At 67.4% G+C, this 46,328-nt stretch carries 49 protein-coding genes and 1 pseudogene; 18 read left to right on the top strand and 32 right to left on the bottom strand.

The window, feature by feature from the left end:
• Window positions 1-189: 189 nt before the first annotated feature.
• Window positions 190-1,335 (bottom strand): methyltransferase, encoded by a 1,146-nt coding sequence (locus ACIRRA_RS34585; RefSeq protein ID WP_402776950.1) that lies wholly within the window; start codon window positions 1,333-1,335, stop codon window positions 190-192.
• Window positions 1,336-1,618: 283 nt separating this feature from the next.
• Between ACIRRA_RS34585 and ACIRRA_RS34580 the strand changes: the two genes are divergently transcribed.
• The 3 genes from ACIRRA_RS34580 (at window position 1,619) to ACIRRA_RS34570 (ending at window position 4,436) form a co-directional block, all read left to right on the top strand.
• Window positions 1,619-2,473, top strand: coding sequence for a hypothetical protein (locus ACIRRA_RS34580; RefSeq protein ID WP_402776948.1), 855 nt, complete (start codon window positions 1,619-1,621; stop codon window positions 2,471-2,473).
• Window positions 2,474-2,562: 89 nt separating this feature from the next.
• On the top strand, window positions 2,563-3,153 hold the full coding sequence (locus ACIRRA_RS34575) for a TetR/AcrR family transcriptional regulator (RefSeq protein ID WP_402776946.1): 591 nt from the start codon (window positions 2,563-2,565) through the stop codon (window positions 3,151-3,153).
• Between the two features lie 83 nt (window positions 3,154-3,236).
• Window positions 3,237-4,436 carry a cytochrome P450 gene (locus ACIRRA_RS34570; protein WP_402776944.1) on the top strand — a complete coding sequence of 400 codons (1,200 nt, stop codon included), beginning with the start codon at window positions 3,237-3,239 and terminating at the stop codon, window positions 4,434-4,436.
• Window positions 4,437-4,482: 46 nt separating this feature from the next.
• Here the strand turns inward: ACIRRA_RS34570 and bioB are convergent, their stop codons facing one another.
• Entirely contained in the window at window positions 4,483-5,547 is a 1,065-nt protein-coding gene (bioB, locus tag ACIRRA_RS34565; protein WP_402776943.1) for a biotin synthase BioB, read from the bottom strand.
• 76 nt (window positions 5,548-5,623) lie between these two features.
• The gene (locus ACIRRA_RS34560; protein WP_402776941.1) at window positions 5,624-5,854 is read right to left on the bottom strand and encodes a hypothetical protein; all 231 of its coding nucleotides are present in this window, start codon (window positions 5,852-5,854) and stop codon (window positions 5,624-5,626) included.
• Between the two features lie 308 nt (window positions 5,855-6,162).
• Between ACIRRA_RS34560 and ACIRRA_RS34555 the strand changes: the two genes are divergently transcribed.
• From ACIRRA_RS34555 to ACIRRA_RS34545, 3 genes and pseudogenes are all read left to right on the top strand, one after another.
• Window positions 6,163-7,038 (top strand): 3-hydroxyacyl-CoA dehydrogenase family protein, encoded by an 876-nt coding sequence (locus ACIRRA_RS34555; protein WP_402776940.1) that lies wholly within the window; start codon window positions 6,163-6,165, stop codon window positions 7,036-7,038.
• 104 nt (window positions 7,039-7,142) lie between these two features.
• Entirely contained in the window at window positions 7,143-7,613 is a 471-nt protein-coding gene (locus ACIRRA_RS34550; protein WP_402776938.1) for a hypothetical protein, read from the top strand.
• A pseudogene (locus tag ACIRRA_RS34545) lies at window positions 7,576-7,701 on the top strand (SMR family transporter); the annotation flags it as partial. The gene ACIRRA_RS34550 and the pseudogene ACIRRA_RS34545, both read left to right, overlap by 38 nt.
• 141 nt (window positions 7,702-7,842) lie before the next feature.
• On the opposite strand, the gene hsaA reads toward ACIRRA_RS34545, so the two are convergent.
• Window positions 7,843-9,006 carry a 3-hydroxy-9,10-secoandrosta-1,3,5(10)-triene-9,17-dione monooxygenase oxygenase subunit gene (hsaA, locus tag ACIRRA_RS34540; RefSeq protein WP_402776936.1) on the bottom strand — a complete coding sequence of 388 codons (1,164 nt, stop codon included), beginning with the start codon at window positions 9,004-9,006 and terminating at the stop codon, window positions 7,843-7,845.
• Between the two features lie 209 nt (window positions 9,007-9,215).
• On the opposite strand from hsaA, the gene ACIRRA_RS34535 reads away from it, so the two are divergent.
• The 3 genes from ACIRRA_RS34535 to ACIRRA_RS34525 all read left to right on the top strand — a co-directional run bounded on the left by ACIRRA_RS34535 (window position 9,216) and on the right by ACIRRA_RS34525 (window position 12,403).
• The gene (locus ACIRRA_RS34535) at window positions 9,216-10,406 is read left to right on the top strand and encodes a Rieske 2Fe-2S domain-containing protein (protein ID WP_402776934.1); all 1,191 of its coding nucleotides are present in this window, start codon (window positions 9,216-9,218) and stop codon (window positions 10,404-10,406) included.
• A 132-nt stretch (window positions 10,407-10,538) separates the two neighbouring features.
• Window positions 10,539-12,278, top strand: a complete 1,740-nt coding sequence (gene ctaD / locus ACIRRA_RS34530; RefSeq protein WP_402776932.1) for a cytochrome c oxidase subunit I — start codon at window positions 10,539-10,541, stop codon at window positions 12,276-12,278.
• Entirely contained in the window at window positions 12,275-12,403 is a 129-nt protein-coding gene (locus tag ACIRRA_RS34525; protein ID WP_402776930.1) for a hypothetical protein, read from the top strand. Before ctaD ends, ACIRRA_RS34525 begins: the two co-directional genes overlap by 4 nt.
• A 112-nt stretch (window positions 12,404-12,515) precedes the next feature.
• On the opposite strand, the gene ACIRRA_RS34520 is transcribed toward ACIRRA_RS34525, so the two are convergent.
• The 6 genes from ACIRRA_RS34520 to ACIRRA_RS34495 form a co-directional block, all read right to left on the bottom strand.
• Window positions 12,516-13,115 (bottom strand): TetR/AcrR family transcriptional regulator, encoded by a 600-nt coding sequence (locus ACIRRA_RS34520; protein WP_402776928.1) that lies wholly within the window; start codon window positions 13,113-13,115, stop codon window positions 12,516-12,518.
• 24 nt (window positions 13,116-13,139) lie between these two features.
• Window positions 13,140-13,847 (bottom strand): ABC transporter ATP-binding protein, encoded by a 708-nt coding sequence (locus ACIRRA_RS34515; RefSeq protein ID WP_402776927.1) that lies wholly within the window; start codon window positions 13,845-13,847, stop codon window positions 13,140-13,142.
• Complete coding sequence (locus ACIRRA_RS34510; RefSeq protein ID WP_402776926.1) at window positions 13,844-14,965, bottom strand: ABC transporter permease; 1,122 nt, start codon at window positions 14,963-14,965, stop codon at window positions 13,844-13,846. The genes ACIRRA_RS34515 and ACIRRA_RS34510 overlap by 4 nt, the downstream gene beginning before the upstream one ends.
• A 307-nt stretch (window positions 14,966-15,272) precedes the next feature.
• Entirely contained in the window at window positions 15,273-16,433 is a 1,161-nt protein-coding gene (locus tag ACIRRA_RS34505; RefSeq protein ID WP_357000508.1) for a lipase family protein, read from the bottom strand.
• A 464-nt stretch (window positions 16,434-16,897) separates the two neighbouring features.
• Window positions 16,898-17,110 carry a hypothetical protein gene (locus ACIRRA_RS34500; RefSeq protein WP_402776924.1) on the bottom strand — a complete coding sequence of 71 codons (213 nt, stop codon included), beginning with the start codon at window positions 17,108-17,110 and terminating at the stop codon, window positions 16,898-16,900.
• 70 nt (window positions 17,111-17,180) lie between these two features.
• Window positions 17,181-17,828: a TetR/AcrR family transcriptional regulator gene (locus ACIRRA_RS34495; RefSeq protein ID WP_402776922.1), complete on the bottom strand. Its 648-nt coding sequence runs from the start codon at window positions 17,826-17,828 to the stop codon at window positions 17,181-17,183.
• Window positions 17,829-18,069: 241 nt separating this feature from the next.
• On the opposite strand from ACIRRA_RS34495, the gene ACIRRA_RS34490 reads away from it, so the two are divergent.
• The 3 genes from ACIRRA_RS34490 to ACIRRA_RS34480 all read left to right on the top strand — a co-directional run bounded on the left by ACIRRA_RS34490 (window position 18,070) and on the right by ACIRRA_RS34480 (window position 21,413).
• Window positions 18,070-19,254, top strand: coding sequence for an LLM class flavin-dependent oxidoreductase (locus ACIRRA_RS34490; protein WP_402776920.1), 1,185 nt, complete (start codon window positions 18,070-18,072; stop codon window positions 19,252-19,254).
• Between the two features lie 4 nt (window positions 19,255-19,258).
• Window positions 19,259-20,326 (top strand): alcohol dehydrogenase catalytic domain-containing protein, encoded by a 1,068-nt coding sequence (locus ACIRRA_RS34485; protein ID WP_402776918.1) that lies wholly within the window; start codon window positions 19,259-19,261, stop codon window positions 20,324-20,326.
• A 238-nt stretch (window positions 20,327-20,564) separates the two neighbouring features.
• Window positions 20,565-21,413 (top strand): ParA family protein, encoded by an 849-nt coding sequence (locus tag ACIRRA_RS34480; protein WP_402776916.1) that lies wholly within the window; start codon window positions 20,565-20,567, stop codon window positions 21,411-21,413.
• Here ACIRRA_RS34480 and ACIRRA_RS34475 read toward each other — a convergent pair.
• Window positions 21,386-21,919 (bottom strand): hypothetical protein, encoded by a 534-nt coding sequence (locus ACIRRA_RS34475; protein ID WP_402776914.1) that lies wholly within the window; start codon window positions 21,917-21,919, stop codon window positions 21,386-21,388. The genes ACIRRA_RS34480 and ACIRRA_RS34475 overlap by 28 nt on opposite strands.
• Window positions 21,920-22,031: 112 nt before the next feature.
• On the opposite strand from ACIRRA_RS34475, the gene ACIRRA_RS34470 reads away from it, so the two are divergent.
• Genes ACIRRA_RS34470 through ACIRRA_RS34460 form a run of 3 tightly spaced genes read left to right on the top strand, consistent with a single transcriptional unit; the run spans window position 22,032 to window position 24,785 of the window.
• Window positions 22,032-22,796, top strand: a complete 765-nt coding sequence (locus ACIRRA_RS34470; RefSeq protein WP_402776912.1) for an ATP-binding cassette domain-containing protein — start codon at window positions 22,032-22,034, stop codon at window positions 22,794-22,796.
• Complete coding sequence (locus ACIRRA_RS34465; RefSeq protein WP_402776910.1) at window positions 22,793-23,776, top strand: ABC transporter permease; 984 nt, start codon at window positions 22,793-22,795, stop codon at window positions 23,774-23,776. Before ACIRRA_RS34470 ends, ACIRRA_RS34465 begins: the two co-directional genes overlap by 4 nt.
• A gap of 28 nt (window positions 23,777-23,804) precedes the next feature.
• Entirely contained in the window at window positions 23,805-24,785 is a 981-nt protein-coding gene (locus ACIRRA_RS34460; protein ID WP_402776908.1) for an ABC transporter substrate-binding protein, read from the top strand.
• A 59-nt stretch (window positions 24,786-24,844) separates the two neighbouring features.
• On the opposite strand, the gene ACIRRA_RS34455 is transcribed toward ACIRRA_RS34460, so the two are convergent.
• The 3 genes from ACIRRA_RS34455 to ACIRRA_RS34445 all read right to left on the bottom strand — a co-directional run bounded on the left by ACIRRA_RS34455 (window position 24,845) and on the right by ACIRRA_RS34445 (window position 27,484).
• A complete protein-coding gene (locus tag ACIRRA_RS34455; protein ID WP_402776906.1) occupies window positions 24,845-25,126 on the bottom strand; it encodes a hypothetical protein in 282 nt (93 codons plus the stop codon).
• A gap of 160 nt (window positions 25,127-25,286) precedes the next feature.
• Entirely contained in the window at window positions 25,287-26,174 is an 888-nt protein-coding gene (locus tag ACIRRA_RS34450; RefSeq protein WP_402776904.1) for an alpha/beta fold hydrolase, read from the bottom strand.
• A gap of 344 nt (window positions 26,175-26,518) precedes the next feature.
• Window positions 26,519-27,484, bottom strand: a complete 966-nt coding sequence (locus ACIRRA_RS34445) for an NAD(P)/FAD-dependent oxidoreductase (RefSeq protein ID WP_402776902.1) — start codon at window positions 27,482-27,484, stop codon at window positions 26,519-26,521.
• Between the two features lie 82 nt (window positions 27,485-27,566).
• Here ACIRRA_RS34445 and ACIRRA_RS34440 point away from each other — a divergent pair, with 82 nt between their 5' ends.
• A complete protein-coding gene (locus tag ACIRRA_RS34440) occupies window positions 27,567-28,151 on the top strand; it encodes a helix-turn-helix domain-containing protein (RefSeq protein ID WP_402776900.1) in 585 nt (194 codons plus the stop codon).
• 27 nt (window positions 28,152-28,178) lie between these two features.
• Here ACIRRA_RS34440 and ACIRRA_RS34435 read toward each other — a convergent pair whose 3' ends face one another.
• The 6 genes from ACIRRA_RS34435 to ACIRRA_RS34410 all read right to left on the bottom strand — a co-directional run bounded on the left by ACIRRA_RS34435 (window position 28,179) and on the right by ACIRRA_RS34410 (window position 33,300).
• A complete protein-coding gene (locus ACIRRA_RS34435; protein WP_402776898.1) occupies window positions 28,179-28,802 on the bottom strand; it encodes a TetR/AcrR family transcriptional regulator in 624 nt (207 codons plus the stop codon).
• 100 nt (window positions 28,803-28,902) lie between these two features.
• A complete protein-coding gene (locus tag ACIRRA_RS34430) occupies window positions 28,903-30,399 on the bottom strand; it encodes a flavin-containing monooxygenase (protein ID WP_402776896.1) in 1,497 nt (498 codons plus the stop codon).
• On the bottom strand, window positions 30,396-31,253 hold the full coding sequence (locus tag ACIRRA_RS34425; RefSeq protein WP_402776894.1) for an SDR family NAD(P)-dependent oxidoreductase: 858 nt from the start codon (window positions 31,251-31,253) through the stop codon (window positions 30,396-30,398). The genes ACIRRA_RS34430 and ACIRRA_RS34425 overlap by 4 nt, the downstream gene beginning before the upstream one ends.
• The gene (locus ACIRRA_RS34420; RefSeq protein ID WP_402776892.1) at window positions 31,237-31,500 is read right to left on the bottom strand and encodes a hypothetical protein; all 264 of its coding nucleotides are present in this window, start codon (window positions 31,498-31,500) and stop codon (window positions 31,237-31,239) included. Before ACIRRA_RS34420 ends, ACIRRA_RS34425 begins: the two co-directional genes overlap by 17 nt.
• Window positions 31,497-32,858: a cytochrome P450 gene (locus ACIRRA_RS34415; RefSeq protein WP_402776890.1), complete on the bottom strand. Its 1,362-nt coding sequence runs from the start codon at window positions 32,856-32,858 to the stop codon at window positions 31,497-31,499. Before ACIRRA_RS34415 ends, ACIRRA_RS34420 begins: the two co-directional genes overlap by 4 nt.
• 157 nt (window positions 32,859-33,015) lie before the next feature.
• Window positions 33,016-33,300 (bottom strand): hypothetical protein, encoded by a 285-nt coding sequence (locus ACIRRA_RS34410; RefSeq protein ID WP_040863528.1) that lies wholly within the window; start codon window positions 33,298-33,300, stop codon window positions 33,016-33,018.
• Between the two features lie 175 nt (window positions 33,301-33,475).
• Here ACIRRA_RS34410 and ACIRRA_RS34405 point away from each other — a divergent pair, with 175 nt between their 5' ends.
• Entirely contained in the window at window positions 33,476-33,604 is a 129-nt protein-coding gene (locus tag ACIRRA_RS34405; protein WP_402776888.1) for a hypothetical protein, read from the top strand.
• A 12-nt stretch (window positions 33,605-33,616) separates the two neighbouring features.
• On the opposite strand, the gene ACIRRA_RS34400 is transcribed toward ACIRRA_RS34405, so the two are convergent.
• Window positions 33,617-35,083, bottom strand: a complete 1,467-nt coding sequence (locus ACIRRA_RS34400; RefSeq protein WP_402776886.1) for an alpha/beta hydrolase — start codon at window positions 35,081-35,083, stop codon at window positions 33,617-33,619.
• Window positions 35,084-35,279: 196 nt separating this feature from the next.
• Here ACIRRA_RS34400 and ACIRRA_RS34395 point away from each other — a divergent pair, with 196 nt between their 5' ends.
• Window positions 35,280-35,681, top strand: a complete 402-nt coding sequence (locus ACIRRA_RS34395; RefSeq protein ID WP_402776884.1) for a hypothetical protein — start codon at window positions 35,280-35,282, stop codon at window positions 35,679-35,681.
• Window positions 35,682-35,688: 7 nt separating this feature from the next.
• Here the strand turns inward: ACIRRA_RS34395 and ACIRRA_RS34390 are convergent, their stop codons facing one another.
• From ACIRRA_RS34390 to ACIRRA_RS34340, 11 genes are all read right to left on the bottom strand, one after another.
• Window positions 35,689-36,768 (bottom strand): calcium:proton antiporter, encoded by a 1,080-nt coding sequence (locus ACIRRA_RS34390; RefSeq protein WP_402776994.1) that lies wholly within the window; start codon window positions 36,766-36,768, stop codon window positions 35,689-35,691.
• 276 nt (window positions 36,769-37,044) lie between these two features.
• Window positions 37,045-37,929 carry an ectoine hydroxylase gene (gene thpD, locus ACIRRA_RS34385; protein ID WP_402776882.1) on the bottom strand — a complete coding sequence of 295 codons (885 nt, stop codon included), beginning with the start codon at window positions 37,927-37,929 and terminating at the stop codon, window positions 37,045-37,047.
• Between the two features lie 9 nt (window positions 37,930-37,938).
• A complete protein-coding gene (locus tag ACIRRA_RS34380) occupies window positions 37,939-38,328 on the bottom strand; it encodes an ectoine synthase (RefSeq protein WP_402776880.1) in 390 nt (129 codons plus the stop codon).
• A 1-nt stretch (window position 38,329) separates the two neighbouring features.
• The gene (gene ectB / locus ACIRRA_RS34375; RefSeq protein WP_402776878.1) at window positions 38,330-39,604 is read right to left on the bottom strand and encodes a diaminobutyrate--2-oxoglutarate transaminase; all 1,275 of its coding nucleotides are present in this window, start codon (window positions 39,602-39,604) and stop codon (window positions 38,330-38,332) included.
• Window positions 39,601-40,137 (bottom strand): diaminobutyrate acetyltransferase, encoded by a 537-nt coding sequence (ectA, locus tag ACIRRA_RS34370; RefSeq protein ID WP_402776876.1) that lies wholly within the window; start codon window positions 40,135-40,137, stop codon window positions 39,601-39,603. The genes ectB and ectA overlap by 4 nt, the downstream gene beginning before the upstream one ends.
• Window positions 40,138-40,242: 105 nt before the next feature.
• Window positions 40,243-40,968: a response regulator transcription factor gene (locus ACIRRA_RS34365; RefSeq protein ID WP_402776992.1), complete on the bottom strand. Its 726-nt coding sequence runs from the start codon at window positions 40,966-40,968 to the stop codon at window positions 40,243-40,245.
• A 285-nt stretch (window positions 40,969-41,253) separates the two neighbouring features.
• Entirely contained in the window at window positions 41,254-41,952 is a 699-nt protein-coding gene (locus tag ACIRRA_RS34360; protein ID WP_402776874.1) for a L,D-transpeptidase, read from the bottom strand.
• A 187-nt stretch (window positions 41,953-42,139) separates the two neighbouring features.
• Window positions 42,140-42,682 carry a YaeQ family protein gene (locus ACIRRA_RS34355; protein WP_402776872.1) on the bottom strand — a complete coding sequence of 181 codons (543 nt, stop codon included), beginning with the start codon at window positions 42,680-42,682 and terminating at the stop codon, window positions 42,140-42,142.
• A 151-nt stretch (window positions 42,683-42,833) separates the two neighbouring features.
• On the bottom strand, window positions 42,834-43,337 hold the full coding sequence (locus tag ACIRRA_RS34350; protein WP_402776870.1) for a winged helix-turn-helix transcriptional regulator: 504 nt from the start codon (window positions 43,335-43,337) through the stop codon (window positions 42,834-42,836).
• Entirely contained in the window at window positions 43,334-45,586 is a 2,253-nt protein-coding gene (locus ACIRRA_RS34345) for a molybdopterin-dependent oxidoreductase (protein WP_402776868.1), read from the bottom strand. The genes ACIRRA_RS34350 and ACIRRA_RS34345 overlap by 4 nt, the downstream gene beginning before the upstream one ends.
• Before the next feature lie 65 nt (window positions 45,587-45,651).
• Window positions 45,652-46,296 (bottom strand): pentapeptide repeat-containing protein, encoded by a 645-nt coding sequence (locus ACIRRA_RS34340; protein WP_402776866.1) that lies wholly within the window; start codon window positions 46,294-46,296, stop codon window positions 45,652-45,654.
• Window positions 46,297-46,328 lie beyond the last annotated feature (32 nt).

Here is a 46,328-nt window from a genome sequence, read left to right as displayed (position 1 = left end):
GGGGGGTCCGCCCCCCCCCCCGATGAGCGCGGGTGGGCTGTTGGGGGGGGTTGTCGTTCTGTGGGGGGGGGGGGGGGGGGGGGGGCGGGGGGGGGGGGGGCGGGGGGGGGGGGGGGGGGGGGGGGGGGTGGGGGGGGGGGGGGGGGGGGGGGGGGGGGGGGCGCCCCCCCCCCCCACCGCTCGGACCGATCAGTCGTTTGGCACCAGTCGCCACAATGAGGTGACCTCACCCCGCCGGGCCTCGTACAGAGGATCGCCGCTGTCCGACGCTCGCGAATGCCGCGGATGTGTGTCGTACCGGGCTGCCACGCGCAGCCCGGAGGCGGCGATGCGGGCACGGAGCTCGTCCCGGCTTCGCAATTCGAGGCGTTCGGCGAGGTCGGAGAGGATCAGCCAGCCCTCACCGTGCGGGGCCAGGTGGTGGCGCAACCCGTCCAGGAAGCGGTGCAGCACAGTCGATCCGGGGTCGTAGATGCCGAGTTCCAGTGCTGAGGTCGGGTGCGCGGGCAGCCAGGGCGGGTTGCAGACGACCAGGTCCGCGCGACCCTCGGGCCACAGATCGGCCTCTCCGACCCGAACCAGGCCGGTGAGGCCGAGGCGGTTCAGGTTCGCCTCGGCACAGGCCACCGCGCGGGGATTGATGTCGGTGGCGGTCACCCGCGCACCGCGCCGGGCCAGGACCGCGGCCAGCACGCCAGTCCCGGTGCCGAGATCGAATACGCAGGGCCGCTGCGCATTCGCCGGAAACGGCACGCTGGCGAGGAGATCGACATATTCACCGCGAACCGGGGAGAACACACCGTAGTCAGGATGGATGCGCGCCCCCAGTGCGGGAATCTCGACGCCCTTCCGATGCCACTGATAGGCGCTGAGCACCCCGAGCAGCTCGGTCAGCGACACGCACATCCGCTGGATATCCGGGCAATTCGGGCGCACCGCCGCGTAAGCGTGTTCGCACGCGGACCGAACATCCGGCGCGCGCCGTAGCCCGAGAAAGTAACCGGGTTCGAGCACGATCAGCAGCCTGCCCAGTATCTCGGCGCGCTGGGCCTGCGCGGCACGCTGCTGATGGAACACCGCTGCCGGACCGCTTTCGCACCCAACCGGGCGCGCGGCGCGTCGCAGGCGACGGTCGAGGGCTCGCAGCAACTGGCGAGCATTGTGAAAATCCCCGCGCCACACCAGGCCCGTGCCCGCCCGCGCGAGCCGGTGGGCGGCCTGCGCGGTCATGCGGTCGTCGGCGACGACGATGCGGGCGGGGGCCGGAGCCCCGTTCTCGGAATGCCAGTGGGCGGTATAGACCGATCGATTCTCGGTCCAACTGAGGGTGGACATGACGAACTCCTGCGGAAACGAAGGTGCCTGGGGCCGGCGACGCTTCGAGGCAGGAGTTCGGAGAGCGACTTTCCGTCAGTACGAGGGTGATTCGGACCGTTCCCGCAACGAAGCGCAGGAGCGGTTGTCGCCCAGCACCATTCCCATGCCCACGATCGCTCCCTCCGTCAGATGTCCGTCCCAATAATCGCACACGCTCGGATGGACGTGTCTCAGCGCCTTCTCAGCGACTCCCGGGCAGACTCCCCCGTGTCCGGTAATCGACCGCTCGAAAGGGATCCGCATGCCCGCGGCGCATTCGCACACGAACTACAAGCTCCCCCAGGTGACCGCCCTGTTCTGGGTGCTGAAGATCGCGGCGACCACGCTCGGCGAAACCGGCGGCGACCTGCTCGCCCAGACCCTGGACCTCGGCTACGCGGCGGCCTCGATGCTGTTCCTCGGCATCTTCGCCGTCAGCCTGGTCGCCCAGTTGCGGGCCCGCCGCTTCCATCCCGCCCTGTACTGGACCGTGATCGCCGCGACCAGCACGGCCGGCACCACCATCTCCGATTTCCTCAATCGCGGACCCGGTTCGGGCACCTCCACCGACGGCGGCCTGGGCTACGGCGCGGGCGCGGCCGTCCTGATCACCGGCCTGGCCGTCGTCTTCGCCATCTGGAAGCTCAGCGGCCAGACCTACGATGTCACCGGAATCACCAGCACGCGTGGCGAATTGCTGTACTGGGCGGCCATTCTGCTGTCCAACACGCTGGGTACCTCCCTGGGCGACTACCTCTCCGACAGCTCCGGCCTCGGCTACGGCGGGGGCGCGCTGCTCATCGCCGCCGCCATGGCCGCCCTGCTCGCCGCCCGCTACCTGACCCGGATCTCCGGCGTGCTGCTGTTCTGGCTCGCCTTCATCCTCACCCGCCCGCTGGGCGCGACCGTGGGCGACCTGCTGTCCAAATCGCATGAGAAGGGCGGGCTCGGCTTCGGCACCTGGGGCACCACGACCGTCCTGCTGGTCGTGCTGATCGCGGGAATCACCTATAGCTACAAGGGAATCCGCACCCTCACCGGGCCTCGGCAGGATCGAGTGGACGTAGCCGCCGTCGACTCGAAGCGCATCGCCGGTGGTCTCCGACGCGAAGGGTGAGACGAGCTTTCGTCGCCGCCGAGTCTATGGTCGCGGCAGGAGCCGACGGCGTACGAGCCGCGTGTCGGCGAGGCGACATCGGAGGGCGAATGGGTACCGGGAGCGAAACGAGCGGACCGCACAAGGATGCCAATGCCACCCGTTCGGCCCTGCTGGCCGCGGCGCGGGAGGTGTTCGCAGAGAAGGGCTTCGAGGGCACGACCGTGCGGGAGATCGCGGCGCGGGCCGGAGCGAATCAGGTGCTGCTGTTCCGGTACTTCGGGAACAAGGACGAGCTGTTCCGAGCGGTCGTCGCGGATCGTGGACATCGGGTGCTGTCGGAAGGTCCCGCGGACGAGCTGCTCGGCCGGCTGCTGGCCGGGATGCTGAATACTGTGGCGGATCAACAGCTTTGGCTACAGGCCGCGCTGCGGTCCAGCGGGCATGCCAGTGGCGTGTCGGTGATCCGGCGGGAGCTGGACGAACGATACGTGCGGGCGCTGACCGAACTCGGCGACGGCCCGGACGCCGAGTTGCGGGCCGATCTGGTGGTGGCCTGGCTGCTGGGGATCGGCCTGCTGCGATCGGTCTACCACTGGGAGCCGCTGGCGAGCGCCGATCCGGCCGTTGTCGCCGATCACGTCCTGCGTTCGGCACGCGTCCTGCTGGACCGGGTGAGTACGAATTTCCCTCCGTCATAACGGAAATCGAGCGTTGACGACTGGGTGACGCACTCCTACGATCAACCGCTGTAAGCATTTGCTTACATCAGAAGGAGTTTCGCGTGTCCACACCTACCGAAATCCGCCACTATCCGTTCGGCGATCCGGTCCGGCTCGATCCGCATCCGACGGCGATGAAACTGCTACGCGAGGAACCGATTTCCCGCGTCCAGCTGCCCTACGGCGGCGAGGCCTGGCTCGTCACCCGCTACGCGGACGTGCGCTCGGTGCTCAGCGATCCACGGTTCAGCCGCGCCGCCACGGTCGGCCGCGAGGATGTGCCGCGGGTCCGCGAGACACCGGCCATGCCGAACATTCCTACCAGCATGGACCCGCCGGAGCTGACCCGGCTCCGCAAGCTGACCATGACCGCGTTCACCACCCGTCGCGTGCAGGAGCTGCGCCCGCGCGCCGAGGAGATCGTCGAGGACATGCTGACGGCCATGGCAGCGGCCGGCTCCCCCGCCGACCTGGTGGAGGCACTGGCGCTCCCGGTGCCGGTCACCGTCATCTGCGAAATGCTCGGTGTCCCACCGCAGGACCAGCATCGCTTCCGCGACTTCTCCGACGCGATCATGTCCACGACCGCAGTCACCGACGAGGAGCGGGTGGCCGCGTTCGCCGCCGTCGCCGGATACCTGACCGAGCAGATCGCCGAACGCCGCGCCCGCCCCGCCGATGACCTGCTCGGCGCGCTCGTGGCGGCCCGCGACAACGATGACCGGCTCAGCGAGGACGAACTGATCACGCTCGGCCTCACCCTGCTGGTCGCCGGTCACGAGACCACGGCCAATCAGATCGCCAATTTCGTCTATGTCCTACTGGCAGAGGGCGAATGGGACCGGCTCCGTGAGGATCCCGATCTCGTCCCGGCCGCCATCGAGGAGCTGCTCCGCTACATCCAGGTCGGCAATGGCGGCGCGTTCCCGCGCATCGCCGTCGAGGATGTCGAACTGTCGGGCACGCTCATTCGCGCGGGCGAGGCGGTCTTCGTGGATCTGGCGATCGCGAACCGCGACGAGACGGTCTTCCCGGATCCGGACACCATGGACCTGACGCGACATCACAACTCGCACTTGACCTTCGGACACGGCTTCCATCACTGCGTGGGCGCGCAACTGGCCCGCCTCGAACTGCACGTGACCCTGACCGCCCTGCTGCGCCGCTTCCCGAACCTGCGCCTGGCGGTGCCCGCCGACGAGGTGGAGTGGAAGACGGGCATGCTGCTGCGCGGCCCGAAAGCACTTCCGGTCGCCTGGTAGCACCCGGCCGTGGGCGGCCCATTCGGCGAGCCGCCCACGGCGCACCCTACGCGTTCGCCGGAAGATCAGTCCCCGCACCGCGTTTGCGCACCGCGACCAGGTCGTGGCGCGCAGGCGGCAGGGTCTGCTCCTGTGCACCCTCGATGGTGAATCCGGCATCGGTGATCATCTGCCGGTCGTCGGCTCCGGGCTGCCCCTCGCTGGTGAGGTAGTCGCCCAGAAAGATCGAATTGGCCAGGTGCAGTGCCAGCGGTTGCAGGCCGCGCAGGTGGAGCTCGCGGCCACCGGCCAGCCGCACCTCCACATCGGGGAAGAAGAAGCGGAACAGCGCGAGGATGCGCAGGCAGCGGTCGGGCGTCAGCTCCCACTGTCCCGCCAGCGGCGTTCCATCGAACGGGATCAGGAAGTTGACCGGCACCGAGTCCGGGTCCAGCGCCCGCAGCGAGAAGGCCAGATCGACTATGTCCTCGTCCGACTCCCCCATGCCGAAAATCGCTCCGGAACAAGGCGACAGCCCGGCCGCGCTCGCTCGTAGCACGGTGTCGACGCGATCGTCGAAGGTGTGCGTACTGCAGATGTCGGCGTAGCGCGCCTCGGAAGTGTTGAGGTTGTGGCTGTAGGCGTGGGCCCCGGCCGCCGCGAGCCGCTCGGCCTGCCCCTCCCCCAGCAGGCCCAGGCACACGCAGATCTCCGTCTGCGGATGGTCGGCCGTGATGGCGGCAATGGTCTGCTCGATCCTGGTCAGATCCCGTTCGCCGGGCCCGCGCCCGCTGGCGACCAGGCACACTCGCTTGGCCCCGCCCGCAATCGCCTGCCCGGCGACCCGCGCGGCCTGCTCGGGCGTGATCCAGGAGTACTTCAGCACACCGGATGCCGAGCCCACCCGCTGCGAGCAGTACCCGCAGTCCTCCGGACACAGGCCGCTCTTCATATTCACGATCGTGTTGAGTTTGACACGCGCGCCGAAGAATTCGTGTCGCACCCGCGAGCCCGCCGCCACGACGTCGATGAGCGGTTCCGCGCCGCTCAGCAACGCCAGCGCCTCCGCCCGGGTCGGGACAGTTCGGCGTAACGCCTTGTCCACCAACAGGTTCAACAATCCATCAGTCATGCCAAGGCAATCTACCTCGAGCTTGAACACCGTTCAAGTAGAGGATTGACGTGGCCTTTTGTGATACCGGACTGTCTCAGCGCCAGGCGGGCCGCAGGGTCGCCGAGTGATTCACGGCTCGGCCGCTACCGCTGGCGGCCGTCACCAGTTTCGGGTCGTGCCGGACATAGACGTTGTAGTAGCCCAGCGCGACCGCGCCGAACCAGGCAACCAGCAGGTTGCCGATGCCGGGGTTGACGATCGCGAAGGCGAAGAAAGCGATGACGACCACGGCGACGAGGACGCAATCAAGGATCTTGCCGTTCAACCGAATTCTCCTTTTCCAGCTACCTGGCGTGGCCTCATAGGAATCTGAACGTAATACCAAATTATAGGCGAAGTAAAGCGATTCATCGGGAGATGGGATGACGTTCCATGTCAAGCCACTACGCCAGGTGGCAGTTCCGTAGAAACACGATCGAAAGGGTCGGCATGAATGGGATCTCGTCCAGCCGGCGGTCGACTACACGCGCCGACGGTGCGGCCGCTACCCCGGGAGAGGAGTGGGCCCCGCTACGGTGATAGCGATCGATAACGCGAATCCACAGCTCGGATCTTTCATCGAAGGAGCGGGGAATGGCCGCGATACCGAATGACTATCGCACCCGGCCGGTGGCAGTGATCGGCGCGGGAACCCTGGGCCGGCGCATTGCGCTGATGTTCGCCACGCAGGGCGGCACCGTCCACATCACCGATCCGAACGGGACGCAGGGGACGCAGGCCGTCGGGTACGCGACGGGCGAATTGCCCACGGTGGCCGCTCACATCGATGGCGGCACGCCCGGGATCGTGAGTTATGTGCCGGATCTGGCCGATGCGGTGGCGGAGGCGTGGCTGGTGGTGGAGGCGGTGCCGGAACGGCTCGACCTCAAGAAGTCGATCTTCGGTCAGCTCGACGGACTGTGCGCGGCCGATGCGGTCGTCTCGTCGAATTCGTCGTCGTATGCGAGCAGGCTGTTCACCGAGGGACTTTCGACACGCGACCGTATGCTCAACACTCATTTCTACATGCCGCCCGCGTCGACGACGCTCGATGTGATGTCCGATGGCGATACCGCGCCCGAGATCATCGACTTCGTCATGTCGACCTTCCCCGAATACGGTCTGCACCCTTTCCTGTGTCATATGGAGAGCACCGGCTTCATCTTCAATCGGATCTGGGCGGCGCTGAAACGTGAATCGCTCAAGGTCGTCCATGAGGGCGTCTCGACCCCGCAGGACGTCGATGCCATGTTCAAGCTGAATTTCGGCACCGAGGCGGGACCGTTCCGGATGATGGACAGCGTCGGCCTCGATGTGGTGCTCGATATCGAAGAGCATTACGCCCAGGAGAATCCGCATCTGCCCGAGGGCCCGCGCATGCTGCTGAAGCGCTATATCGCCGACGGCAAGCTGGGCGTGAAATCCGGTGCCGGCTTCTACGACGACTACCCCGACCCGAATCGGCACTGACCGCAGGAGGCCGCGATGAAACATCTGCTCGCGCTCGACCTCGAAGCCCGTGCCATGCAGGCGATCTCGCTCGACGGGGGTGACGTCGCACCCTGATCACCGGGTTGGACGCCTACCCCGACGGCATCGCGGTCGATCAGGCTCGCGGGCACGTGTACTGGACCAGCATGGGCGCACTGAAGGCCGGTGAAGGCCGCATCTTCCGCGCACCGCTGGATCTCCCCACCGGCACCTCACCCGCGGCCCGCACCGATATCGAGGTGCTCTGGCACGACCTCCCCGAACCGATCGACCTGGAACTGTCCGGCGGCGGGAACCTGCTGTGGACCGATCGCGGCGCGGAACCTGCGGGCAATACCCTCAACCGCGCCTCCGTCAACCCGGTCCCCGGCCCGGTCACCATCCTGTCGAGCGGTTACCGCGAGGCCATCGGCGTGGTCGCCGTCGACGAATCTCGTTTCTACGTCAGCGATCTCGGCGGCTCGATCCGCCTGGTCGACCTCGACGACGGCCTCGACACCGTCCTCGCCCGACCCGGTGGCGCACTCACCGGGCTGGCACTGGCGGACCTCTGAACGAGGGCCCCGAACGCTCAGCCTGGCGCTGCGCACACTGGATGTCGGTGTCGGCTACACCATCTGGACCGGTATCGGCTCCATCGGCACCGTCGTGCTCGGTGCGCTCATCTACCAGGAGAAGATCACTGCTCCCAAGGTCGCGGCCTTCGCTCGATCATCGCGGGCGCTCTGGTCCTTCGCCTGGCGGGCGGGGCCTGATCCGGAACCCGCCGCCGACCCGATCCGACTACACCATGGTGTCCCCCACCGGGAGACCGAAGGCGTGGTTCCCATACATGACGTAGGCACGTTCCGGGTCGTTGGCCGCATGGACGCGTCCGGCATGGGCATCGCGCCAGCAGCGTTGCAGCGGGGTGTCGTCGGCGAGGGCGCCGGCCCCGGCGGCCTCGAAGAGCCGGTCGATGGCGGCGATGGCGCGAGCGGTGGCGCGGACCTGGTCGCGGCGGGCGCGGGCGCGCATGGCGAACGGGACCTCCCCGCCGTCCCGGAGCTGAGCGTATTCGTCGGCGACATTGCCGGACAACTGCCGCCACGCGGCATCGATATCGCTGGCGGATTCGGCGATGCGGACCTTGCCGAAGGGGTCGTCCTTGGCGTGCTCGCCGGCGTACGCGGCCCGGATCCGCCGGCCCTGATGCTCGACATGGGCCGCGTAGGCGCCATAGGCGATGCCGACGATCGGCGTGGCGATGGTGGTGGGATGGATCGTCCCCCAGGGCATTTTGTAGACCGGCTCCGAATTCCGCTGCAGCCCGGGCGATGTCAGCGAGTTCATGACGCCGAAACTCAGGAAGCGGTGCCGCGGGACGAAGACGTTCTCGACGACAACCGTATTGGATCCGGTGCCACGCAGACCGACCACGTTCCACACATCGTCCACGGAGTAGTCGCTGCGCGGGATGAGGAAGGAGCCGAAATCGACCGGCTTGCCGTTCTCCAGCACCGGCCCGCCGACGAAGACCCAGTCGGCGTGGTCCACACCGGAGGACCACGCCCACGAACCACTCACCAGATAGCCGCCGTCCACCACGGCGCCCGCGCCCATCGGCGCGTACGACGAGGCGATCCGCGCGTCGATGTCGTGGCCCCAGACATCTTCCTGCGCACGCTGATCGAACAGTGCGAGATGCCAGTTGTGAATCCCCAGGATCCCCGCCACCCAGCCGGTGGATCCGCAGGCACTCGCCAGGGTGCGCACGGTGTCGTAGAAGAGCACCGGATCGGCGGCGCATCCGCCCCATTGCCGCGGCTGCATCAGGGTGAAGAATCCCGCCTCCCGCAGGTCCTCGATGGACTCGTCGGGAATGCGCCGCAACGTCTCGGTCCGCTGGGCGCGCTCGCGCAGGGTCGGCAGCAGAGCCTCCACACGCTCGGTGATTTCACGGGTCATCTCGCCGGGTTCTCCTGACCGGTCGGGTGGCGATCTCATACCGTCCGCCACAAATCTAGAACACGTTCCAGCCACTATCGAGCAGTCCGGGGTCCGCGACAAGCGGACGGAAATCCCTAAAAGAAGAGTCTTTCGACCATTTTCGAGAGTCCCTCATCAACCGGAAGCTGACACAGTTCTGAAACTGGTTCTAGACCTAGGAGGGTGTGATGGCGACGACGTCACGCGGGTTCGGCAGAAAGATCCGGGACATCGACGTGGGCACGATGCCCACCCGCTATGCCCGCGGCTGGCACTGCCTGGGGCTGGCGGACGCGTTCCGGGACGGGAAACCCCACTCGGTCAATGCCTTCGGCACCAAGCTGGCCGTCTGGGCCGACGATACCGGCGAACTGCGGGTGCTGGACGCCTACTGCCGCCACCTTGGCGGCGACCTGTCGACGGGCACCGTCAAGGACGGCCGGATCGCCTGCCCGTTCCACGACTGGCGCTGGGACGGCGACGGCAAGTGCACCGGCATTCCCTACGCCCGGCGCGTGCCCCCGCTGGCCCGCACCCGCGCGTGGATCACGCTCGAGCGCAACGGCCAGCTCTTCGTCTGGCACGACCACGAGGGCAACCCGCCGCCGGACGAGGTCACCATCCCGACCATCCGGGGACCCTACACCGACGCCGAAGGCAAGCCCGCGGCAACGCTTTCCACCGACTGGACCCCGTGGACCTGGCGCTCGATCCTCATCGAGGGCTCCAACTGCCGCGAGATCATCGACAACATCGTGGACATGGCCCACTTCTTCTACATCCACTACGCGTTCCCAACATTCTTCAAGAACGTCTTCGAGGGCCATGTCGCGACCCAGTACCTCGAGACCAAGGGCCGCCCGGACGTCGGCATGGCGACCAAGTATCGCGGGGACACGCTGCTGAAATCGGAGGCCTCGTACTTCGGGCCCGCCTACATGATCAATCCACTGCTCAATGTCTACGGCGGTTTCGAGGTCCGCAGCGTCCTGGTCAACTGCCATTACCCGGTCACCCAGGACTCCTTCGTCCTGCAGTACGGCATCACGCTGGAGAGACCCACGGGCGTACCGGCGGACACCGCGAACCGCCTGGCGGACAGGATGACCGAGGGCATCGGCGAGGGCTTCCTGCAGGACGTGGAGATCTGGAAGCACAAGTCCAAGATCGAGAACCCATTGCTCTGCGACGAGGACGGCCCGGTCTACCAGCTGCGCCGCTGGTACGAGCAGTTCTACGTCGACGTCGCCGACGTCGACCCGAAATCGGTGCGGCGCTTCGAATTCGAAGTCGACACCTCGCGGGCCAACGAGGTCTGGGAGCTCGAGGTCGCCGAGAACCTGCGCCGGTGCGGTGTGACCACGGCCACGGCGCCCTAGCCCAGATCGAGGACGATCTTGGTTCGAAGGTCACCGGCGGCACGGCCCAAGGTCCTCGATCGCTCGGCGAAGGTCATCGGCCCGGCCCGCAGGGATTCACCGGCAACCCCGCGGCTCACTACCGTCCGCAGGGTGACCGCCCTTTCCCCGAAAACCCCTCCGGTACCCGAGATCACGCGACCCCATCCCGTGCGTCGCGCACCAAAGGGGTCGTTCCTCTACAAGATGGTCACCACGACCGACCCCAAGGTACTGGGGCAGATGTATCTGGTGACCTCGATGGCGTTCTTCATGATCGGCGGGCTGATGGCGTTGATCATGCGCGCGGAGCTGGCGCAGCCGGGCATGCAGTTCCTGTCGCCGGAACAGTTCAACCAGCTGTTCACCATGCACGGCACGATCATGCTGCTGTTCTACGCGACCGCCATCATCTTCGGATTCGCGAATATCCTGCTGCCCTTGCAGATCGGCGCGCCCGATGTCGCGTTTCCCCGGCTCAATGCGTTCAGCTACTGGCTGTACCTGTTCGGCGCGACCATGGCGACCGCCGGCTTCATCACTCCGGGCGGCGCCGCCGATTTCGGCTGGACCGCGTATGTGCCGCTGTCGGACATCATCCACTCCCCCGGCGTCGGCGCGGATCTGTGGATCCTGGGGGTGGGCGTCTCGGGCCTGGGAACCATTCTGGGCGCGGTCAATATGCTCACCACCGTCGTCTGCCTGCGCTGCCCGGGCATGACCATGTTCCGGCTCCCCATCTTCACCTGGAACGTCGTCGTCGCGAGTTTCCTTGTGCTGCTGGTGTTCCCGCTCCTGACCGCGGCCGCCCTGGCCCTGTACTACGATCGGCACCTCGGCGGGCACATCTACGATCCGGCCAGCGGCGGAACCATGCTGTTCCAGCACCTGTTCTGGTACTTCGGACACCCCGAGGTGTACGTGATCGCGCTGCCGTTCTTCGGCATCGTGTCGGAGATCTTCCCGGTGTTCAGCCGCAAGCCGCTGTTCGGCTACACCGGCATGGTGTACGCGACCCTGGGCATCGCAGCGCTGTCCATCGCGGTGTGGGCGCACCACATGTACGCCACCGGTGCGGTGCTGCTGCCGTACTTCTCGTTCATGACCTTCCTCATCGCGGTCCCGACCGGTGTGAAGTTCTTCAACTGGATCGGCACCATGTGGAGGGGGCAGCTCACCTTCGAGAGCCCGATGCTGTTCTCGCTGGGCTTCCTGGTGACATTCCTGTTCGGTGGTCTGTCCGGCGTCATCCTGGCGTCACCGCCGCTCGATTTCCATTTGTCCGACACCTATTTCGTGGTCGCGCACTTCCACTACACCCTGTTCGGCACGGTCGTGTTCGCCACCTTCGCGGGCATCTACTTCTGGTTCCCCAAGATCACCGGCCGCATGCTCGACGAACGCCTCGCGAAGTGGCATTTCTGGACCACGTTCCTCGGTTTCCATCTGACGTTCCTGGCTCAGCACTGGCTCGGCAACATGGGCATGCCGCGACGCTACGCCGACTACCTGCCCTCCGACGGCTTCACCCTGCTGAATCAGGTCTCCACGATCGGCGCCTTCCTGCTCGGCGCGTCGATGCTGCCGTTCATCTGGAACGTCTTCAAGTCCTACCGCTACGGCGAGGTCGTGACCGTGGACGACCCGTGGGGCTACGGCAACTCCCTGGAGTGGGCCACCAGCTGCCCGCCGCCGCGGCACAACTTCTACGAGCTGCCGCGCATCCGCTCCGAGCGTCCCGCGTTCGAGCTGCACTACCCGCACATGGTCGAGCGCATGCGAGCCGAGGCCCACGTCGGCTGGGGCGCGACCGCCCACCACGTCACCGAGACCGCTCTCGTGGAGGCGAAATGACCAGGCCCCAGCAACTCTCGACCTTCCGGATTCCCCGCCTGCCCCACGGCGCCCTGGTCCTGCTGACCGGATTGACGCTGATCGGCGGCCTGATCCTGCTGACCCACCTCGCCCAGGGTCTCTGACCCCCCGATCGTGCGAACGCTGACTCCCCTCGCAGCCGTTCGCACTTCGGTGAGGCCGCGCCCCCGTCCGCGCGGCCTCATCGGCCTTTTCGCGAGCTTCCTGCTTGCGGATTCAGCGCCGCCGGGCCGCGCTCGGCGCCAGGGCGGACAGGTAGGGGGCGACCAATTCCGTTGCGGCCGTGACAGTTCGGTCGGCGTCCTGGCCACTCTCGAGCATGCGTGAGGCCGCATGCACGATGCCGTCGATGAGTCCGGCGGTGGCGGCAGGGTCGGCCGCGCCGGCCGTCTCGAGCGCGGCGATCAGCGGGGTGCGCAGTTCGTCGTGTAGTTCGCGACTGTAGGCGGCGATGTCGTCGTCGATGATCGTGGTGAGCACGCGGGCCAGGGCATGCTCACCGCTCGCGACCAATTCCAGGTTGGCGCGGACGTATTCGAGGACCTGATCGGCCGGGCCGGACGCGGCCGCCATCCGCTCCGACACCCGCCGCGCCCACTGCGGGAAGGTGTCGGCCAGCAGCTCGGCGAGCAACTGGTCGCGCGAGGAGAAGTACTGGTAGATGCTGGGGCGGGCGAGCCCGGCGCGCGCCGCCACCTCGGTGAGCGTGGGCGGGCGGGCCGGGTCCTCGGTGAGGATGGCGCGCGCGGCGTCGAGCAGGGCGCGGCGTTGCGCCTCGCGATGTTCGGCGAGCGTGGCGGCTTGAATCCTCGGCACCGGTAGGTCTCCTCGTTGGGCGGGTTACCCGCTCAGTCTCCCATCCACCAGGGTGAGCACCCGATCGCAGTGGCCGAGGACGTCGTGATCGTGGGTGACCATGATGGTGGCCACCTTCCGCTCCCGGGTCTGCCGGGCCAGCAGCTCGATCACCTCGTGGCTGCGGGCGCGATCCAGCGCCGCGGTGGGCTCGTCCACGAGCAGCAGCGTCGGGCCGGTCGCGAGCGCGCGGGCGATGCCGACGCGCTGGCGCTCTCCGCCGGAGAGCTGATGCGGCCGCCGCCCCGCCTTGGCGGCCATGCCGACGGCGGCGAGCAGGGCACCCGGATCCGCGGTGCCACTCGAAGCTGTTGCGGTGCCGCGCTTCCGCCCGCCGGTGCGCTCGAGCAGCCGCACCTGGTCGCGGGCGGTCAGTGCGGGAATCAGATTCCCGGTCTGGAATACGAACCCGATGTGCTCGCGACGGAATCGCGCCAACCGCCGCCGCGACAGCGTCGTCATCTCGGTGCCGTGCACCAGCACCTGCCCGGTGTCGGGTCGGGCCAGCCCGCCCGCGACCGCGAGCAGGGTGGACTTGCCCGATCCGGACGGACCCACGACAGCCAGCAGCTCGCCCGGCCGCACGGTCAGGTCGATGCGGTCCAGCGCCGCCACGGCATGATCGCCGCTGCCGAAGGTCAGTGAGATATCACTGAGCGAGATGCCCTGGCGGACAATCGATTCAACGGTCATCGCTGAGCCCCCAGAGCCTCGAGCGGGTCGACCCGAGTGACACGCAACGTGGTCAGCACCGCGCCCAGCATGCCCATCACGATCAGCAGGACCGCACCGACGGCGACCGCGCCGGGTTCGAGGGCGAAGGGCATGCCGCCGACGAACCGGCTGCCGCCCACTCCCACGCCGACCCCGGCGGCCGTCGCGGCGACGAGCACGATCGCGGCCTGGATCAGGCTGTCGCGCAACAGATATGCGGTGGAGACGCCCAGCGCCCGCAGCACCGCCAGTTCGTGGGCGCGCTGCACCGTCCATACCATGAAGAACGCGCCGACCACCAGGGCCGAGATGGCGTAGAGGAAGACCCGGATCAGGGTCATGGTCGACATTTCGGCCGAATAGCCGGGCGAGGCATCGAAAGAGGCCGACAGCGTCATGGCGTGGGTGCCCGCGGCGCGATCTCCCGCGGCCAGGTCGATGCCGCCGGGCCGCGCGCGCAGCGCCACGGCATTGGCCTCGTGATAGATCTCCGGCCGGGCGACGTCGCCGGGCCGCAGTCCGGCGTGGATCTCCTGCCAGAGTCGCAGCGGCACATAGGCGACGTTCACGTGCCCGAAGGTGCGCTGCTCGGCGGTCGCGCCGACCACGCGCAGGGTGGTCCCGATCCGGTCGACGATCACCACATCGCCAATGCGGACACCCTTGTCGAGGGTGGTCGGGCTGACCACGATGCCGTCCGGCGCCCCGAGCCCGGATCCCTCTGCCGGGCTCGGGGCCAGAAACGACCCCGGCTCGACCCCGAACAGCGCGAGATCGATCGCGACCCCGCCGCCGGTCTTCGCATTGACCAGCGTATTTCCGAACAGCGCCGCATCCGCGACATCGCCGCGCCCGCGCCAGGCCGCGACCTGTCCGTCGTCGACCGTGCTGCGGGTGAAGGCCGACTCCGTCTCCGTCTTCGGCGCGAAGCCGAAGGCGTCGACGGGCATGGCCTTCAATCCCGAGACACCGTCGTCGACCAGGCCCGACGACAAGCCCGCCAGCATCACGATGAGCACCGCGATCAGGGCGACGACCGCGGCCATCAACCCGAATCTCGCTCGCGCGAACCACAGTTCGCGCACCGCCAGGAACATCCGAACTCCCTTGTCCGGCGCCGGGCACATTTACCGACGCACCGTCGGAATGTTACCGACAGTGCGTCGGGAAAATCCGCGGGGGCCGATTTCTACGCCACGATTCGAGCCGGGGCCGCGTGCCCCGATCGGCCGCCCTTCTCCGGTGAGGCGGTCCGCGGTCTCCGCGCCGACCCGCCGCGGCAGGGTGTAGGTCCAGTACTTCGAGCTACGCAGGCCCGAGAGGCAGTAGTGCGGATCGAGCACTGTCACCGCGGGCAGTTCGAAAGTCGGTGCGCCGCTCGCCCGCCGCACGGTCACGCATCTATCAGCAGCTCACCGGGACCGGATCCCCGCGGAAGCGTGATTCCACATAGTTCCACGCATCGGCGAATCCGGCGACGGCCGTAGTCATGTGCTCGGCGATATCGAAGGGCCGGAACACCAGCGGCACACCGGCCTTGCAGTACCGGTCGGCGACCTCGGCGACCGGGTCGAAGAAGGTGAGCGTGTCGAACCGCCCCTGCCAGAAGTAGGTCGGGACCGCCGGCGTGCCCGGGAAGTAGCGCAGGCTGTTCTCCCGCAGCACCGCGTGCGCCTCCGGACTGTCCATCAGGCTCTTGGACGCAGCCATCTGGTCGGCGTTGCGGAAGGCGCCGTGGAACAGCAGGAAGCGACGGCAGGCGTCGTGGGTGAATTCGCGGAACCAGAGGCCGTTCTCATTGAGCTGATCCGAGATCGGCAGGCGGTTCGGGTATTCGCGCTCCAGGCCCATGGCCGCCGCGAAGGCCAGGCCGAAGCCCGGATGCGGCTCGAAGCCCAGCGAGAGCGCCATCTGCTCCAGATCGGCCGGAATGCCTCCGGCCACAACGGCATCGAGCTTCAGGTCCGGCGCGTACTCCGGTTGCAGGGCAGCGGCCCAGGCGGTCGCCATACCGCCGCCGGAATACCCGGCCAGCGCGACGGGCGACTTCCCGAGCCCCAGTTCGGTGGCCTTGCGGACCGCCTTCACGCTGTCCAGGGTCACCATGCCGCTGAGCTTGGCCGCGCCGTAGGCGACATTCGGCCCCAGATAGTCGGGCAGTGAAATGGCCCAGCCGCGCCCGATCGGCAGCATGGCGCCCACGCCGTCCTGGAGCTCGCCGTTGAACAGCGAGCGCGACGGATTACATTGCGCGCCCAGGGAATTGATGAGCGCCTGATACGACACCAGCGGCGGGTTCGACACCCCCGCCGGGAGCAGCACCGTGGTCATGCCGAGGATCGGCTGCCCCTGGGAGTTGGTACTGCGGAAGGCCACCTGCCAGCCCTCGGTGCCCACGTACAGCCCGGTATCGATCTTCCGGGTCCGGACCACGTCACCGGGCGCTAGCGCACCCAGATCGGCCGGCGGACCGTAGAACGGATCGGGATCCTGGGTGGGATACAGGGGTTGAGCCGACACGGGGGCGGCGCCTACCGCCCCCGCGGTCAGGATGCTCAGAGCCAGGACCACAGCCCTGACGGACACTGCGAACAACGACGTCCCTCACACTTCAGCCGTTCTCATCTCGCTCCCGACCGCGCGCGAAAGAACGATCGACCAATAAAGCAATGGATTGGCATTCGGCACAGCCGAGCCCGTGAACCGGAAGAGCATGCTTCAGCAAGCCTTTCGCGAATCGTTCAGTGACGCTATAGCTAACCAACCAGAGCGTCCAGCTATTCGGACAATTCCGGCACGAACTGTCAGTTCTAACCCCGAACTACCTTGGGCAGGGCCGAGATTCGCTCGCGGTGGCGTTGCTGGAGTTCGCGGTTGCGAGTGAGGAAGTCGAGGATAGTGCGCAGCTCGCCGCCGACGAGCCCGCCATCTCGGCCGCACCCCCTCGCTGCAGGCACTACTGCAACGAGTGGGCCCCGGCTCCCGCCCCTGACGCACCCGATCGGGTTGCGGAACCGCCGAATCTGCGCTCAGCTGGCGAGGGTGTCCGGGGTGTCGGCGACTTCCGGGAAGCGGCGGCGCAGGCCGTCGAGCTGTCGGTGGACTGCGGTCAGGTCGGTCTGGGCGCGGGTCTGGGCTTCGGGGCGCGAGACGTATTGCAGCTCGCGGGTCAGCATGTCAGCGTGGCTCTGGAGCTCTCGGGCCAGTACACGGGCCTGGGCGAGTTCGGGATCTTCGGGCATCGGCAACCGCCTTCGAGCTGGGAGTGGGCGAAGTATGTCATGTTTCGTCCACCTGTGCGTCACCGGCGATTCAGCGGCCGGTTCCGCCCAGCAGACGGTCGAGGCCGCCGATGAGGAAGACGACCTGGTCCTCGTAGAGGGCGGCCAGTTCCTCCGCGGGCGGTGGGGTTGCGCCGGGATGCCATTCGTCCGCGCGACTCAGGGCTTGCAGGAAACCCATGAGCGAGATCGCCCAGCGGGCCTCCAGGCGGCTGGGATCCGATAGCGGGAAGGCGCGGCGGAGCTGGACGTGCAGCTGATCGGGGAGGTCCTGCTCGGCGGCGGTGAGGGCGGGATGGGAGTGCAAGGAGAGCTGGGTCACGATCTTGATCCAGCGCATGCCGCGGGTCCGGTGCTGTAGCAGCAGGTCTCGATAGGGCTCGGTGACCGCGCGGACCAGGGTCTCGGCGGTGGGCGGTTCGGCGCGGGCGGCGAGCACATCGGCATTGGCGCGAATGCGGTCGCGGACGGTCGCGCCGAGATCCAGCAGCACGGCGGCGATCAGGTCGTCCTTGGTGCCGAAGTGGTAGTTGACCGAGGAGGGGCCGAGGCCGGCGGCGGCGTTCACCGCGCGCACCGAGACCGCGTCCACGCCGTGGGCGGCGAACAGGCGCTCGGCGGTTTTCACCAGCCGGGTACGGGTCGCATTGCCCTGGCGATTCTGCATCGGGACGGTCACGGCATGAGCTTGGCACATCGGAGGAGCGGGGTCGGCATCGCGGGGCGCGGAACTGGTTCGACAGTCCGATTTCGGCACAGCACAGCGCTCATTATCGACGTTGAATCAGCTTATCTACCTGTGTTTTCTAATCATGCCCACTCACCGGGACAACACAACTTATGGATCAGTCGATCCAGGTTTACTCGGGGAACCGCACCGGGCGACGAAGCCCGGGGCACTGGGTGAAGGAGATCCATCCGTGTGGACCGCTGAATCGATGAAATTCGGGGCCTTCCTGGCCCCGTATCACCCCCTCGACGCCGACCCGGCCCTGCAGCTGCGTCGCGACATCGATCTCATGGAACACCTCGACCACCTCGGCTTCGACGAGGCGTGGATGGGCGAGCACCACTCGACCGGCGCCGAAATCGTGCCCGCGCCCGACGTTTTCATCGCCGCCGCCGCCGAACGCACCGAGCGGCTGCGCTTCGGCACCGGCGTGGTGTCGCTGCCGTATCACCATCCGCTGGTCGCCGTCGACCGCATCACCCAGCTGGACCTGCAGACCCGCGGCCGCCTGATCTTCGGCACCGGCCCCGGCAAGATTCCGCTCGACGCCCACATGATGGGCATCAACCCGTCGGATCAGCGTCGCCGCCAGGGCGAGGCGCTCGAGGCCATCCTCGCGCTGCTGCGCGGCGAGGTGGTGAACATGACCACCGACTGGTTCACCCTGCGCGACGCCCGCGCCCAGCTGCCGACCTACGATCCGGCCGGCATCGAGGTCGCCACCGCCTCGACCATCTCCCCCAACGGCTCGGTGCTGGCCGGCACACACGGGTTGTCGCTGCTGTCACTGGCGGCCAGCTCCCCCATGGGTTTCGAAGTGCTGGACCGTAATTGGGGCGTCTACGAGAAGGTGTGCGCCGAGCACGGGCACACCGCGGACCGGTCGCGGTGGCGGCTGGTCAATCCGATCTTCCTGGCCGAGACCCGCGCCGACGCCGAGCGCGCGGTGAGCCGCCGCATCGGCTCGATGGCCGCGTACGTGAACCGGCAGACCGGCGAGCAGCCGGCGTGGGCGGACACTCCCAAGGGCATCATCGATCAGTGGCGCAATGACAACCTCGGCGAATTCGGGCAGGCCATCATCGGCACGCCGGACGAGGCGATCGCCCGCATCGAGAGGCTCATCGAGAAGACCGGCGGGTTCGGCACCATGCTGGTCCTGCACGTGGACATGGCGAGCTGGGAGGACACCAAGCGCAGCTACGAGCTGTTCGCCTCGGAGGTGATCCCGCACTTCAAGAATCGCAACCGCCGCCGCGAGGACAGCCTGCAGTACGCGCAGGACAACCGGGAGCTGCTGATCGGGCAGCTGGTCACCGCGATCACCAAGGCACACACCGACTACTACGGCGAGACCGCCGCGACAGGAGCGTGATCCCATGCGCGCCACACAGTTTCTGAACGGGCAGTTCTCCCCCGCCGAGGTGGCCGAGCCGCCCGCGCTGGGTCCGGGGCAATTGCGGATCGCGGTGGCCGCGTGCGGCATCTGCGGCAGCGACCTGTCCATGTCGAAGGATCCGTGCCGGTTCGTGCAGGTGGCGGTGGACAGCGGGTATCCGCTGGCCACCTTCGACACCGAGCGACCGGTCGTGCTCGGGCACGAGTACGCCGGGACCGTCACCGAAATCGGTGCCGGGGTCACGGATTTCGCGGTCGGCGACCGCGTCGCGGGGATCGGGCTCGCGACCGAGGCGGCGACCGGCATTCCGACGATCATCGGGTACTCGAACGACTATCACGGGGCGTTCGGCGAGAGCATCGTGGTGGACGCGTTCTGGGTGCGGCACGTGCCCGAGGGGCTGTCGCTCGAACACGCGACGCTGGCCGAGCCGCTGCACGTCGGTGAGATGCACGTGCAGCAATCCGGTCTCACCGCCGAGGATTCGGCGCTGGTCATCGGGTGCGGCACCATCGGGCTGGGCGCGATCATCGCGGCCAAGGCGCACGGGGCGCGGCTGGTGGTGGCCTCGGAACCCTCGCCCAAACGGCGGGAGCTCGCGCGGGCCGTCGGCGCGGACATCGTGGTGGATCCGAACGAGCAGGATCCGATCGAGGCGTGGATGACGGCGGTCGCGCAGGGCGACAGCGTGGTAGGCCAGTCCGGCACCGGCATTCTCATCGCCTATGAATGCAGCGGGCGCGCAGGGACTATCGGCACGCTCATGCGGACCATGCCGTTCAACTCGCGGATCCAGGTGCTGGCGGCGCCGTTCGCGGACGAGACGATCATTCCGGTGGTCGGGCAGTTCCGGCGGATCGCAGTCAATTTCGGGCACGGGCCGTACGAGAACGCCTACGACATCACGCTGGAACGGCTGGCGTCCGGGGCGATCGACGCAGAGGCGCTGATCACCGGGCGGGTCGGGCTGGACGGGGTGGCGGATGCCTTCACGGCGCTGCGGAATCCGGAAGAGCACGTGAAGATCCTGGTGCTGCCGGATCACTGAAGGTGATATGCCCGGTTCATCCAGGTTTGGTGTGGCGGGTGGCGTGGCTATACCCCGTCAGCCCGCCACACCACTGTTGGGCTAATGACCAGCATGTGTCGGGCTCCACCGTTGTCCGACATGCTGGTTCATCGCCCGGACGGTGAAAATTACTGGTAGATCGTCGCACTTGCCGACCTGCGAAAGGACTCCGGAGCGGGTCCGACCGATCCGCCACGTGACAGGCTAGGCTGGCGAAATGTCGGCAAACAATGCTGTTGAGGAGGCCGGGGCGACCGGAGGCGTAGCCCAGGTGATTGCGCTGTGCAATCAGAAGGGCGGCGTCGGGAAGACCACCTCGACGGTCAATCTGGGTGCCGCGCTTGCCGAGTGCGGGCTGCGCGTGCTGCTGGTGGACCTCGATCCGCAGGGGGCGCTGTCGGCGGCCCTGGGCGTCGCGCACCACGATCTCGAACTCACCGTCTACGACCTGCTCGGGCGGTCGGCGCCGCCGATCGACGACGTGCTGATCAAAACCGGCGTCACCAACCTCCATCTGCTGCCCAGCAATATCGATCTGTCGGCGGCGGAGATCCAGCTCGTCAACGAGGTGGGTCGAGAGCATTCGATGCGCCGGGTGCTCGATCCGATCCGGGATCGCTACGACTACATCCTCATCGACTGCCAGCCATCGCTGAGCCTGCTCACCGTGAACGCGCTCGCCTGCGCGGACGGGGTCATCATTCCCATGGAGTGCGAGTACTTCTCGCTGCGCGGGCTGGCTCTGCTCAACGACACCATGGAGAAGGTGCGCGAACGGCTCAATCCGCGGCTCCAGCTGTCGGGCATCGTGGTCACCATGTTCGATCCGCGGCTGCTGCACTGCCGGCAGGTGCGCGACCGGGTGGCGGAGACGTTCAGGGCGGAGCTGTACGACACGGCGATCTCGCGGACGGTGCGGTTCCCGGACTCCACCATCGCGGGTGAGCCACTCACCACGTGGGCACCGAAATCCCGTGGCGCGGAACAATATCGAGAGTTGGCGCGGGAGTTCCTGAAGCGTTCGGGGCGGCCGATGGGTCAGCTCGCTATGTCCACGATGCAGTAGCCCTGGGCCGCGGCGCGCAGGGTGAAGGTGAGCACGGTGGTGACGGCGGAGGAATTCGTCACCGGGACGGTCACGGCCGCGCCCGTATCGCCGGTTCGGGCGGTCATCCGGTCGGCGTCGAAGGCTGTTGTGCCGGTGAGCCTTCCGGGGTTGTTGGCCAGGGTCGAGCCCGCGCAGATGAGGGGGTACTTGCCCTCGGTGTCATCGGGCTGGAGCGGCTGCCCGATCCAGCGGGCCAGGTAGCGGCGGACCGTGTAGCGGGCGTCGTCCTCGGTGAAAGCGGGCTGGGCGGGGGCTGATTGCGGCGGCGCCGTGGTGGTCACCGGCGCGGGGGTGGCAATAGCCGTCTCCGAGGTCGTGCCCAGCGTGTCGAGTGAACCGGTCGGCACAGGGCGCGCCTTCTCGGAGGAGTGCGCGGTGTGCGGAGTCTGGCCACAGCCGACGGCCAACGCGCACAGCACCACAGCGGGGAGCACCTTAAATGCGCGGAATCCAAGGCGGGTCACCGATCCCACGATAGCGGTGTTTTCCATATCCGCCCCGACGCGACGAGATCATCAGTACGCTCGGTGAGCGGACCGGACGTCCGCTCAGTCGATGTCGCCGGGGTGATCGCCGATGCCAGCCGTGGTTTTGGAAGCCGAAGGGCTTCAGAAGCGGTACGGCGGTGTGGAGGCATTGCGCGGGGCCGGTTTCCAGGTCGGTGCGGGCGAAGTGGTGGCATTGATCGGCGACAATGGCGCCGGGAAATCCACACTGGTGAAATGCCTTTCGGGGGCCGAACAGCCCGACGGCGGGCGGATCCTGCTGGATGGCAAGCCCGTTCGGATGGCGTCGCCGACCGCGGCGCGACGGCTCGGGGTGGAGACGGTCTACCAGGATCTGGCCGTGGCCCCCGATCTCGATCCCGCCGCCAATCTCTTCCTCGGGCGTGAGTTGCTCCGCAAAGGGCTGCCGGGGCGGCTCGGGATGCTCGATCGCAAGGCCATGAGAACGCAAGCGGCCGAGCACTTTCAACGACTCGGCGTCGTGCTGCCCCGTGCGGATGTGCCGATCGGGTCGCTGTCGGGCGGGCAGCGGCAGACGGTCGCGGTGGCGCGGGCGGTGATGTGGGCCAGCCGGGTCGTCTTCATGGACGAGCCGACCGCGGCGCTGGGCGTGGTGCAGCGGGAGCGGGTGCTGGATGTCATTCGCCGCGTGCGCGATCAAGGCATTGGGGTGGTGCTGATCAGCCACAATATGCCGGAAGTGCTGGCTGTCGCCGACCGTATCGAGGTGTTGCGGCTGGGGCAGCGGGTCGCCCGCTTCACGGCCGGCGATGCCACGCTGGAGCAGTTGGTGGGAGCCATGACCGGCGCGCTGACGACGGAGGACGAGTCATGAGGCGGCTGGCAGGGACCGGCACGTTCTGGATCGGATGTGTGCTGGTCGTGCTGTACGCCGCGTTCAGCATCGTGCGGCCGGACGCCTTCCCGACGCGATTCACGCTGCAGACCTTGCTGATCGAGACGTCGGTACTGCTGGTGCTGTCGATCGGAATGACATTCGTGATCGTCACCGCGGGCATCGATCTGTCGGTGGGGATGGTGCTGATCTTCTCCGGTGTGCTGGCGGCCAAGACCATGGAGTGGCTCAGCCCCGGCGAGGACGCGACACACGCGGGCTGGGGCATCATTCTGCTCGGGCTGGTGATATCGCTGGCGGGCGGGGCGCTCTGGGGACTGGTGAACGGAATTCTGGTGGCCAAGGCCAAGATTCCGCCGTTGATCGTGACGCTGGGATCGTTCGGGGCAGCGCTGGGTGCGGCGCAGTTGATCACCGGCGGGGTCGATACCCGCACGGTTCCCGGAAAGCTGCGTGACTCACTGGGTTTCGGCACCATGCTGGGCGGGATTCCGGATCTGGTACTGGTGGCGGTCGCGGTGACGGCGGTCGGCGCCTGGCTGTTGCACACCACTCGATTCGGCCGGTACACCTTTGCGATCGGGTCCAGCGCGGAGGCCGCGCGGCGGGCTGGGATCGGGGTCACGCGGCATCTGATCCTGGTGTATCTCATGGCCGGAATGCTGTCGGGCCTGGCCGGTTTCATGAATCTCGCGTATTTCGGGACCACAACGATCGCAGGCCACGGCACCGACAATCTCGATGCCATCGCGGGGGTGGTCATCGGCGGGACCAGTCTGTTCGGCGGGGTGGGGTCGGTGCTGGGCACCGTGATCGGGGTGTTCATCCCGTCGGTTTTACGCAAGGGCTTCGTCATCGCGGGGGTGCCGGTGTTCTGGCAGCCCATTGCGGTGAGCGTCGTGCTCGTGGCGGCCGTGTGGTTCGACCAGATCCGCAGGCGGTCCCGGGACCGGAAATAACACAACGCAGTTCGAAGGTGAGGGCCTGATGATGAGGACCGGTGGACGGGCGGCCGTAATGGCCGGCGTAGTGGTGGCGGTGGCCGGACTACTGGCGGGATGCGGTGGCTCGGTGAGCAATTCGGGCAAGGTCGACGCGAAGAAGCTGGTGCTGATTCCCGGCGTCGCGAACGAGCCCTTCTACATCTCGATGCAGTGCGGCGCCCAGGACGAGGCGAAGAAACTCGGGTACTCCCTGGACACCCAGGCCCCCACCCAATTCGATGCCTCGCTGCAGACGCCGATCGTCACCGGCGTCATCGCCAACAAACCCGGCGCGATCCTCATCGCACCCACGCACGCCCAGGCCATGGCCAGCCCGATCAAGCAGGCCAAGGACGCGGGTATCAAGGTCATCGAGGTGGACACCGCGCTCGAGGACACCTCCATCGCCCTGTCCTCCATCTCCTCGGACAATGTGAAGGGCGGGCAACTGGCCGCGGTCACCCTCGCGAAACTGGTGGGCGACAAGGGATCCGTGCTCGTGATCAACACCAAGGCCGGCACCTCGACCACCGACCAGCGCGCTCAGGGCTTCGAGGACGAACTCAAACAGAACCACCCGGGCATGTCGTCACTGGGCGTCCAGTACAACAACAACGAAGCCGCCCAGGCCGCCTCCATCGTCACCGCCACCCTCGCCGCCCACCCCGACCTGGCCGGCATCTTCGCCACCAACCTCAGCTCCGCCGAAGGCGCAGCCACCGGCCTGCGCAACGCCGGCAAACTCGGCCAGGTCAAAGTCGTGGGCTTCGACGCCAGCCCCAAACAGGTCCAAGACCTGAAGGACGGCACAGTCCAAGCCCTGATCGCCCAAAACCCCTCCGACATAGGCGAACAGGGCGTAGACCAAGCCGACGCCGCCCTCCAGGGCAAGCCGGTGACCCGCACGATCCAAACCGGCATGATCGCCATCACGGCCGACAACATGTCGACCAACGAGCAGTACTTCTACAAGAGCAAGTGCTGAGCGGACCTCACCGTATTCCGAATACGGTGCGGAGCAGACTCAGCCCGGTAGGGCGCGAATCAATCCTTTTGGCGCTCGACACGATGCGACAAGCGCTGGGCGAAGGTTTCCGTCCACACGGCCGATTCCGATTCGTCCGGGAGCTCGGCGGCGCGTCTGCCCGCCCGCGGACTGCCCGCGCGCCCACCCTGTTTCACGCCGCCGGGCCGGGCCTGCAATGCCAGAACCCGCACGCCCCACGACACGTAAGCCTCTACGCTCATCCCCGCGCATTCCGCCGCATCGCGCAACGTGAGCCAATCATCCTCACCCACCGTCACCACAATGTCCCTGCTCGACATAACGATCAACGTTAGACCTTGCAGACCGTCCAGACCCGTTGGTGGCCTGCAAATATCTCGTTCAGCCGCTGATCGCCCTGTCCGAACAGTCAACTAATTTTGTTGCAGCCGAGCGCATCACGCTGAAGTGGGCTCCCACCGACCGGTCCGAGAAGCTCGCTCAGCTTTGCGACGCGTGTCGCTGGATGAGTTCGTATACGGGGTCGGGGTCTTCTATCTGAGGGTAGTGACCCAGACCCGGCAGTCGAGTTACCGGCGTGTTCGGCCTGAGGTTCAGAACTGCTTGCAGTACGGCCTCGGTGCAGATGGGATCCAGACCCGCCCAGCCGAGTTCCAGCGCGCCCAGCCAGGTGCGTATTGCGTTGTGCCAGCGCGTGGAAGTCGGGGGTGTGACGCGTTCGCGGTTGTAGTAGATGAGTTTGTCGAGCATGCGATGACCGTCGTTGTGGGACAGCAACGACCACTGGTCGGCTGCCTCCTCAGCGGTGAGGGGATGCGCCGCGGAGAAGATACTGCCGAACGAGCGACGGAAGTAGAATTCGCTCGTCACTCGGGTGACGAGCGGGCCGAGCCGGCTCAGCAGGAGTTTCTGTCCGAGCAGCAGGCTGGCCTGTTCGCGGACCAGGCTCGCATTGAACAGCAGAGCCGATTTCAGCGTGAACGACAATGTTCCATCGATGTCGCGGGCGAGGAGTTCGGTGGCGACCGAGCTGCCCATGTCGTGGGACACCATGACGATGGGTTCACCCATGTACCGCTGCGCGAGTTCCTCGGCGATATCGGCTTGAATTCGCAACGAGTACTGCATATCTCGTGGCTTGTCGGACAGTCCGAAGCCGAGGAAATCGAAGGTGAGCAGGCGGTGGCCGTCGATCGAGTCGAAGGCGTGCCGCCAGTCGTAGGAGCTGGACGGGTAGCCGTGCAGGAGCACCAGCGGCGGCAGGTCCGGGGAGCCTTCTCGTTCACGGACGAAGATCCGGTGGCGTCCGACCTGTTCGAAGGTGCCCGATCGCTGCCAGGCCGCGACGCGTGGGGTCAGGTCCGCCATCTCTACCCTCCTGTGGGCGACAGCCGTCGGTTCGCCTTCACCCTAACAAATTGCACTGTCCATGCAGATTGTTTGCCGGGGTGAACGGGCCGATTCCCCACCTGCAACCGCACCATCGCCCGCTACAGCCTCTTCCTGGAGTCCATCGCCCACCCAGAACTCCGCACCCCCATAGCGACCGCCCGCACAACCATCACCCCCTGGATCACCCCTGGCTCCAGCACCTCGGCTCAACCACCCCCACAACCGACTGCCGAACACTCCTCGACCACCTGGACGGCCTCCACGAAATAGCCTCTCCCACGGCTGGTGCCGGACCGGCGTGGGCCGGTCCGGCCGGATGGTCAGGCGGTGGCCAGGGCGCGGTGAGCTTCCACTGCCAGACGGGTTTCCTCGGTTACCAGGTCGGCGTTGATGTGGGCACCCGCCATGGCACCGGCGGCGGCGGAGTTCCCCACCTGGGCGGAGATGTCGGTGACGTTGCCTGCGGCCCAGACGCCGGGGATTTCGGTGCGGCCGGTGGGGTCGGCGGGGATGTATTCGCCTGCGCCGCTGGGGTGCGAGCTGGGTGTCAGGCCGAGATCGGCAAGGAAGGCGGTGCGGGCGACCATGCGGGTGGGGGCGGCCAGGACCTCGCGGGGGACGATGATGCCGTCGGCCAGGCGGACACCGGAGATTCGGTCGGCCGCGATCTGCACGGCGGCGACCTCACCGGTGACGACGCGAATTCCTCTGGCCGCCAGCTGTTCCGACTCCTCCTCGGTGGGAGGGGTGTTGGTGTGGGCGAAGTAGACGACGTCGTCGCTCCACTGGCGGAAGAGGAGGGCGAGGTGAATTCCCATGGGGCCCAGGCCGAGGACGCCGATCGGGCGGTCCCGGACCTCCCAGCCGTGGCAGTACGGGCAGTGGATGACATCGTGGCCCCAGCGCTCGCGCAGGCCCGGGATATCGGGGAGTTCGTCGACCAGGCCGGAGGTCACCAGCAGCCGGCGGGCACGCACAGACTGCCCGTCGGCCAGGGTGACGACGAATTCCTCACCGTCCCTGACGATTCCGGTCACCTCGCCCGGAATCACCTGTCCGCCATAGCCGCACACCTCTTCGCGCCCCCGCGCCAGCAGTTCTGCCGGCGGCACGCCTTCGCGGGCGAACAATCCGTGCACCCCGTCCGCAGGCGCATTGCGCGGGCTGCCCGCGTCGATCACGACCACCGAGCGCCGCGCTCGGGCGAGCATGAGCGCCCCGTTCAGTCCGGCCGCGCCGCCGCCGACCACCACCACGTCATAGCTGCTGTTCAGCTGATCGGTCATTGATGACCACCTCCTGCCCAGGACCATGCTGGCCATATCGCGATCCTGGCAACCCTCTTTGCCGATATGGCAAACTGAAGTCATGACCGAGGATATCGACAGAGCCCTGGAAGGGGTCGGACCGAGGCTGCGTGAGCTGCGCAAACAGCGCGAGACCACACTGGCCGAGCTGTCCGCCGAGACGGGCATCTCGGTGAGCACGCTGTCCCGGTTGGAGTCCGGGGCGCGACGCCCCACCCTGGAGCAACTGCTCCCCCTGGCCCGCGCCCACAACGTCACCCTCGACGAACTGGTGAACGCCCCGCTCACCGGCGACCCGCGCGTGCACATGCGCCCGATCAACCGGGGCGGCATGCAGATGCTGCCGCTGACCCGCCGCGTCGGCGGCATCCAGGCCTTCAAGATCGTGCTGGGCCCGAAATCCGGTCGCACCGAACCCAATCCGCAGACCCACGAGGGCTACGAGTGGCTCTATGTCCTCAACGGCCGGCTCCGGATGATCCTCGGTGCGCACGACCTGATCCTGCACCCGGGCGAGGCCGCCGAATTCGATACCCGGGAACCGCACTGGTTCGGCGCGGCCGACGACGAACCGGTCGAATTCCTCAGTCTCTTCGGCAAACAGGGCGAGCGGGCCCACTTCCGTGCCCGCCCCAAGGGAGACTGACGGGCCCGCCCCGGGAGAGACCGACGGCTATCCCTGATACCGCGGCCCGACCAGCGCGAGCGCGGTTTCGACTGCCACATCGATGATTTCGGTGATGTCGCGCCCGTCCTCCACGGTGGAGGCGATGAGCTCCCGGAACCCGCCGTAGAGAATCGTCGCCATCTGCCGCGTCGGCGGATGCAGTCCGGCCGCCTGGAATCCCGCTGTGGCGGTGAGGTCCTGGATCAGCGTGATGAACGATTCCGCGGCGTCCCGGTGCAGTTGCCGCGCCCGCTCCCCGAGCGCCGGGGTGTCGCGGATCCAGGCCAGGGTGATGCAGGTGTCGTCGCGCGAGGCCCCGATCCATGCCTCGATCGCCTGATGGATCTGGGTATCCCAGGGCGCGGTCGCGTCCACGGCCGCGTAGATCTGCTGGACGGTGTCGTTGTTGCGTTCGGTGAGCATGGCCACGAAGCAGTCCTGCTTGTCGACGAAGTGCTCGTAGAAGGTCCGCCGGGAGGTCCGCGCGAGGCGGACCACATCGGCCACGGTGGTATCCCGGTAGCCGCGCTCGCGGACCGCGTCGGCCATGGCATCCAGCAGTCGCCGCCGGAACCCGGAGTCGGTGGCGGGTTCGGCGCTGTCGGCGGTGTCGACGCGGGTCACGAGCATCAGCGTAGTTTCTCCGATCTCGGTGAGCATCGCGGCGTGTCGGTGTGTTCGCGGCGGTATCGCTCGTGCCCGGTCAGGCGGCGGTGTCACTGACACCCGGTCAGGCGGTGACCTGTTCGGGACCGCGTTCGGCCGCGGCGGCGGTGTGAGCCGGGCGGCGGCCGAAGCGGATGGTGCCGTCCTCGATTCGCCCGTGCCGCAGGGTGATCACATCCTGGGCGTAGTTCATGCCCAGCCGCCACGGCGCCCGCGATCCGGCCTTGGGGAAGCGGTCCATGGACCGCAGCACGTAACCGGCCTGGAAATCCATCAGCGGCGTGGTGGTCACCGCCGGATCCGGCCACGGCGTGGCCTGGGCGTACCCGTGAATGTCCATGTGCCGCAACAACCGGCACACGAACTCCGCGACCAGGTCGGCCTTGAGCGTCCAGGACGCGTTGGTGTAGCCGATGGTGAAGGCGAAGTTGGGCACGCCGCTGAGCATCATGCCCTTGTAGGCCATGGTGTCCGGCGGCTGGATCTCGCGCCCGTCGACGGTGAGCCCGATGCCGCCGAGGGCGAGCAGGTCCAGCCCGGTGGCGGTCACCACGATGTCGGCAGGCAGCTCCTCCCCGGATTCCAGCTTCACCCCGTCCGCGGTGAACCGCTCGATGCGATCGGTCACCACCGAGGCCCGCCCGTCGCGGATGGCGCGGAACAGATCCCCGTCCGGGACCAGGCACAGCCGCTGATCCCACGGGTTGTAGGCCGGGTTGAAATGCGTGTCGACGTCGTAACCCTCGGGCAGCTGCTTGATGGTCAGGTCCCGGAAGAACTTGCGCATCATTTGCGGCCGCCGCTGGCTGAGCTGATAGATCAGCGTGCCGACGGCGACGTTCTTCCACCGGGTGATGGCGTAGGCCCGCCGCGTCCCGAACCATCCGCGCAGCTTGGTGGCGATGGCGTCCACGCTGGGCGCGGACATGATGTAGGTCGGCGACCGCTGCAGCATGGTCACGTGCCCCGCGTTCTCGGCCATGGCCGGCACCAGCGTGACCGCGGTCGCCCCGCTGCCGATCACCACGACACGCTTTCCGGCGTAATCGAGTTCGGCGGGCCAGTGCTGCGGGTGCACGATCTGCCCGCGGAAGTCGTCGATTCCGGCGAACTCGGGGGTGTAGCCCTCGTCGTAGCGGTAGTAGCCACTGCACAGGTAGAGGAAGTCGCAGGTGATGGTCGAGGTCATCCCGTCGTGTTCGAACCCGACGGTCCAGCGCGCCTCCTCCGACGACCAGGAGGCCCCGGTCACCCGGTGCCCGTAGCGAATTCGCCGATCGATCCCCGCGTCGGCGGCCGTCTGGCGAATGTAGCCGAGAATGGCGGGCCCGTCCGCGATGGCCTCCGTCGCCACCCACGGCCGGAACCGATACCCCAGGGTGTGCATATCCGAGTCCGACCGTACCCCGGGATACCGGAACAGATCCCAGGTCCCGCCCATGGCCTCGCGCGCCTCGAGAATGGCGTAGCTGCGTCCCGGGAACGCGTCCTGGAGATGATGTGCCGCCCCGATGCCCGACAGTCCGGCCCCGACGATCAGCACGTCCACGTGTTCGGTCATTGCTTCGCTCCCTTCGCGGCCCGGGCGCGCACCAGGCCCATCACGACCGACAGCACGTCGAAATAGTGCGTCGGGGTCACCCGTGCCAGCGTGTCGAACAGGTAGGCGTCGGGTCCGACGAGAATGCGCGCCTTGCCGCGTTCGACTCCGCGGCAGATGATTTCGGCCGCCTGCTCCGGCGTGGTCATGGTCATGGCCTCGAATTCGGCGGCCATCTGCTCGTGAGTACGGCCCCTGCCCTCGGGATCCTTGCGCACCCGGCCGTTGCGGGCGATATTGGTCCGGATGCCGCCGGGATGCACGGTCACCGCCGAGACGCCCGTGCCCCGAAGTTCCTGCCGCAGTGCGTCGGTGAACCCGCGCACCGCGAATTTCGCTGCGCAGTAAGCACTCTGATAGGGCATCCCCGCCAGCCCGTACACGCTGGAGGTATTGACGATGGCACCGCTGCCCTGCTCGACCAGGATGGGCAGGAACGCGCGCGTCCCGTTCACCACCCCGTCGAAGTTGATCTGCCGCAACCATTCGTCGTCCGCGGGCACGCTGTCGAGCACCGAGGAGGACACCGCCACCCCGGCATTGTTGAACACCGCGGCCAAGGGCGCGGGCAGCCACTCGCGCACCTCGTCGGCGAAGGCCAGCTGATCGGCCGCGTCGCGCACATCCAGCACGCGGGTCAGCACCGGCCCGCTGAGGGATGCCGCCGTCTGCTTCAGTCCCTCGGTGTCGATATCCGCGATGGCCACCGGTGACCCACGGCGAGACAGCAATTGGGCCAGTCCCCGCCCGATTCCGGAGGCCGCACCGGTGATCATGACCGGGTGGCCGGACAGCGGCCTAGAGGTTCGGGGCATCGGAACTCCTGGATTCGGCGGTGCGGATGTGCGAGTCGATGAGGTCGGCGAAAGTCGGCCAGAGTGCGGCGGGATTGTCGAACCGCACCACGTCGTATCCGCGCACCACCAGCTGCGCGATCAGCCCGTCGTGCCATTCGTGTTTCTGCTGCCCGAGCCCGGCGATCAGCGGCAGCGGCACGCCCGATCCCTCCCGCTCGTAGGTGAGGGTGATCCCCCGCCCGACCTCGGCCACCCGCTCGCTCATGCGGTCACCTCAGCGCCACACTCCACACCGGTTTCGGCGGCCTCGGCCACCGGCGGCCGTGGTGCCCGCCGATACACGACGGCCCGCCCCTTCTTCGCCGGAACCAGTGCGACACCGCGGAAGTGCGCGCGCTCGTCGGGCGCGTCGGTGGTCTCCAGTGTGAAGTCCCGCAACAGCACCCGCAGCACCACGTTCATTTCCATGGTGGCGAAGGCCGCACCGATACACCGGCGCGCGCCGCCGCCGAACGGAATCCAGCTGAAGGTCCCCGGCCGGGCGCCGACGAACCGATCCGGATCGAAATCCCGTGGGTTGGTGAACAATTCCGGATTGTCGTGCATGAGCCGGATGCTCACCATCACGTGCTGCCCGCGCGCCAGCGTCCACCGGCCCAGTTGTAGCGAGTCCGTCCGCACCTTGCGCGCGGTGGCGTCGATGACCGGCCGTACCCGCTGGGTCTCCAGCAGTGTCGCCTCGCGCAGCGCGGACCCGCCCGCGTCGTTCTCCTCGACCAGGCGGCGCAGGATGTCCGGATGCCGCCGCAGCCGCTCGACGGTCCAGGCCAGCGAGGTGGCGGTGGTCTCGTGCCCGGCGGTGAGCAGGGTGAGCAGTTCGTCGGCGATCTCGCTGTGTGTCATGGCCGAACCGTCGTCGTAGCGGGCTTGCAGCAGCATGGCCAGCACGTCGTCACGCTCGCTCAGCTCCGGATCGGCGGCCGCGCGCCGGATGAGCCGTCCGACGATCTCGTCGTACCGCGTGCGGTAGGCGGCGAACCGCGCCCACGGCCCGAAGCGCCCGAACAGCCTGCGCGGCACCGGAAGTGCCGCCAGCGCCGACCCGACCAGCACCAGTTTCGGGAGCAACGCCCGCAGCTGGTCGAATTCCGCGCCCTCCGCGCCGAAGACGGCGCGCAGGATCACGTTCAGGGTGATCCGCATCATCGAGTCCATGGTCGCGAACTCGCGCCCCGAAGGCCAGCCGGCCATCTCCCGGACGGCCTCCTCCTCGATGAGCGATTCGTAGACCGACAGCCGCCGCCCGTGGAACGGCGGGGTGAGCAGCTTTCGCTCCTTGCGGTGCTCCTCCCCGCGCAGCGCGAAAAGCGAACCGGGGCCGAGGAATTGGCCGAGGTTGGCGTCGATATTGTCCACCAGATCGGTGTGCGTGGTGAACAGCGCCTTGACCTCGGCCGGTTCCGACAGCACCAGCGTGGGCCCGAAGCGGGGCATCGCGACCATGAACGCCGATCCATAGCGCTGATGTAGGCGACGCCAGGCCCGGGTGCGGCCGGCCAGGATCTCGATGCCCTGCACGAAGGCCGGCGTGGTTGGTCCGTCGGGCAGTGTCACTGTGGTCATGCGCCATCTCCCAGCCTGGTACATCCGCGTACCATCAGCACGGTACGCGCCTGTACCGACTGTGGCAAGGGTCACGTTCCGGACGGGAGAGGGCCGCGTGGCAGCCCTCAGCGAGTCCGGTCGGAGTGACGAGCTGAACGCCGGCCGCAGCGGATGACTACAGCGCCGCCCGCAACGGGTGAGCGGGATCGAAGATCGAGATCGGCGGGCCCTCCCCCGCCGGATGCACCTGGAGCTTGCCGGTGTCGTCGATGAGGATGCGCCGCCCCGGATATGTCCGCCGAGCGATCTCCACGTCGCGTTCATCGAACTGGTCACAGCCGGTGAAAACCAGTACGCCGTAATGCAACTCGGTGGCGTACACACTGGCCGGCCAACGATGTAGCCAGACGTCGAGATCGAAGAGGGCATCGGGTTTGGGCAGGTCAGTGCCGACCGTCATGCGGGCATAGTAGGCCCGCCTGCCCGAGTTCCGCACGCGCGCATCGGCGAGTCGCCGTATTGATCGCGTCGATGTTGCGCCGCGGGTCCGGATCCGGACTTCGCCATCGTCACTCCCTGGCGGCGGCACACCGGACAGGGCGGGTCTGATCATGGCCGCCCCGATCATCGCGCCGATGGCGGGGCAGATCCTCGAACAGCACCTGAAGGCGGAGCCCCCGGCCCGGCTCGAAACAGTCACGCCGGCCGCCGCCCGCGAGCTCTACGGCCGTCGCGGGCACCGAACCGTCCCCGCCGCAAGCTGATTCGACGCGACCTCATCGGCAGGTGAGGTCCTGATCCGGACGCGTGCCGTCGCGCAGGAAACGCTCGACGGCATCGTTCGCGCAGGCGACCGGCGAGGGATACACGCCGTGCCCGCCGCCGTCGACCGCCACCATCCGGGCGCGGTCACCGAACGCCTGCCGCAAGCGCAGCGCGCCGCTGTACGGGGTCGCCGGATCGCGGAGATTCTGCAGCAGCAGGATATTCGACGGTCCGGACGCGGTCACGACCGTGCGCGGCGCGACCGGATACGGCCAGAACGCGCACGGGGAGAAGCCGCGCGACATGCCCGCGGTGAGCGGGTATCGGGCTCGATCCGCGGCGACGGCGGTCGCATAGTCGTCCGCCGACGTCGGCCAGGCCACGTCATTGCACAGGGTCGCCACCATGACCGCGGTCGACGCCTGGGCCGCCGGCTCCGGCGGGGAGAGCCGCGCGGCAGGCAGCGCGTCCGACCGCTGCGCGGCATTGATCACCTGGGCGACATAGGGAAACCGCTGATCCCTGTACAGTCCGTCGAGCAGGATCTGCCGTAATCCGTTGCCGCTCAGTACCGAGGTTTCAGAACCTGGCCACGACAAGGGCGCACGATCCAATCGCGCTGCCAGCATGAGGAACTCGTCCCGCACCGCCTCGGGCGTCTGCGCGACCCGATCCGGGTTTCCCTCGGCCGCCGCCCACCGCGCGAAGTCCGGAAACCGATCTTCGACCCCGACCGCGTAATTCGCCAGCCAGTTCCGCTCGACCCGATCGGGATCCGGATCATCACTGCTGTCCAGCAGGATCCGATCCGTACGATCCCCGAACAGCGTGGCGTACACCGCCAGCGCATACGTCCCATACGACGTTCCCCACGCCGCGATCCGCTGTTCCCCCAGCGCTTCCCGGATCCGGTCGATGTCCCGGGCCTCGGTCCGGGTCCCGATCGACCGCACCAGCGCACCCCCATCCCGCACGCACGCCTCGGCAACCCGCTGCTCGACCGCCACATTCTCCGCGATCCCCCCGTCGGCGTCCGGCCACGGGCGCAGCCGCTCCGTCGCAAGATCCTGCCGCGCGATATGGCAATTCGCCGCGGCGCTCGCTCCGAGCCCGCGCGGATCGAAGCCGATCAGGTCGTACTCGTCCCGCACCGACTCCGGCAGCGTCCGCCCCGCCGTGGAAGGTAGGTTCAGCCCGCCGCTACCCGGCCCGCCCGGCACGAGCAGCAGTACCCCACGTCGATGCTCCGGATGCGCACTCCGAATCCGCGACACCGCAAGGGAAACCCGCTCCCCCTCCGGATGCCCATAGTCGAGCGGCACGGACACCGTCGCGCACTCCTGCCGCGAGTCGGCACCCGGGCCCTGGCACGCGGCCCACTCGATCCCCGAGCTCGAATCCGACCGGCACCCGACGAGCATCGACGACACGACCACCGCGAGCCCCACCGCCGCCCCAACGCGAATCGTTGTCTTCACACCGCCGAAGGTAGAAACCCCGAACACTCACCCGCGTCACCCCACGGTGCCACCCGCCACTCCCCCGGCAGGACTATCGGACAGCCGGCGGTCGTGATCTTGGGTGAAACGCCAGTGTTGCGCGATTGAACGTAATCGACCGAGTTCGATAGGCTCGGGGTTTGGCATGCGGGCCGATCGAGCCGAGGGTGATGCGATGAGGCAAGCGTTCGATGCTTGGAAGCGGGCGGTGACCCGGGGGGCCAGTACCCGGGCCATTGCGGAGAAGCTGGACAGCAATGGGCCCAGGATCAAGCGGCATTTGGAGGAGTCGGATCCGCCGGTGGCGGATACGGTGATCGAGCTGGCGCGCGCCTACGGGGTGAATCCGGTGGAGGGGTTGATCGCGGCCGGGCTGATCACGCGCAGCGATGTCGATCGTGCTGCAACGAGGGACGCCCTTGCCGAGGTGCCCATGTTGCAGTTGCTGGAGGAGGCCGTGGAGCGGGAGCGGCGGGCCGTGCGGCGGCGAGCGCCCGAGGGTGAGCAGGCGGCGGACAGCGAGGAGCGCCGGAGCCGGCGGTTCCGGCGCAAGGTCGGCGAAGGGCCGGCGGAGTAGGCGTTTCCTACGGCGCGACCGCGAGAAAGCCGAACGCCGCGAAGAGCGAGAGGTGGACCGTACCCTGCAACAGGGTGGCGCGGCCGGGCACCACGGTGAGCATGCCGACGACCACTGTTATTGCCAGCAGCACCATTTCGGTCGCGCCCAGGCCGAGCAGCAGCGGGGTGTCCAGCCAGATCGAGGCGACCGCGATGGCCGGGATCGTGAGGCCGATGCTGGCCATGGCCGAGCCCAGCGCCAGGTTCAGACTCACCTGCACCCGTCCGCCTCGCGCGGCACGCAGCGCGGCCAGTGCCTCGGGCAACAGGACCAGCAGCGCGATCACCACGCCGACCGCGGAACGCGGCAGACCCGCTGCGTCGACACCGGATTCGATGGCCGGAGACACCGCCTTCGCCAGACCGACCACGCCGACCAGGGCGGCGATCAGCAGCCCGCCGCTGGTCCACGCGCGCCGCGCACTCGGCCGCTCCGCGTGCTCGTCCTCGTCGTCGGTCCCCGGTTCCACCGGGAGGAAGTCCTCTTTGTGCCGCACGGTCTGCATGGCGATGAAGCAGCCGTAGAGCACCAGTGAGGCGACAGCAGCGAAGGCCAGCTGGGCGGGCGAGAAGTGCGGCCCGGGTTCACTGGTCGTGAAGGTCGGCAGCACCAGGCTCAGCGTGGCCAGGGTCGCCACCGTGGCCAGCGCCGCACCCGTGCCCTCCGCATTGAAGACCGCGACCCGCCGCCGCAACGCCCCCACCAGCAACGCCATCCCGAAGATGCCATTGCAGGTGATCATGACCGCTGCGAACACGGTGTCGCGGGCCAGCGGCGCGGCCTTGTCCCCGGCCGAAACCATCAGCGTCAGAATGAGTCCGACCTCGATGACGGTCACCGCGATGGCCAGCACCAGCGCGCCGAACGGCTCGCCGACGCGATGCGCGACAACCTCGGCGTGATGCACCGCGGCCAGTACCGCCGCCAGCAGGAGAGCGAATATCGGGATGTCGGCCAGCAGCGACAATTCCCGGCCCCACACCGCGGCGAGCATCACCACCGCGAGCAGGGGAACGATTACGGTCCAGCGAATCTTGTCCAGCAGCAAGGGTTCCCTCAGTGGTCACGGGATTCGACGAGCGCGGAAATCCCTCGGACGCAGCCGAATCGACCGGGCACGCGCCGGTCGCCCGGCGCGTGCCCGATGTTCGACTCACGTCAAACCATAGAGGTATTATGCAACGTTCCGCAATCACGATGAACCATTGTCGTTCCATCGAGCGTGGTCAGCTCGCACATATCGCCAGCTCAGGCTGGATATCCGCGAATAATGTGATCGCAACCATATGGAACGACATCGGCATACGAACCGGACCCCCGATCACACCAGGGGCGTGAAGTCCCGGCTCGCGAGGTACTCCGGCCGCGGGTGCGGCGCGGCATAGGGATCGAGCAGCGTGTTCTCGACACTGTTGAACACCAGGAACAGATTCGAGCGCGGGAACGGCGTGATATTGCCCGCCGACCCGTGCATGAGATTGGAGTCGAACAGCAGCGCCGATCCCGCCCGCCCGGTGAACTGCGTAATGCCGTGCTTCCCAGCCAGATCCGTGATGGCCGCCTGTGACGGGACGCCGATCTCCTGACCGCGCAGGGAAACCCGATGATGATCGGCCGGCGTCTCCCCCTGACAGGGGACGAAGGTGCGATGCGAGCCCGGCATGACCATGAGGCTGCCGTTGAACGGGTAGTTGTCGGACAGCGCGATGGACAGGCTCACCGCGCGCGGCGTCGGCATACCGTCCTCGGCGTGCCAGGTCTCGAAGTCGGAGTGCCAGTAGAAGCCGGCGCCGGTGAAGCCGGGCATGTAGTTCACCCGGGTCTGATGCAGATAGACCTCGGAGCCGAGAATCTCGCGCGCCAGACCCGCAATCCGGTCCTCACGCACCAGATCCGCGATCATGGCACTGAGCCGGTGCACCTCGAACAGGGAGCGCACCCGGTGCGACTCGCGCTCGATGATCACGCGCTCGTCCAGCACGAGGTCGGGATCGCCGGTCAGCCGCTGGATTTCGGCCGCCACCTCACCGACCTCGTACGGATCGAGCAGGCTGTCGACGACGGCGTAGCCGTTGTCGTCGAAATCGGCGAGGGCATGGCTGCCGATCTCACCCCACACCGTCGGGTCGTCACGCTCGATCGGCGGGGTGCCCACCACCGTGCGGGTGCGATAGCGATCGATTCTTCCGTTGTCGGACACAGTCATTCGAAGCTCCTAGTCGGCGGCGACGAGCGGGTACACACCGTTCTCGTCGTGCACCTCCTGCCCGGTCACCGGCGGATTGAACACGCAGAGCATGCGCATCCGGGTACGGGCGAGGAGGCGGTGCCGTTCGTGGCCGTTCAGCAGGTACATCGAGCCGGGGCCCAGCTCGTAGGTGGTGCCGTGATCGAGATCGACCAGGGTGCCCTCGCCCTCGACCAGCCAGACGGCCTCGATGTGGTGCCGGTAATGGAACTCGTGGACGGTCTCGGCGTCGATGGTGGTCTCGTGGAACGAGAACCCGACCCGGTCGCCGCCGAGCACGATGCGCTTGCTGCGCCAGCCCGGGCCCGCGACATCCCGATCGGTGCCGGTGATCTCGGCCGTGGTGCGCACGATCATGTCAGCGCCCCCGCCCGCCGCAGACGGTATCCAGTGAGGCGGCCAGCAGCTCCAGGCCGTGATCGAGCTCGTAGTCGGTAATGGTCAGCGGCGGAAGCAGTTTCACCACCTCATCGTCTGGACCGGAGGTTTCCACCAGCAGCCCGCGCTGGAAGGCGGCGGCACACACCTTCTCCGCCTGCGAGGCGTCGTCGAAGACCAGGCCGTGCACCAGACCGCGCCCACGCGCGCCGATACCATCGAAGGCCGCGGACATGCCTGTCAGCGCACGGTCGATGCGCTCGCCCTTGGCCCGGGTGGCGGTCTCCAGGGCGTCGTCGGCCCAGTAATGCTCCAGCGCCGCACGGGCGGTGACGAAGGCCGGGTTGTTTCCACGGAAGGTGCCGTTGTGCTCGCCCGGCTTCCACAGGTCCAGTTCCGGCTTGAACAGCACCAGCGCCATCGGCAGGCCGTAGCCGCCGATGGACTTGGACAGCGTGACGATATCCGGTGTGATACCGGCCATTTCGAAGGAGAAGAACGGTCCGGTGCGGCCGCAGCCCATCTGCACGTCGTCGACGATCAGCAGAATCTCACGGGCGGAACACAATTCGGCCAGCTTGCGCAGCCACGGCACACTCGCGAGATTGACTCCGCCCTCACCCTGGACGGTTTCGACGATCACGGCGGCCGGGCTGTCCAGACCGGAGGAGGCATCGTCGAGGACGCGCTCCATCCATTCGAACGAATCATCCTCCCCGCCGGACAGATACCCGTCGAAGGGCATCGAGGTGGCGTGCTGCAGCGGCACACCCGCACCCGCCCGCTTGGCGGCATTGCCGGTGACCGACAGCGCGCCCAGCGTCATACCGTGAAAAGCGTTGGTGAAGTTGAGGATCTCCGTACGGCCGGTCACCTTGCGGGCCAGCTTGAGCGCGGCCTCCACCGCGTTCGCACCGGTGGGTCCGGGGAACTGCACCTTGTAGTCCAGGCCGCGCGGCTTCAGGATCCGGTCGCGCAGCGACTGCAGCAGATCACGCTTGGCGACGGTGGACATGTCGAGCCCGTGGGTGAGGCCGTCGCCCGCGATGTACTCGAGCAGCGACTGCTTCAGCAGGGGGTTGTTGTGGCCGTAATTGAGTGCGCCCGCTCCGGCGAAGAAATCCAGGTACTCCCGGCCGGATTCGTCGCGGAGCCAGGCTCCTGACGCGGTATCGAAGACCGTCGGCCAGGAGCGGCAGTAGCCGCGCACATTCGACTCGAGATCCGCGAAAACCGTCATATCGGGGCTAGTCATCGCCATTCCTCCTGAGTGGTGACCGGTGCGATGCGGTAGAGGTCCTCGGGCTGATGCCCGCCGGGAAACTGATCCGCCGTGAACAATGTGGTGCGGGTCAGGGCCGCGCCACGGCGGCGGGCCAGCGAGGCGAACATGGCGACCGAGGCCGGATTGTCGGGGGCGATGGTGGTCTCGAGCTGCGTGACTCCGCGCGCCCCGGCACTTTCCAGCAGCGCGTCGAGCATGTCCACGCCCAGGCCGTGCCCACGGTGAGGTTGATCGACCGCCACCTGCCAGACGAACAGGATGCGCGGCCACGCGGGCCTGGTGTAGCCGATGACGAATCCGGCTATCTCGCCGTCTATTTCAGCGACGATCGAGGTATCCGGGAAATCCCGGCACCACAGTAGATAGGCATAGCTGGAGTTGGTGTCGAGGACCCGGGAGTCCTCCGCAATACGCCACATTCGTGCGCCGTCGCCGAGCACGGGCTCCCGGAGCTGGATGGTTTGCTGGGATATCGCGTCAAATTTGCTGATTGGGATCTGCATGACCACTTCAGCCTGACGGCGAAGTTTTGAGGTCTTCCATGCGAACTCATTGCGATCTCATGACGATCCCATGACTCCGCGAGCCTCGCACACCCGCGAATACGCTCATCGCGGCATATCGAGGCGATAGCCGAGGCCGCGCACGGTCACCACGATGCGCGGCTCCGACGAGTCCGCCTCGATCTTCGTGCGCAGCCGGCGGACATGGACGTCGACCAGCCGCTCGTCACCGAAGAAGCCTTCGTCCCAGGCTCGTTCGAGCAGCAGGGTGCGACTGAGCACCCGGCCGGGATTGGCGGCGAGTTCGCACAGCAGGCGAAACTCGGTGATGGTCAACGGAATTTGCTCCTCGCCCCGGCGCACAACGCCACCATCGGGCGAAAGCACCAGCGGCGCAGCATCATCGGCGTCCAGAACGATCTCCACCGGTGGCTCGGCCGCCGGATCCTCGGGCAGCCCGCCCAGGTGCGGCCGCCGCCTCAGCGCCCGCATGCGCGCGCTGATCTCCTTGAGCTCGAACGGCTTGGTCACGAAATCATCGGCCCCCGCCTCCAGCGCCGCGACCACATCATGGGTGTCCGCGCTGGCGCTGACCACCATGATCGGCACCTGGTGCGCGCGCCGCACCTCGCGAATACAGGTGAAGGCGTCCATCTCGCCCACCAGCAGGTCCACGATCATCACATCCGGCGCGCCGTGATTGCGCAGCCGCTCCAGGGCCACCTCGGCCGCGCCTGCCTCGGCGACCTCGTAGCCCTCCCCTTCCATCGCCGCCCGCAGGGCGCTGCGGACCCGGTAGTCGTCCCCCACGATCATCAGGCTCGCGCCCATCATCCATATCCTTTCGTCCGAAGGACGCCCCGAACACGTCCAGCGGACAATCACCGAACTGCGGTGATCGCGTTCGACAAGGTCGAATACCCGAACCTTAGTTGAACGAAACATCCAGCTATCCCAGGTATGCGGGTCAATAGCTGATGCACATCACTCTGATTGCTACCGGTCAGGCGGGGTAAATACCGAATGACACCGCCGGGCGTCGGCATTTGCGCACGTCAAAGCCACTTCGGTCGCATTTGCGACATTGTGAGAACCTGCACAGAGGTTTTCGCCGGTTCAGGAGTTCGCCGGGCGATCCCGGACCTCGATATCGATGACCGGGCCCTGGGCGGGGTCGAGCCAGCGCATCACGCGGTCCAGATCCGCGCCTGGAAGGGCTACGCAGCCCGCGGTCGGGGTGCCGTCTCCGACATGGAGGAAGTAAGCCGAACCCGCGCCGGGGACGACCGGGGAGCGGTTGTAGTCGATGACTACAGCGTGGTCGTAGGCGGGACCGGCCGTACCCAGGTCCTCACCGGCGGATTCATCGAACGGGCAGGTGCCGGGAGCGCAGGAGTAGTGGGTGTTATAGAAGGGCGACCTGGTGTCGGAGACCCACCAGTCCGATGGTGTCACTCGGCGATACGGGAGTCTGGTGCCGTTGCTGGGAGAGATGCCGAAAGCTTCTGTCAGCGTCCAGATTCCGGCCGGGGAACGGGTGGCCGATTCGCTGGTGGGGCCGATGCCTTGCGCGCCTACGTCGGCGTGCAGGGGGCCTATCGCTCGAACCCATTGTGTGCCGTCGCGATCCCAGGCGGTGAGGGTGGCTGTGGTGGCGGTGGGGGAATCGGCGGTGACGGTGATGAGCTGATTGGCCGGGCCGGTGTACGTGGGCTGTTCCACCCGAGGCTCCGGGTGCTTCTGGGCGCAGCCGGCGGCGGCCAGGGCTATGGCGGCCAGGGCTGCGATCGCTAGGCGGGGGTGGGTTCGAGACATCGTGGTTGCCAGTTTGCCCGAGGTTGGGTGCTCGGGTCACCTGAAGCCCGGTTGCTCGTGCCCTGCCGGCGTGCGCAGGGAAGCCGGACGTCCGCACCGTCCGGCTGTAGTGGATCGAATCCGCACCGCTCGTGGGGCGCGGGCGGAATTCGGGCCGCTCGGCTCTTCGGAGGTCGGTCCGCAGGGGTCAGGTGAGGGAGTGTTCTTCGATGGGGGTCGAGAGGGAGATGCCGTTCAGGTCCAGGTAGAGGTGGCGGTCGGTGATCGAGAGGGTGAGGGTGTTGCGACGGTCGAGGAGGGCGGTGGCGGCGTCCACGAAGGGGCGGGCGAAAGAGTAGAGGGGGATCTGGTCGGCCTGGTGGATGCGTTTGCCGGTCAGTTGGGCGAGGACCTTGGCGGGGTCGCGGTGGGTGTAGATGGCTACGCGGTCGGCCAGCTTGCTGGCGCGGTGAATACGGTCGGCGTCCGGGGCGCCGACGTCGATCCAGGCGGTGAGGCGACCGGTGAGGTCGCGGATGAGGACCGGTGGCTCGTCGGTGGAAGAGACTCCACCGTCACTGAACGCGATGCCCTCCTCATACTCCGAGCAGTAGCCCAGGATCCGAGTCAACATGTACTCGCCGGTCTCGGAGGGATGCCGCGCAACCCGCAACTCCAACTCCTCGTAGACCCCCCGATCCACGTCAGCCAACTGCACATTCACGTTGTAGAGAGTCGCGTTCAGGGCCATAGTCCCTGCAGCCTAAGGCCCACCCCACCCCAGCCGACAACCGGTTCGGATTCCACCCACGACGATCCAACGACCGGACTCGACCCACAGCAGACGAACACCGCGACCCAATTACCCATTACCCACGAATTTCATTCTGATACAAGGATTTTCAACCATCCTCACCAAAACGACCGGTCACCGAGGCCGTATTCCGAAGGCGAGCCGGAAACCCCGGCCCCAGCCGAGCGGAAATATCCTCGTGCCGCAACGGCTCCCGGCAGTGCGAGCACACCACCTCGGCGTGCGTGTCGTGGTCGCACGCAGTGTGGTGCAGAACCACCGGTTCCCCGGATTCCGGAGCCAGGTACCGATCCCCCCAGGCCATCATGGCCGCGATGACAGGAAAGAAATCGCGCCCCTGATCGGTCAGCAGGTATTCGTGGCGAACCGGCCGCTCCTGATACGGAACCTTGGTCAACAGTCCCGTTTCCACCAATCGGTTCAAACGCTTGGTGAGGATATTGCGGCTGAGGCCGAGGGTGGATTCGAAATCATCGAAACGCTTGGCGCCGTAGAAAGCTTCACGGAGGATGAGCGGCGTCCACCAGTCGCCCAGCAGGTCGACGGTGCGGGCGACGGTGCACGGCCAGTCCGCGAAACTCGTTCGTTTCATGTGGTCACGGTATCCAGGCGGGCGGGGACGTACTTGTGCCAGGGCGTGCCGACCCATTCGTCGCGGTCGTCGAAGGAGGTCAGCTCGTTCGGGGCGGTGCCGGTGGTGACCGAGGTGCCGTCCGGGGCCGCGACCGAGAGGCCGAAACCGTTGGGCAGCGACAGGTGGCCCGGGCGCATGCGGTCGGTGGGCTCGACCGGAACCTGCGCGGTGCCGCGGCGGGTCGTCACCTGGACCAGGTCGCCCGCGGTGAGCCCGAGCCGCTCGGCATCGCCGGTGCTGATTCGCAGGGTGCCCGCCGCATCACGCTTGCGCCAGGCCGGGTCGCGGAAGATGGTGTTGGCCGTGAAGGCCCGGCGCTCCCCGGCCGAGAGGATGAACGGCCAGTCCGCGCTGTCGTCCTCCGTCGGCACGGGCAGGGTGGCGATCACCTCCAGCAGCTCCGGAATCTCCAGCCGGATCACCTTGTCGCGCACCCGGTTCCAGGTCTCGGCGTAATCGTCCTCGGAGATCACGATGCCGTGCTCGCCCGTCAGGATCGCCTCGAACAGCCGCTCTCCCGCCGCCAGACCCGTTCCGTACCCGGCACGTTCGACGCTGGCCGGGAACTTGCGCACCATGTTGTAGGCCGCCGCCCACAGCAGGGCTGCCGAGGCCGCACCGCCGGGCAGCATCTCCCCCAGCGTCCGATACAGCAGCACGGGAGCGAGTTTCGACCGCGCCGGATCGCCGAGGATCCCCAGGAACGTCATGGCGAACGCCTCCCGCCCCTGTGCGAGCGCGGCCCGCAGCGGCGCGTAGTCCGCCTCGCTCAGCATGCCCGCGGCCTCGACCAGACGGGCGTGGATCTCGGGCTCGGGCAGCACGCCCTCGGGCGCGGGCAGCACCGGGTGCCGCAGGTGGAAGATATTGCGCGGGAAGTCGAAGTTGAAGAACGTGGCCTCGTACTTCTCGAACTGGGTGGGCGCGGGCAGCACATAGTCGGCCAGGCGCGCGGTCTCGGTCATGGCGACGTCGATGACGACCACCAGTTCCAGCGCCTTCAGCGCCTCGCGCATGCGGGCCGAATCCGCCAGGGAGTGAGCCGGATTCGCGCTCTCGATGAACATGGCCCGGTAGCGCGCCGGGTGATCGGTGAGGATCTCCTCGCTGATCACATTGCACGGCACCAGACCACTCACGATCTGCGCGCCGGCCACCGGGCTCTTGGGGCCCTCCCCCGCCGGATGTCCGCGGTCGTGGCCGAGATTGGTCAGGCCGGTGAAAGCGTATTGGGTGCCCGGCTTTCCGACATTGCCGGTGAGCAGCCAGACCAGCTTCTCGACATAGCTGACGACGGTCGAGTACCGGTTCATCTGCACACCCAGGTCCTCGAGCGCGGCGACCGAGTTCGCGCGGGCCAGCCGGCGCGTCGCGGCGGTCACCAGGTCCAGGTCGACATCGGCGATGGCGCAATATTTTTCGATCGGCACCGCCCGCAGCACCGGGAGCACCGCATCCAGGCCGCTGGTGTGCTCGGCCAGCCATTCCTCGTCGATCAGATTGTCGCGCACCAGGATCGCGGCCATGGCCGTCAGCAGGTACACGTCGGTGCCCGGCCGCAGCTGCAGGTGGAAGTCCGCCAGCTCGGCGGTTTCGGTGCGCACCGGGTCGAGCACGATCATCGACCGCGCCGGGTCCTTGGCGATCTCCTTCAGCACCGTGCGCGCCCGCGGAAACCCGTGCGACTGATACGGATTCTTGCCGATGAAGAACGCCACCTCGGCATGCTCGACATCCGCGCGCAGCGGGTGGCCGGTTATCCGCGCGCCCACCCAGAAGTCACCGGTCTTCTCCTGCGCCAGCGCGCTGGACCGGTACTTCATGCCGAACGCGGCCATGGTCGCCGGGGCGTACGCGCCGCCCAGGTGATTGCCCTGCCCGCCGCCGCCGTAATAGAAGATCGACTCGCCGCCGAAGTGGTGCCCGACCTCCAGCAGTTTGGCCGACACCTCGGAAATCGCGGTCTCCCAATCAATTTCCTCGAAGCTGCCGTCCGCGCGCCGACGCAGCGGCGAGGTCAGCCGGCCGGTGTGCCCGTTCTGGTAGCGGTCCAGCTGCAGGGCCTTGTTGCAGGTGTAGCCCTCCGACGCCGGATGCAGCTTGTCGCCGCGGATCTTCTCGAAGGACCGGCCGTCCGGCCCGAGCAGCACCTGGATGCCGCAATTGCATTCGCACAGGATGCACGCCGTGGGCCGCCACTCCGTCATGTGAGGAGCGTAACCCGAGTCAGTTCACTAGCGCTACTAACTCGGGGATCCTTGGCCGCTTCCAGCTAGAGATCCTTGACCACGATTCCGAAGGCGTGGGCGAAGACCGGGGCCAGCTCGAGCAGCTGCGTATTGGTGACCAGCGCACCCGACAGCGACTCGACCCCACTGGAGATGCCGATCGACCGGGCCTCACGCAGGTCGACCTTGTTCAACTTGGCATTGCGCAGTGACAGCCCGGAGATCTCCGAGCCGGGGAATGTCACCGAGGTCAGCTTCGCCTCGCTGATATCCACGTCCCGCAGGACGCAATCCACGAACGAGACATCGGTGAGCACCGCGCCACGCAGATTCACCGAATCGAACTTGCAGTTGTGGAAGCTCACGCGTCGCAGCGCCGACCCGAACGCCTCCACCCCCGACATGGCCGCGAGCACGAATTCCACATCCATCCAATTGGTTTCGGACAAATCGGTCCGAATCCAGCGGGTGCTGCCCAGCCAGACATCGTTGAACCGCGAGTACCGGAAGAAGCCACCGGTCACCGTGGTGGCCGAGATGGCGCATTCGGTGAAGGTGACGCCGCGCAGCTGCGGGTCGTCGAGCGAGAGGCCGTCGAAATGGGCACAGTCGTAAGCGCCCTCATCGAGCAGCGTCTCCTGGGGTTCCAGGAAACGCGCGAAGGGCAGCTCGGCCAGCTCCCGCGGCATATCGGCTCCTTACCGGGTCGAGGTGGAGATCG

Source organism: Nocardia sp. NPDC101769 (genome assembly GCF_044766925.1).
In the GTDB taxonomy this organism is placed as follows: Bacteria; Actinomycetota; Actinomycetes; order Mycobacteriales; family Mycobacteriaceae; genus Nocardia.
The sequence above is the reverse complement of the archived record's forward strand: the minus strand, read 5'-3'. Positions and strand labels throughout refer to the sequence as shown.

What these genes read in the sequence shown, in the direction of transcription:
- ACIRRA_RS34585 (WP_402776950.1), bottom strand. Translation starts at nt 1,335, where the DNA reads ATGTCCACCCTCAGTTGGACCGAGAATCGATCGGTCTATACCGCCCAC.
- ACIRRA_RS34580 (WP_402776948.1), top strand. Translation starts at nt 1,619, where the DNA reads ATGCCCGCGGCGCATTCGCACACGAACTACAAGCTCCCCCAGGTGACC.
- ACIRRA_RS34575 (WP_402776946.1), top strand. Translation starts at nt 2,563, where the DNA reads ATGGGTACCGGGAGCGAAACGAGCGGACCGCACAAGGATGCCAATGCC.
- bioB (WP_402776943.1), bottom strand. Translation starts at nt 5,547, where the DNA reads ATGACTGATGGATTGTTGAACCTGTTGGTGGACAAGGCGTTACGCCGA.
- ACIRRA_RS34555 (WP_402776940.1), top strand. Translation starts at nt 6,163, where the DNA reads ATGGCCGCGATACCGAATGACTATCGCACCCGGCCGGTGGCAGTGATC.
- hsaA (WP_402776936.1), bottom strand. Translation starts at nt 9,006, where the DNA reads ATGACCCGTGAAATCACCGAGCGTGTGGAGGCTCTGCTGCCGACCCTG.
- ACIRRA_RS34535 (WP_402776934.1), top strand. Translation starts at nt 9,216, where the DNA reads ATGGCGACGACGTCACGCGGGTTCGGCAGAAAGATCCGGGACATCGAC.
- ACIRRA_RS34525 (WP_402776930.1), top strand. Translation starts at nt 12,275, where the DNA reads ATGACCAGGCCCCAGCAACTCTCGACCTTCCGGATTCCCCGCCTGCCC.
- ACIRRA_RS34515 (WP_402776927.1), bottom strand. Translation starts at nt 13,847, where the DNA reads ATGACCGTTGAATCGATTGTCCGCCAGGGCATCTCGCTCAGTGATATC.
- ACIRRA_RS34510 (WP_402776926.1), bottom strand. Translation starts at nt 14,965, where the DNA reads ATGTTCCTGGCGGTGCGCGAACTGTGGTTCGCGCGAGCGAGATTCGGG.
- ACIRRA_RS34500 (WP_402776924.1), bottom strand. Translation starts at nt 17,110, where the DNA reads ATGCCCGAAGATCCCGAACTCGCCCAGGCCCGTGTACTGGCCCGAGAG.
- ACIRRA_RS34485 (WP_402776918.1), top strand. Translation starts at nt 19,259, where the DNA reads ATGCGCGCCACACAGTTTCTGAACGGGCAGTTCTCCCCCGCCGAGGTG.
- ACIRRA_RS34480 (WP_402776916.1), top strand. Translation starts at nt 20,565, where the DNA reads ATGTCGGCAAACAATGCTGTTGAGGAGGCCGGGGCGACCGGAGGCGTA.
- ACIRRA_RS34470 (WP_402776912.1), top strand. Translation starts at nt 22,032, where the DNA reads ATGCCAGCCGTGGTTTTGGAAGCCGAAGGGCTTCAGAAGCGGTACGGC.
- ACIRRA_RS34465 (WP_402776910.1), top strand. Translation starts at nt 22,793, where the DNA reads ATGAGGCGGCTGGCAGGGACCGGCACGTTCTGGATCGGATGTGTGCTG.
- ACIRRA_RS34460 (WP_402776908.1), top strand. Translation starts at nt 23,805, where the DNA reads ATGATGAGGACCGGTGGACGGGCGGCCGTAATGGCCGGCGTAGTGGTG.
- ACIRRA_RS34455 (WP_402776906.1), bottom strand. Translation starts at nt 25,126, where the DNA reads ATGTCGAGCAGGGACATTGTGGTGACGGTGGGTGAGGATGATTGGCTC.
- ACIRRA_RS34450 (WP_402776904.1), bottom strand. Translation starts at nt 26,174, where the DNA reads ATGGCGGACCTGACCCCACGCGTCGCGGCCTGGCAGCGATCGGGCACC.
- ACIRRA_RS34445 (WP_402776902.1), bottom strand. Translation starts at nt 27,484, where the DNA reads ATGACCGATCAGCTGAACAGCAGCTATGACGTGGTGGTGGTCGGCGGC.
- ACIRRA_RS34440 (WP_402776900.1), top strand. Translation starts at nt 27,567, where the DNA reads ATGACCGAGGATATCGACAGAGCCCTGGAAGGGGTCGGACCGAGGCTG.
- ACIRRA_RS34435 (WP_402776898.1), bottom strand. Translation starts at nt 28,802, where the DNA reads ATGCTCGTGACCCGCGTCGACACCGCCGACAGCGCCGAACCCGCCACC.
- ACIRRA_RS34430 (WP_402776896.1), bottom strand. Translation starts at nt 30,399, where the DNA reads ATGACCGAACACGTGGACGTGCTGATCGTCGGGGCCGGACTGTCGGGC.
- ACIRRA_RS34425 (WP_402776894.1), bottom strand. Translation starts at nt 31,253, where the DNA reads ATGCCCCGAACCTCTAGGCCGCTGTCCGGCCACCCGGTCATGATCACC.
- ACIRRA_RS34420 (WP_402776892.1), bottom strand. Translation starts at nt 31,500, where the DNA reads ATGAGCGAGCGGGTGGCCGAGGTCGGGCGGGGGATCACCCTCACCTAC.
- ACIRRA_RS34415 (WP_402776890.1), bottom strand. Translation starts at nt 32,858, where the DNA reads ATGACCACAGTGACACTGCCCGACGGACCAACCACGCCGGCCTTCGTG.
- ACIRRA_RS34410 (WP_040863528.1), bottom strand. Translation starts at nt 33,300, where the DNA reads ATGACGGTCGGCACTGACCTGCCCAAACCCGATGCCCTCTTCGATCTC.
- ACIRRA_RS34405 (WP_402776888.1), top strand. Translation starts at nt 33,476, where the DNA reads ATGGCGGGGCAGATCCTCGAACAGCACCTGAAGGCGGAGCCCCCGGCC.
- ACIRRA_RS34395 (WP_402776884.1), top strand. Translation starts at nt 35,280, where the DNA reads ATGAGGCAAGCGTTCGATGCTTGGAAGCGGGCGGTGACCCGGGGGGCC.
- thpD (WP_402776882.1), bottom strand. Translation starts at nt 37,929, where the DNA reads ATGACTGTGTCCGACAACGGAAGAATCGATCGCTATCGCACCCGCACG.
- ACIRRA_RS34380 (WP_402776880.1), bottom strand. Translation starts at nt 38,328, where the DNA reads ATGATCGTGCGCACCACGGCCGAGATCACCGGCACCGATCGGGATGTC.
- ectB (WP_402776878.1), bottom strand. Translation starts at nt 39,604, where the DNA reads ATGACTAGCCCCGATATGACGGTTTTCGCGGATCTCGAGTCGAATGTG.
- ectA (WP_402776876.1), bottom strand. Translation starts at nt 40,137, where the DNA reads ATGCAGATCCCAATCAGCAAATTTGACGCGATATCCCAGCAAACCATC.
- ACIRRA_RS34365 (WP_402776992.1), bottom strand. Translation starts at nt 40,968, where the DNA reads ATGGGCGCGAGCCTGATGATCGTGGGGGACGACTACCGGGTCCGCAGC.
- ACIRRA_RS34360 (WP_402776874.1), bottom strand. Translation starts at nt 41,952, where the DNA reads ATGTCTCGAACCCACCCCCGCCTAGCGATCGCAGCCCTGGCCGCCATA.
- ACIRRA_RS34355 (WP_402776872.1), bottom strand. Translation starts at nt 42,682, where the DNA reads ATGGCCCTGAACGCGACTCTCTACAACGTGAATGTGCAGTTGGCTGAC.
- ACIRRA_RS34350 (WP_402776870.1), bottom strand. Translation starts at nt 43,337, where the DNA reads ATGAAACGAACGAGTTTCGCGGACTGGCCGTGCACCGTCGCCCGCACC.
- ACIRRA_RS34345 (WP_402776868.1), bottom strand. Translation starts at nt 45,586, where the DNA reads ATGACGGAGTGGCGGCCCACGGCGTGCATCCTGTGCGAATGCAATTGC.
- ACIRRA_RS34340 (WP_402776866.1), bottom strand. Translation starts at nt 46,296, where the DNA reads ATGCCGCGGGAGCTGGCCGAGCTGCCCTTCGCGCGTTTCCTGGAACCC.